We start from the raw sequence: 57,671 nt of genomic DNA on the forward strand, positions 1-57,671 counted from the left end.
TCGATGAGGTACTAGGCCGTACCGATGTCAGTGAACTGCACGCTCGTGTGGGCTTGTGCTCCTCAGCATTGGCCCAGCAAATCACCAATGTCCAGTCCGTGGCAGACATTGTTCTGTCAGCTTCCTGGGGTGCAGTAGGCTCATGGCGCCACACTTACGAAGATGCCGACGCACAGCGTGCCGTGGATGTTCTTTCTGCACTTGGCGTGGGTCATCTGGCTACCCGCAAGTGGGGGACGCTTTCCTCCGGTGAACGCAAACGCGTCGAAGTCGCTCGCGCACTCATGCCTGACCCGGAACTGCTCATCCTCGATGAACCAGCGTCAGGTCTTGACCTCTCCGGTCGTGAAGAACTTGTTAGCGCACTGGAAGAAATCGTCGCTGACCCTGCTTCTCCGGCCATGATTCTTATTACCCACCACCTTGAAGAAATCCCCGCCGGATTTACTCACGCACTCGCACTGCGCGAAGGAGGAGTGGTGGCTGCTGGCCCTATTCAGGAGGTCATCACCAGTGGGGTGATGAGCGATGTGTTTGGACTTCCTCTTTCTGTCACTGTCCACGATGGTCGCTTTACTGCGCGAGCTCAGCGTCGCAGTACCGATGGTATTCACGCAGTGAATGGAAAGAATTCATGATGTGGCTGTGGTGGCTCGTCGCCGCGCTTGGCCTGGGCGTTGTGGAAATGCTCAGCGTAGACTTGGTGTTCCTCATGTTCGCATCAGGTGCTTTAGCAGCCAGTTTGGTTAGTCTGACAGGTGTCCCTCTTTATGTTCAGATCATCGTATTCGGGGTGGTCTCTACCCTGGGATTGGCTGTTGCTCGCCCGTGGGCTAAGCGTTACATCAACCGTTCCACACCTCACACTGATTCCAACGTTCACGCGCTTATCGGTGCTACTGCGCGTGTTCTTCAGCCCGTCGATCTTCATCAAGGCCTCATCGAACTCGATGGAGCACAGTGGAGTGCTCGTTTGGAGACGGCTTGTCCTGTCCCACAGTGCGAGGTTGGCTCCGAGGTTCGCGTCATCACCATTGATGGGGCCACAGCAGTTGTTACCCCGATGATGTGAAGCACACCCTCATACGAGGTTGACAAGTGATACGAGGTGACTATGTGGTGCCGTTGTTTGTTTCAGCATGTGGTGGATGAGTGGAATCCACTGAGGCACGACGTGAAACTTCATACTGAAAACACTCAGCGCCTACCTAATCAGGGGAATCCTCCCGTGGCAAAGAGATCGAAAAGACGTAGTTTCCTTTAAAAGTGATGCCCCGATTGCGTAGACTCAAGGCACTACTGATGTGAAGGGGTCGTTCTCGATGATTGGTTCAGTAATTTCCATTCTTGTCTTGGTGTTTTTGGTGCTGTTCATCGTCACTGCCATCGCCAAGGCCGTGCGAATTGTTCACCAGAGCCAGGCGATTATTGTTGAGCGCCTCGGTAAATTCCAGGCGGAATATGGCGCAGGTATGCATTTCCTCGTGCCATTTCTCGACCGTGTTCGTAACACCGTCGACTTACGCGAGCAGGTGGTCTCTTTCCCTCCGCAGCCGGTAATTACTTCCGATAACCTCGTGGTGAGCATTGACTCGGTGATTTACTACCAGGTCACTGACCCCAAGCGCGCTACCTACGAAATCGCCAACTATCTCCAGGCTATCGAGCAGCTTACCGTGACTACTCTGCGTAACGTTATCGGGGCCATGGACCTTGAGCAGACCTTGACTAGCCGCGACCAGATCAACGGCCAACTTCGTGGCGTACTTGATCAGGCTACTGGCCGTTGGGGTATTCGCGTGAGCAATGTGGAACTGAAGTCCATCGATCCGCCTGCCTCTATTCAAGGGGCCATGGAACAGCAAATGCGCGCCGAGCGTGACCGCCGTGCAGCCATTTTGACAGCCGAAGGCGTCAAGCAGTCTCAGATTCTTACTGCCGAAGGTGACAAGCAGTCCGCCATTCTTCGCGCTGAAGGGCAAGCACAATCGGCCATTCTCAAGGCACAGGGTGAATCCCGCGCTATTCTCCAGGTCTTCGACGCTATCCACCGTGGTAACGCTGATCCCAAACTTCTTGCGTACCAGTATCTACAGACCCTCCCCAAGATTGCTAACGGTAATTCCTCCAAGATGTGGATTGTTCCCACTGAGTTCACCGCAGCACTTGACGGTATCGCTGGTGCCCTGGGAGGAAAGTCTCCCGCTTCTCCTGGCCCCTGGCCTGGCGCTGACGGCGATGAGGAACGGACCTCAGTTGATCTGAGCGGATTGGATTCCAACGCCTTCGGTATTACCGATGACCTTGCTGCGACTCATTTGCAAGATCCCGCTGAAGCTCTTGCGCAAGCGCGTGGTGAAGCAGATGCTGCACTGCATGAAGCCAAGGATGAAGTTTCTATGGCAGCACCGAATAAGGCTGTTCATATGGCACCCGCCGAGTCTGCTTCCCCAGCCCAGCCTGCTCAGTCTTCCGCGCCGTCAACATCTGGTGTTGCCCCTGAGACACCTCAGGTTAGCGGGTATGGACTTCCTCCCCAGGAAGGTGACGGTCCTTCCATTCCACCAACCTATCCGCCGTCACACTGAGGCATTCGGTCACACCACTGCAATGAGTGCCAAGGTTTGTGCGTCGTTTGCGTGACGTGACACGGCATCAATAGACGTGAATCGTTGGGGCCCGCGCCGCTAGGCGCGGGCCCCACACATTTGTGAATATCTCCTTATGATCAATGCCACCACGGTGAAGAGCGATCGATATATGCACTCAGTGCAAACTCGGCGTAGACTTCCCAGGTGCTCAGACGACTTCTTCGCAAATACTTGCGCCCCTACCTATGGCTAGTGATCGGTGTCCTTGTCTGCAAAGTCATTGAAACCTTCACCTCACTCAGTCTGCCCACCTTGAACGCTGACATCATCAACAGCGGTGTCATTAAGGGCGACGTGTCCTACATTTGGCAAGTCGGCGGCGAAATGCTTGCCTTGACCGCACTACAAGTCGTGGTGGCCATCATCGCCACCCTACTTGCAGCGCGTACCGCCATGGGACTAGGCCGCGACGTGCGTCGTGACGTCTTCACACGAGTACAACGCCTCAACCTCGAAGAAATGAGCCGCTTCGGTGCACCCAGCCTCATCACCCGCTGCACCAACGATGTGCAGCAAATCCAGATGGTGGTCTTCATGAGTTTCGCCATGATGGTCATGGCTCCCATCATGATGGTGGGCGGTGTGTTCATGGCACTACGTGTCGATGTTCCACTCTCCGCCCTCATCGCCGTGGTTGTCCCCATCCTCGGTGTATTTCTCGCACTCATCCTGCGCCGCCTTATCCCGCACTTCAAGATGATGCAAAAGCGCATCGACCGCATCAACCTGGTCATGCGTGAACAAATTCAAGGCGTGCGCGTCATTCGCGCTTTTGTGCGCCAGCCTCAGCGCACCGCCACCTTCACCCAAGCCAACGACGAACTGACCGGCACCGCACTGTCCATCGGTCGCCTTATGGCCATTCTCTTCCCCGTAGTTCAGTTAGTCCTGAACTTCTCCTCCATTGCCGTGATCTGGTTCGGTGGATTACGCGTCCAAGACGGCTCGATGCAGGTCGGTGACATCACCGCATTCCTCAACTACCTCATCCAGATCCTTTTCTCCGTCATGGTCGCCACCATGATGTTCATGATGGTTCCTCGTGCCTCAGTGGCTGCTGAACGTGTGAACGGAGTTCTTGACCTAGAACCCTCTATCGCCAGTCCTAAGACTGTCAAGGAACTGCCTGTTCACAGCGATTGCTCATCTCGAGCACGCACTGTCACCTTCCATGACGTGTCCTTCCGCTACCCCGGCGCAAGCGAACCCGTGCTCGATCACGTGGACCTCACCCTGGAAGCCGGAACAACCACAGCCGTCATCGGATCTACCGGCGCAGGAAAAACCACCTTGCTCAACCTCATTCCACGTCTTATGGATGTCACCGATGGTCGCATTGAGATTGACGGCGTGGACATTCGCGACATTACGTTGCCTGCCTTGCGTGAGAACATCGCCGTAGTTCCTCAAAAGTCGTACCTCTTCTCCGGAACTCTCCGTTCTACATTGTCTATGGGAAGTGACTACAGTGATGAACAAATCTGGGCAGCACTTACCAGTGCTCAAGCAGCGGATTTTGTCAGCGCACTCGATGAAGGCTTGGACACGAAAGTCGAACAAGGCGGCGTGAACTTTTCCGGCGGTCAACGCCAGCGCCTATGTATCGCACGAGCACTGCTTAAACCCGCCAGTGTGTATCTTTTCGATGACTCCTTTTCAGCACTGGACTTCACTACCGATGCACGCCTCCGTGCAGCACTGCCCCAAGCCACCGACGGAGCCACGATGCTCGTCGTTGCCCAGCGTGTGTCTTCTATTCGCCATGCCGACCAAATCGTGGTCCTTGACGGTGGAGAAGTGGTTGGAATTGGCAGCCATGAATTCCTCATGGACACCTGCCCCACCTACCAAGAAATTGCATTGTCCCAACTGAGCGTGGAGGAGGCAGCATGAGCCCACGTCATCCCGGCCGCTCCCACGCACCTGGTGCACAGGCCAAGAACTTTAAACAATCCCTCAAACGACTCTTATCGACGCTAGCCCCGGAAAAAATCCGACTGGCGCTGGTCATGGTACTAACGGTCATCGGCGTCGTTCTCAATGTCATGGGTCCCAAAGCCCTCGGACATGCCACGAACGTGATCTTCCGTGGCGTTTTAGGCACAGCCATGGGGCGCATGCTCCCGGCGGGAACCACTACCGAGCAGGCGCTTGCTATGCTCCGTGCCTCAGGAGACTCATCCCGGGAGCGTATGGCCTCTATGATCGAAGCGATGCACGCCCAGGTCGGTGTGGGTATTAACACCCACGACCTTGCGCATGAATTATTCATCGTGGTTGCTTTGTACACCACAAGCGCCATCATTATGTACATCCAGGGCTACATCCTGGCCGGAGTCATCCAACGTACCGGCAACCGCCTGCGCGCTGGCGTGGAATCCACGATCAACCACCTCCCGCTCAAGGCCATTGACTCCGGTAGTCGCGGAGACATGCTCTCGCGCGTAACCAACGACGTGGATAACGTCACCCAGACACTCCAACAGACGCTCTCCCAAGTCATGCAAGCCAGCGTCACGATCGTGGCCACACTCGGCATGATGATCTGGATTTCTTGGCACTTGGCATTGGCCGCCATTGTGACGATCCCTGTGGCCGCAATTCTCGCCGTGGTCATTGGTAAGAAGGCTCAACCGCATTTCAAGCAACAGTGGGCCTCCACCGGCGCATTGGGGGCCACCGTCGAAGAAGCCTTCACTGCTCATGAGGTAGTGACCGCCTTCGCCTGTGAAGAGGACTTCGATCGTACTTTCGCTCGTGATAATGACTCGCTTTACCGCAGTGCATGGCGCGCACAGTTCCTCTCCGGAACTATCCAGCCGGCCATGAACCTTATTAACAATCTGACTTTCGTCATTGTTGCGGTTCTGGGAGGTATCAAAATTACCAACGGTTCGCTGACCCTCGGTGACGTTCAAGCCTTCCTACAGTACTCACGCTCCTACTCCCAGCCCATCGCCCAGTTGGCCAGCGTGGCTAACCTGCTGCAGTCGGGCGTGGCCAGTGCCGAACGCGTTTTTGAGATTCTCGATATTGAACCTGAGCCATTGGACGACGCCGCGCCAGCAACATTGCCTCAGACCCTTCGCGGATCGGTCACTTTCGACCATGTCCGTTTTAGTTACGACCCCGAGAAAGAACTTATCCGCGACCTTAGCCTCACGGTACAGCCTGGCCAGACCGTGGCCATCGTGGGTCCCACAGGCGCAGGCAAAACTACCCTGGTTAATCTGCTCTTACGTTTCTACGAGCCGTTGAGCGGTCATATTGCTATTGATGATGTAGATATTTCCACTGTACGCCGCGATGATGTTCGCGAACATATCGGCATGGTCCTTCAGGACACCTGGCTGTTTGACGGCACTATTGAAGAAAACATCGCCTTCGGCCTGCCTGAGGCAACGCATGAACAAGTTGTTGAAGCAGCACGCGCAGCTAATGTCCTTCACGTGATTGAAGCACTGCCTCAAGGATTCAATACTGTCATTGATGACTCCGGTTCGGGTGTGAGCACCGGTGAAAAGCAACTCATTACCATTGCTCGTGCTTTCTTGGCTGATCGTCAGATCCTTATTCTGGATGAAGCAACCTCCAGCGTAGATACCCGAACCGAGGTTCTCGTCCAGCAGGCGATGGCCAAACTGCGTAGCGGACGTACCAGTTTCGTTATTGCCCACCGACTATCCACTATTCGCGATGCTGACATCATTGTGGTGATGGAAGACGGTGACATTGTCGAAACAGGAAATCATGACACACTCATGGAAGCAGGCGGCGCTTATGCACGCCTCTACCAATCCCAGTTCGATGGCGAATCCTAAGAAAGCGACGTCTGATGATCATTGAACTCAATGACGATAGCGACGAACGACTCAAGGACTACACCTCTCTGACCGACGTCGCCTTGCGTAAGCGTCTGGAAACAGAACGCGGCCTCTACATGGCTGAGTCCACCAACGTCATCACACGGGCCGTCGAAAAAGGGCACGCCCCTCGTTCTTTTCTCATGGCCCCACGCCACTATGAGACGATGAAATTTGTGATCGCTTCGGCTGATGGAACTGGTGGCGCAGAAGATGGCGGAGATATTCCCGTATTCATCGCTGACGAATCGGTTCTTGAAGGTATCACCGGATTCCATCTTCACCGTGGTGCTTTGGCGGCGATGAATCGCCCTGAACTACCCGGTGTAGCGGAGTTACTCGCCTCATGCCGCGATGGCCAGGGGGCACGCCGCATTGCCATCCTTGAGGATTTGGTTGACCACACGAATGTGGGAGCAGCGTTCCGTAGCGCTGCCGCATTAGGAATCGACGCCGTTCTGGTCACCCCGCACTGTGCCGATCCTCTTTACCGCCGCAGCGTTCGCGTTTCGATGGGAACTGTTTTCCAGGTGCCGTGGACTCGTATTGAGCGCTGGCCCGCCGTCGATGAACTTCATGATGCAGGGTTTACTGTCGCTGCCTTGGCTCTTAGTGATGATTCCATCAGCCTTGACGAATTTATTGCTTCTGAAGAATGTACTGCGCCTGATAGCAAAGTGGCGATGGTTTTAGGAGCAGAAGGTGATGGTTTGAAGCCATGCACTATTGCGCAAGCTGATCGTGTGGTGCGTATTCCCATGGCTGGGGGAGTGGACTCCCTTAATGTTGCTGCTGCTGCAGCCGTAGCTTTTTGGGCGGTACGCTGCGATTAACGAGTAATTGACAGTCGGACTAATCGCTGGGGTGAGAACAGAAAGACTGTTCTCACCCCAGCGAATTTGACGGATGTCTTTTCTTCTTGTTACGGAAGAATATCTTCGAAGTAGGTGCCTCTTAGCAGACGCGTCAGCATTTTTTCGCCGGGCAACTTCCCACTATTCATTGTTTTTGCAGCGGCGAGTAAGGCACGAATGTCATACTGTGCGGGCCAGATTGGCGGGATGTCACGATCTAAGTCAAGTAATCCGTAGACCGCCATCATGGCAGTGCGGGCTGAACCTTCAGTGGTGAAAACGCAGTCATCTGGGGTTTCAACAAACTGACCGAGGAATGCGAGATTGACACATCCTTCTGGAATTACCTGAGGGCGGTCTCCCTTTCCACGGGGCATGAAGAAGGCAGTGATGTAAGGCATAGTTGCCAAACGGACTTTCGTGTTCTTTTTAATCTCGTCGAATTCGCTAAGAAGACCGAAATGGTAGCAATACTCGGCGAGGATTTCTTCACCCGTGCATTCGAGCATAGGTTTCTTTACGTAGTCACCCTGAGCGAAAGGATAGAGACCATAAGCCCAGGCCACACCCCAGTCCTTAGGCTGACCGTGGAACTGTGGCTGGCGGTTCATCGTCAATGAAATACACCATGAAGAGTCTTCTACCGTGATGATTCCACCTGTGACGGTACGCCCAGATAGCGGATCGTTTCCGGTCATTTCTTTAATTTTGCGCAGGAAAGGATGATTCTCGCCGATAAAGTTAAAACTCACCGATTCCCATACGGTTTTATCAGTGTCAGAACAAAAAACTTGTGGACGGCCGAAAACTCGAGACTTTTTTGCAAGATTACGCCACAGTTCCCAACCATCGGTGGCATTACGGTGGTAAGGAGCAGGATGGTTCATATCGCCATATCCAGTGCACTCGGTGAGTGAACCATTCGTGACGAAGACTAAATCTTTATCTGTCACAGCGATGGAATCCGTTGTGCCGTCACGATGACGGGTATCAATGGCTCGCACAACCTTACGGTGTGCGGTGATCTCCATATCAAGGTCATAAACCATCGTGTCATAAACGAATTGCACGCCCTTGTCCTCTAGCCAGCGAACCAGTGGCACAACGAAGGAGTCGTATTGGTTGTACTTACTGAAACGTAGGCATGACAGATCAGAAAAACCTGGGAAGTACTGCAAGAAACGGTGCATGTACCGTTTCATTTCTGTTAGAGACTGCCATTGTTCGAACGCGAACATCGTCTTCCACAGCGTGTAGAACATCGAGTCAAGAAAATCCTGATCGAACCAGTCTTCAATCGACTTGTAGTAAGTGTCCTCTTCTTTGGCCAGAAGAAGTTTCACCATGGCACGTTGGCCCTTCTTATTGATACCCATTTTGTAGGTGTCAACTTTCTGGCCACCGCTTTTGATAACGCGGCATGGTGAGATATTAGGGTCGTTCTCATTTGTAATACGGAACTCATCGAGCACTGTATAAGGGGCTGGCATCTCCAAGGCAGGGATGTCACGCATGATGTCCCAGAAACACTCAAAGTGCTGCCCCATTTCGCGACCACCACGGGCAATGAATCCTTTATCTGTGTCACCATTGCCGTCAAACGCTCCACCAGGAACAGCAAGTTCTTCCAAGATCGTGATGTTTTCACCTGGCATCTGACCATCACGAATAAGGAAAGCTGCAGCGATCAGTGAGCCAATACCACTGCCTACTAAGTAGGCCTTACGTTCCTTCACATCCTTGGGAGGAACGGGATGGTTGTGCGTGTAAAGACCTAAATCATTGTGGACGTATGCGTTGCCATCAGGGGAAATCGGGTAGGTCTTTTGATAAATGTGTTGGGTATTGGTCATCGGTGCATTCTCCTTGCACATCTCGACACGTGCCGAGCGGCTGTGCTCGGACGGGAATGTGGACTGAGGCCACGGCAGGATGACCTAAGCCACATGTCCTTCACTATACGACTGCTGACGGCGGGGTTCTACAAAAAACCAATTCACAAAACACGAACAAGATGATGGACTTTTCTCCTTATTATTTCTGTTTTTCATCTAAAATTAATGGGCATAACTGGTTTAGCAATGGAGCAACCGATGACTACTCAAACATCTGTCTGTGCCCAACCGGAGGAGACAACTATGCGTGGTGTGGTGATCCACGGACCTAGTGATGTTCGAGTTCAAGACCGTCCTATCCCTCAGATTATTGAGCCTACCGATGCCATCGTGCGTGTGGTGGCTGCATGTATTTGTGGTTCAGATTTGTGGCGCTACCGTGGAATCAATGAGGTTGATAAACCCACCCCGATGGGACACGAATATGTTGGGGTCATTACTGAACTTGGTGATGATGTGGCACGGGAAGGAAAACTTCATATCGGTCAGTTTGTAATTGGCGGATTTACCACCAGTTGTGGACATTGTGCAGCATGCTCTATTGGCCAATACGTGGCTTGTGAGCGCATGACCAGATATGACGGTTGTCAAGCTCAGTACGTTCGTGTGCCTAATGCTCCAGGAACATTGGTGGGTTTAGATCAATCCCCTGAGCGCGAGCAGATCCCGCACTTGTTGACGTTATCAGACGTGATGGGGACCGGATGGCACGCAGCGGTGAGCGCACGTGTAGAACCCGGTCACACTACAGTGGTTGTGGGTGACGGTGCAGTAGGCTTATGTGGTGTCATTGCGGCACGGCAGATGGGTGCGCAGCGTGTCATCATCATGAGTCGTCACCCGCAGCGTGCGGAACTCGCTCAGCGTTTTGGTGCCACGGACGTTATTGCTGAACGTGGAGCAGAAGGTGCAGCGAAAGTCGCTGAGCTAACTAATGGACTTGGTGCTGATTCAGTCCTTGAATGCGTGGGCACTCATGAATCGGTGGATCAGGCCTTGCAGTGTGCTCGCTCTGGTGCTTTGGTCGGATGGGTGGGGCTGCCTCACATTCAGCAGATCAACCAGGAGCATATGTTTTGGCGGGGGGTAGGTATTGCTGGAGGTATCGCTCCCGTACGTGCCTACCTTCCACATCTTCTTGACTTGGTCATGGAAGGTCAGATTGAGCCTGGATTGGTCTTTGATGATCAGCGCCCTTTGGAGGATGCCGCTGATGGCTACCGCGCCATGGATGAGCGCGAAAGCATTAAGACGCTCCTGTGGATATAAGAAAATACCCGAATAGGTTTAAGCCAACACGCCATACTGAGATGAATAGTGAAACGGGAAAATGGAGGTTGAAAGAGTAGTAGTCGTTTGATTACTGCTCGGCATTCCCCGGGGCTTGAGTGTTGATATGCGGAAGGCGCTGTGGTGACAATTCCCCACACTTCGTGGCGCTACTTACTTTGCAGCAAAAATGTGAGCGATAAGATCACGGGCCTGCATGGCTTCTGGAATCGGAAGAACGGGGAAGATGTGGTTCATTAACGGGTATTCGTAGATGGTCACATCAGCCCGGACATTTTCTGAGTCCTCGCGTGGGCCATCACCGATGAGGTGAGCACATTCGCCGGGGCTGGGCAGAGGTTTAATCTCGGGGGAATCAGTGTGAGCACCGCGGACTACGTAGCATTCGGCGTCGGTACGCCGGGCTAGGGCGCGCGTATCCGCTAGCAGAGTTTCATGCGTGCCCACAAGAATCGTCATGGGAGGCAAATCGTTCCATTGGCCAAAGAGGGGACTGACTAGTGGATCACGAACATCACGATCGCCTGACCAACTGTCACCGGCAACAATGCCTGCATTGAGATCGATCATTGGGTCATCGCCTTCGAGAGTCTGAATCTCTGGTAGCGTCATTGACACATCAAGCCAGGGTGACAGCATGACGACCTTTGACGGGCCGGGAAGATCCTGATTCCTGCACTGCTGGGCGACAATGGCACACATGCCACCGCCGGCTGAATCACCCATGAGGTCAATAGGCTGGTCATATTCATGATGAAGTTCTTGGTACAGGCTCATCACGCAATCGATGCATTCACTGGCGCCATGTTCAGGAGCAAGCGGATAGATTGGCATATAGAACTTGCGGCCAGTCAGTCCCACCATATCCACCACAAAACTTACGTGGTAGGAGGTAGGACGGTGAATGTAGGCCCCACCGTGGAGGTAGAGAACAGGATGGCGTTTATCGGAACTGGGGACGTTTTTGGGCTCGAATTCGAAGACAGGAATGCCGCAGCGTTCCGTTTCTGTAATTCGCACATCTTTGAAGAATCGACGACGTGCGGGATCCAGCGCCCGTGACAGGGGCTTGGGAAGAACGAATAGTTTGTTACTCAATCCCACTGCGTGGGGAAGGATTGCTTCAGCACTGGTAGTGCTTTCGAAGACCACCTTGCTGCGCCACATCAATCCCTCCAACAAAGAAGCTCGCACTGAGCGTCCCTGTTTACCAGACAAGAATGAGGCAACGGTAAGGGTGGTTCCTGCTAGCGCTGCAGCACCGGAGAGTGCACCACCCATTGCTGCTTGTTGCCAAGACAATCCCAAAGCCTGGGAAGGAGACTTTGTCGAGGAAGCACACTTTGTGTTCGAGAGAGTCTTCGCTGCGTTCTTCAATGACGTGCTGCTCAAAGAAATTCGTGGTGAACGAGAAGAAGAAATAGCCACACCAGGTCCTTTCCAAATTCTAAACTCAGCATACCTGGGTAATGGGGAGGAAATAGCTAGTGGCTCTTTCCATACTCCACGATTAATCCATGGAGCATTCCGAAGTCATCGCTATTTAACGAGCATTCTTCCACGGCGGGAGCAATGGCCTTGCGGAATGACTCGTACCCCTTAGGAACGTCATAGTCACGCGCCTGGAAGAGTCTACGGGCATACATGTCAGCGATGAAGACTCGGCGATGAAAGACGTATAGCAGAATGTCATCAGCAGTTTCTGGTCCCACACCGCGGACACTGAGTAGGCTTGAGCGAAGACGATCATCATTCCATGAGGCAGCTTCACTGTATTCATCAATGCCGTAATCCAGAACCCAGGTGGAAATAGCCCTAAGGTAGGTGGCTTTTTTATTTGGGTATCCGGCGGGGCGGATGAACTCAGCAAGATCAAGCCCTGCGTAGGCGATGCTTTCGGGATCCATCATTCTTGCATGTTTGAGACGATAAAGAGCCGACTTAACGTTTTCCCAGCGTGTGTTTTGGGTCAGAATCGCGCCAATGACAATTTCAAAGTCACTGTCTGCAGGCCACCATGATGTAGGGCCACAGATTTCAAGAAGTTCATCGAAGACCTCTTCGAGGTCCACATACTGAAGGTCGGAATCAACCATCGTGATGAGGCATCGTGAGGTTGTTAGACAGCCGCGGGGGCATGAACGTCTGAGCAGTTATCGCAGTAGCGATTGTTTTCCTTGGCGAAGCAGTCATCACAGATGAGCGTTTGTTTGCGGCATTCAAGATTTGCACAGTTACGGAAGTCATTGGTGGGGGATTCACAGTGAACGCACCGCCCGATGACCTTGGCATCTTCTGTGAACTCCATGTGCATGCGGCGGTCGAAGACGTATAAGGAGCCTTCCCACAGGCCACTATCGCCGAATTTTTCACCGTAGCGGACGATTCCACCATCTAATTGATAGACCTCGTTGAAACCACGCTTTTTCATCAGGGAACTGAGTACTTCACAGCGGATACCGCCGGTGCAGTACGTGACAACAGGCTTGTTCTTCAGATCGTCGTATTTGCCAGATTCGAGTTCTTTGATGAAATCGTGTGTGGTGGTCACGTCGGGGACGATGGCGTCTTTGAAATGGCCGATTTGGGCTTCCATCGCATTGCGTCCGTCGAAGAAGACTACTTCCTCACCACGTTCTTCCATAAGTTCATGGAGTTGTTCGGGCTTGAGGTGAACGCCGCCGCCAACCACTCCATGTTCATCAACGGACAGTTCATCGGGGGCCCCAAAGGAGACAATTTCCTTGCGTACTTTAACGCTGAGGCGGGGGAAGTCCTCGGCTCCCCCTTTGGACCATTTGAATTCCATGTCTTTGAATGCGGGGAAGGCCCGAGTGCGGCGTACATACTCCTTGCAAGCGGCCAGGGAGCCACCTACGGTGCCGTTAATGCCATGTTCGGAGATGAGGATGCGTCCTTTGAGGTTAAGCATTTCGCACAGGGTGCGCTGCCAGAACATCACGGCTTGAGGATCCTCGAGAGGAGCGAATCCGTAGTAGAGAAGAATGCGGCTTTCGGCGTAATCATTTGCGGAGTAACCCATGAACGTCAGTATAGGCGTACCAGAGATGAACCCACTGTTGAAAGACTATGCCGAGTGCCGCATTGCCATGCTTTATGAGTTCCTGCTCTCGCAGTGTGCGCTCGAAGAACTAGCAGGAACCATGAGAAGCAGCGGAGCAGTTAGTGAGGGAGTAACCGCTGATCTGGTGAAGGCGGAGCATCCTCGATGCACGCAAGAATGGCTCGTCCTGACTCCGTGGTGGCAAGAATGGCTTCATCCCTGCGGCAGTGTTCAATGATCACATTCCACACTGCACCAATATTGACGCCATTACCTAACTGCTTGTATGTCGCTGGAGAGCCTTGGGGCCCAAAATCAAACCAGTCAGGCAGCCCTTGGAGACGGGCTGTTTCACGCGGAGCAAGTCGGCGGCGTTTGGGGCCCACGATGGAGGTCTGTGTAATGGCTACGAGAGCAGGTACATAGGTGGGTGGCTTCACCCGTACCCCAGAAGGACGCAATTGAATGAGTGCGTCCCATAGGGATGGCGTTAGACCTGCTTGCCATTCCAGTTTTCTCCGCGAGGGAGGGAAGGAATTCACATCATGGGCAGCCATCCAAGACCGGCACATCTCTTCATTAGCAGTGAACAGTGCAGCATTTTTCTTCAGGAAGTTCATTTTCCAAGCAGGCACATCATCGCATTGACCAGCATTAATCATGTCGCGGAGATCATCCTCAGTGCGCCAGTGATCTACCCAGATGGGGAACCCCGGAAGGCGAACACCGGGATTGAGGCTGCGGTAGGAGGCAACCCAATTGTCCCACGCATCAATCCATGAGATTTCATCTCTACTTAACTCGCAACCGCCTACATGGTCATCATCAAGAAGAATATCTGCGATGTTCCATGTGTGTGGATCGAAACTATCGATGACTTGCTTGGAGGTAAACACCGGTTCGGGGTGATTAGGAAGTACCCCAGTGGGGTCGTAGGTAGCGGTGATGAAAACACGCTCGCGTACTTGCGGGCGCCCACCGCGCTCAGGGGGTAATTGATGAGGTGAAAGGATCGCTGGTGTATCAGCAACGCGATAATGTTCTGCCCTTAACTGCTTGATAATCACATCCCATTCATGGCGATGACGTGGGCCAGCGAGGTTACGAACATTTTCAAGAATAAGAACTTGGGGATGATGAGCGCGAACAACTTCCATGATGTGGAAGAACAGAGTTCCGCGTGCTTCATCCATACCTCGCTGAGCGCCAGATTTAGAAAACGGCTGGCAGGGAAAACCTGCGCATAGTACGTCCACTGGAGGAATATGTGCAGTGACGTCATTGGTGTGTTTAGTAATGTCCCCGAGAGGATTCATATGCCAATTTCGTTCGTATACCTTGGCTGCCGCATCATCAATTTCTACGGCATAGGTGCACTTGCCCCCGAGAGCAGTCAGTGCTGCATGGAATCCACCGATTCCAGCGAAGAGATCGGCGAAGGTGAACTGAGCAGGCATAGGCATAGCTTCGCATACACGCGCAGAGGTTGTCATATTCATTGTGCTCATGCGTTGTGATTACTCGACTGGAAAGTAGAGAAAAGATCGTCAGGATGAGAGACGTTTTCACCGAGTATGACGATGGGTGAAGCCTGGTTCACAGTGTCCAGCGCCACGTGCGGATCCATCAGTTGATGGGTGGCAACACGGAATCCGTGTTGGCGGGCACGTCCCATATGAAGGTTGAACTTTGGTTCGCGAACAGCTCCACTTTGCTGACGTCCTTGATGGAACGTGGTGAGTACACCTAGTTCCTGGGCGCGAGCAAAGGAATCCTCACCAACAAAAGCAAAGGCCTCCAGGACTGTAGGAATAAAGTGCACTTTTAACTTTCTTGATCGCCCAGACAAACTGGTGGATTTGACTCGTAAAGCAGGGACAGGATCAGTAATCTGACGCTGAGGATCGGCAACGAAGGCCTTCCTCCAAGCCTTGAAAGATTCATGTGCCTTAAACACCGCTAAACCGTTTAACACAATGAAACCGATGCCCTGGTAATCAGTAACACATTGGCGCATGGCACCCTGGTCATTGAGGGGAGTAGGTGCTGTGAAAATGCCATCACTGAGTTCTTCTGACCACTGCATGCCTAGCGGCATATCGTCAATGGATTCGGCATGCGTTTTTAGATCCCAGACCAACTGCCGTGCGTAATCGAAGTGAGTGTTGTCAATCATCACATCGCGCGAACCAGGTAAGGCCTGCAAGATAGGGAGAGCCTTATGCTCAAAAAAGAAACCAGGCCATTCGGTTTGTCTCCACTGAGATGAACCCTCACGGTACATCTGAGCAATACACTGGCGGCCATCCCAGGACGTAGATAACTCACTGGCAAGGCATTGAAGGATCATCGTGGCTTCTGCGTGAACACGTTCGCCATACGAGGCGCGAACAATGCCTTGTTCTTGCTGCTGGGCGGACCATGAGCGAAGGGCTAACAATATCGCTGACAGTGCTTTAGCCGTGACTGTCTGGCCACGAGAAACGAACTCATTGCTCCATGCAATACCGAAGTGATCGCAAATGATGCGAACCAATTCGTGTTTTGTGGATGAGACATTAGCATCAATGTCACAAGCACGAACCACACTGAGCAGAACGGACTTCTTTTCTGTACTACCAGGACCTACATCTTCACGAGGAGAACCTGTAAGGTCATAAATTTCATGCACAAGACCGTTCTTTGTCCCCGGCAGGGGAGTAGTACCCGTGTTCTGATCATTTGCGCCTACTGACATGGGGTCAGTTTACGAAGGATTGATGACATCTATGACAGATGAGGTGGGGCCGTGCGCTAATGCGCACGGCCCCACCTCATCAATACGTCAAGATTTACATCTTGGCAGTGATAGCGATCAGAGGATCTCCAGCGCTCACATCACCTTCGGCAACATAATCAACAGATTCAAACTTGTCAGTGTTCGTGATGACTACGGGGGTGACAAGCGGGTAGCCGGCTGCTTCAACAACAGCGCGATCCACCACGACGAGAGTCTGGCCCTCAACAACGTGATCGCCTTGGCTGACGCGAACGTCGAAACCTTCGCCGCCCAACTTCACGGTATCCAGTCCCACGTGAATGAGTATTTCCACACCACTATCGAGCTCAATGCCAAAGGCATGGCCGGAAGCCGGAGCGGTCACAACCTTGCCAGCAGCAGGAGCCTTAACCTCAATGTGCTCGGCGGGATCTACGCCGGCTCCCTTACCCAAAAGGCCACCTGCGAATACGGCGTCGGGAACCTCATCCAAAGGCATAGACATGCCGGATAAGGGGCTACCGATCACAGTGGTGGCACCGGGGACAAAAGCGGAAAGAACGGCGGATTCATCAGCACTGTCACCATTAGCAGAATCGCAAGCATCAGCGGCAGGTGCCACAGCGGCCTCGGAAACGTTGTGAGCGGACTCAACGGCAGCACTCTTAGCAGCGGACTCGGCAGCAATCTTAGCGGCGTGTGCCAGGTCAGCAGCGTGCATCTCAGCCTTCTGCTCAGGGGTGCGGTAATCGAAGATGATGACCAGGAACATGGCAGTGAGGAATGCCGCGAGAATGGCTACGCCGTAAAGCCACATCGGATCAAACACCGGGATGGTGAACAGGGAGGTGAAGGCAAAGATCTTGGTAGTTACGCCATTAGCAACTTCACCGTTGGATCCCACAGTCTGGGATCCCAGGCCAGCCATGGAGGCAAGACCAATTACTAGACCGCCCACGAAACAGCCGGGAAGCATGCGCTTGTAAGCGTTCTTGTAACGCAGGTGAATACCGTAGAGCGAAGGCTCGGAAATACCACCGAACAGACCAGCAGCAAGAGCGCCGGTAGCGGTCTGACGCATCAGGTAGTTCTTGTCGCGAATGGACAGAACAAGAACACCGGCGGTAGCGCCGAAACAAGCAAAGTTCCATGCACCCATGGGGCCCTGGATGAAGTCGTAACCGAGGGAAGAAATGTTGGCGAGCATGAGGGCGTTAAGAGGCCAGTGCAAGCCGAGCGGCACGAGGAAGGGGTAGAGCATGGGGATGAGGATGGCGAAGAAAATCGGTGCATTGGAGTTAAGCCACGCCAAGCCGGTGCCCAGGCCGGTGCCCAGCCAGATACCGAGGGGACCAATGAGGAATGCGGTCACGGGGATCATGACGAGCATGGAGAAGAAAGGAACGAACACCATCTGGACGTTGTCGGGGACAACCTTGACAAGGAAGCGGTAAACAATCGCCAAAATCGCCACCATGATGAGTGGGACGAACACCTGACCGCCATAGTCATTGAGCTGCATAGGTAGGCCGAAGATATCTGCCTTGCATGCGGTGGTGCCTAGGGTTTCGTTGGTTGTGCAGACAACCTGGTGAGCCTTCTGGAAACGGTCATTGGTGGACAGTGAGAGGAACTCAGGGGTCATCACTGCACCCATGACGGTGGCGCCCAGCCAGGGATCAATCTTCAGCGTCTTGGAGGCGTTGTAGGCCACCATGATGGGCAGGAAGTAGAAGACGGCGCGCCACATGGCGTCAACGAAGACCCATCCTGCGCTCTTGTCACCGCGGAAATCGACAATGTGGAATGCGTCGAGAACGGCAGTGAAGGCGATGATGAGAGAGGCGCCAAGGAGCACACCCAGCAGAGGGCGGAAAGAGTTCGAGAGATACTCGAAGAAGGCATCAACGTAGGCATTCTTGCCGCGTGCCTTAGCGCGTGCTGCTGCCTTTACATCAGCATCACTGGTGCCTGAGGTGGCAGTCCCGCCCTGATTCTTCATTTCGGGCAGGTCCATGATGGCGTTGTAGACATTGGCCACGGTGGCGCCAATGATGATCTGGTAGCGATCGCCGGACTGGGGAACTGCACCCAAAACGCCGGGGATGGCTTCGACGGCGGCCTGGTCGATGACTGAAGCATCCTTCAGTTCAAAGCGTAGGCGCGTTGCACAGTGCGTGAAGTGCAAGATGTTATCCGCGCCACCGACAGCCTTCAGGATGTCAGGGGCGGTGCTTGTGGTTGTTGCCACAGTGCTCTCCGATCGTGCTCCCGTCAATCGTGAAGGCGAGCAGCGCCGCGCACGTGTCATGACTGACGAGGGTCGTGTGTTTTCTCAGGTCCTTCATGGACTCCATCATTTAGGCTACCGGCTCTGCTCTGTTGTGAACACACGCACCTTTTCGTGGTGTTTGACTTGATGAAACGCAAAAATGAGGAAGTTTTTAGGATTCTGTGAGCGCTTCTGGTGGTTTGCTGTCGCCATTCTTCAGATGATGGTGACTAATGTTCGACTTCTATGGTTTTTGGGTGGGTGGAGGGTCTTCATGGTATCTCTCACATTTTGCTCATTTCCCACAGGGTAGAGTGTTAGCGCCACGGTGTGAGCACTCCACAAACTTGTCTGAGAAGTCACTGATGATGCCGCACGGTAGAGGAGTTCCTTCCTCTTTGATTACGTGCGAAACGAGGCATCATGACATCAACTAACCTGCTGAGCGAGACTGATAGCGCCAAGCGCGGCCATGACGCTATTGATCTCTATGGCCACCGAGGGTGGAGTGCGCGTTGTCATGTCTGGTCCCTCCTTGAAGACAATGTGGACTACCAGCGTCTTTCGCTTAGTCCTACTTCGCTATGGGACAACGAAATCTGGGGTGCACAGGCTCCTAGCATTGATTACGTCCCTTTTTCTTTTATCGACGCCGCGCAAGCACGAGAACTCCACTCTCTTATGCCGGCTCAGGCTCTTGGTGACCGTCAGAACAATGCCCCAACCCTTACGTTTTTACTTCGAGCATGCATGGACAGTGAAGATACGGTCTACCTCAGTGGTTATGGCATCGGTCCTCAGCGCAGCGATGAACGCATCAGTATTGAAGCCCTCTGGACAGACCACCCTGCACTTAGTAAATTCACCGTGCTCGCATCGCATGTGCCCGCATGTGAGTGTCAACAACTATGGGAGGCCATTAGTGCCATCTTCCACCTCAATGCACTGGCTGCACCTGACGAAGTGCACCGCATGAATCATCCTCACGATCCTGAACGTGAAGGGTGGTGGATATGGTGGGACTAGTGGTGATGAGAGGCTGATAGCCGCTATTTGGTAAAGGGCCGTAGCATAGGGGCGTGATTAACGTCCAAAACCTCACGATGCGTATTGGTGCCCGCCAACTCGTTGCCGATGCCTCCTTCCGCGTGGACTCATCCATGCGGGTGGGACTCGTCGGTCGAAACGGTGCAGGCAAAACAACAATGACCAAACTGTTGGCAGCCAACGCCGTAGCCCAAGGCACGTCACTGGCTGTGGAGGACGCTGATCAGACTCACGGACTCGATGCCGTGGAACATGCAGGCATCATCTCCTGCTCTGGATCCGTGGGTTACCTTCCGCAGGACACTAAAGTCGGTAATCTTGAAGAAAAGGCTCGTGACCGTATTCTTTCCGCACGAGGAATTGATCAACTCATCGCCCGCATCGCGAAGGCAGAACAAAAAATTGCTGAAACTGAAGGTGATGCTCAGGCGAAGGCTCTTGATCGTTACACCCGCCTCGACCATGAATTCACCATGGCTGGTGGGTATGCGGCCGCCTCGCAAGCCGCGCGCATCGCTGCTGCACTAGGGCTGCCTGACCGTATTCTTGACCAGCCCATCGGTACCCTCTCAGGTGGTCAGCGTCGTCGCGTAGAACTGGCCCGCGTGCTCTTCCAGCAGCCCGATACCCTTCTTCTCGATGAGCCCACCAACCACTTGGACCACGATTCGATCCTTTGGCTTCGTGACCACTTACGTACCTATGCTGGCGGATTCATCGTCATCAGCCACGACGTCGAACTTCTTCGCGACACCGTCAATCAAGTGATGTACCTCGATGCCTCCCGTGGCGTACTCGACGTGTACCACATGGGTTGGGATGCCTACATCAAACAGCGCGCTGATGATGAGCACCGTCGTCGCCGTGAACGTGCCAACGCAGAAAAGAAAGCCGCCGCGCTGCGCGCCCAGGGCGAAAAGATGCGAGCTAAAGCAACGAAGGCCGTGGCTGCTCAGCAGATGCTCAAACGTGCTGAAAAACTCGTCGAAAACCTTGAAGAGATCGGCACTGTCGAGAAGGTGGCAAATCTTCGTTTCCCCGATCCTGCGCCGTGCGGCAAGGTGCCCCTGCGTGGAGAAAACCTCAGCAAAGCCTTCGGCAGCCTGGAGGTATTCGCCGGTGTGGACCTCGCCATTGACCGTGGTGCTCGCGTAGTCATCCTCGGTCTCAATGGTGCTGGTAAAACCACCCTCTTGCGCATCCTTGGCGGAGTGCAAGAACCCGATAGCGGCGAAGTAGTCCCCGGCCACGGCCTGAAAATCGGATACTACGCCCAGGAACATGAAACCATCGATACCACGCGTACTGTGGTCGAAAACCTCCGCTCGGCTGCCCCTGATATGGATGACACTGAGGTCCGCAAGGTCCTGGGGTCCTTCTTGTTCAGTGGCGATGATGCCAATAAGCCAGCACACGTTCTCTCCGGTGGAGAAAAAACGCGACTGGCTCTTGCTCTGCTTGTGGTCTCCAGCGCCAACGTATTGCTTCTCGATGAGCCCACGAACAACCTTGACCCTGCAAGTCGCGAAGAAATCTTGAAAGCACTCGGCACCTACACCGGCGCTGTTGTACTGGTGACCCACGATGAGGGAGCAGTGGAAGCACTCAATCCTGACCGTGTTCTGCTGCTGCCCGATGGAGATGAAGATCTCTGGAGTGAGGAGTACCTCGAACTGGTCACACTAGCGTGAATGCTCTCACTGGAGGGATTGAATTGAACACGCGTAAGGTTAACTAGAGGTAGAAAGTTCGCTTGATTGCCGAGCCCTACTGATAAACATTGTTGATTGAGGAGAACACCCAATGACTCAGCAGACTGACGAGACCACCCAGGCACCCAGCCACGAGGTGATCCTTACTCCCGTGGCAGCAACCAAGGTGGCCAGCCTCCTCGAACAGGAAGGCCGTGACGACCTGCGTCTGCGTGTCGCTGTTCAGCCCGGTGGTTGCTCTGGTCTTGTCTACCAGCTCTACTTCGACGAGCGCACCCTCGATGGCGATGCCATCCGCGCCTTCGAAGCAGAAAACGGTTCCAGCGTTGAGGTCGTTGTGGACCGCATGAGCGTTCCTTACCTCGCCGGCGCCACCATTGACTTCGCTGACTCCATCGAGAAGCAAGGCTTCACCATTGATAACCCGAACGCCACTGGCACTTGCGCCTGCGGCGAGTCCTTCCACTAAGCCTCACACCGTATTTCTCACCCTCCCTGCCCCCCTACAGCCAGACTGTGAGAGTTTGGGACGGTGGGAAATACTTTTTTAGAGGCAAATCATCGACCTTGACGAAGGATTACCCACTGTGAAAAACCGTCGCTCCGTAGCAACTGCTGCTGCAGCACTCGCTCTGGCTCTCTCACTTGGCGCATGCTCCGGCGCAGCCAAGCCCGGCTCTGAGGCGAATCCCTCCGCTCAGGCATCTCAAGCAGGAGGAAGCCAAGAACAAGTTCAGAAGGTCGATTGTTCGACGCTGACCATCGATTCCGACAATGAATCGCTGCCTTCGATCTCTCCGGACACTCCTCCCACAGTGACCTGGAACGGAGGCGCAGCACCGGCTAACCTCACCGTCAAGGTTCTTGACTCCCATGAGGGTGGGGCTGAGATTCAAGCGGGCGACGTGGTCACTACTTCCTACATCGGATGGCAGTGGAATGAAGACAGCGTCAGCCCCTTCGATTCCTCCTTCCAACGTGGTGAACCAGCAACCTTCCCACTCGAGGGTGTGATCGCCGGATGGCGCTGCGGCTTAGTTGGCCACCATGTGGGTGATCGTCTCGAAATTGCTATCCCAGCTCAACTGGCATACGGCGATAACGCACAGCAGGGAACTCCCTCCGGTCCTCTGCTCTTCGTTGTTGAGGTCGATGACGCATACAATCTTGAGGCGCTGGCGGGCGCTTCAGCAGACGCCACTCCTATCGAGCCTGATCCCGCTGCTGCTGCAGGATTCGAGGTAGGCGGTGAATTAGGTAAGGAACCCACGCTATCCATCCCCGCTGACGTTGCTCAGCCCACCGAATCTCAGGCCATTGTCCTGGCACGGGGAAGTGGTCCAGCCATCACCGACAATAGCAATGTTGTTCTCAATATGGTCTACTCCACCTTCGATGGTTCCATCGTGCAGTCCACTTGGCAGACCGGCCAGCCTGTCACGATTTCTATGGCACAGGTTCAAGATCCTCTCAAGGTACTTATTGGTATTCCGCAGGGATCTCGTGTCCTTCTTCTGCTTCCTGCTGATCAAACCCAGACCAAGCAGGCTGAAGCCTACGTTGTGGACGTGGACCACGTCAGTCCGTGAACTCATCGCGTCACGCCGTGACCTGAATTGCTTAAGCGTTCAGGCATAGCAAAGGGGGCCAGCACCGATAGGTGCTGGCCCCCTTAAGTTTTGTTGTCATCGTGGCTCAGTGAGAGCCGGTGGACAATTAGCGAACGATCAGAGCATTTGCGTGAGCAACAGCGTTAGCCAGGCGCTCGGACACATCGGCCCAGTTGGCGATGTTCCAGATGGCGGCAACGTAGTCGGCCTTGACGTTGAGATAGTCGAGGTAGAAGGCGTGCTCCCACATGTCCACCATGAACAGCGGCACAACACCAACGGGGATATTGCCCTGCTGGTCGAAGAGTTGGAAGATCACGAGCTTGCCGGAGATGGAATCGTAGGCAAGAACGGCCCAGCCGGAGCCCTGGATACCCATAGCGGTTGCGGTGAAGTGCTTCTTGAATGCATCGAAGGAACCGAAGGAATCCTTGATGGCTTCAGCCAGTTCGCCTTCGGGTTCACCGCCACCGTTGGGGGAGAGATTCTTCCAGAAGACGGAGTGGTTGGAGTGGCCGCCGAGGTTGAAGGCCAGGTTCTTTTCCCACAGGTTCACTGCGGCTAGATCGCCGGACTCGCGAGCTGCGGTGAGTGCTTCGAGGGCAGCATTTGCGCCGGCAACGTAGGCGGCATGGTGCTTGTCATGGTGCAGTTCCATGATCTTGCCGGAGATATGGGGCTCCAGTGCTGCGTAATCGTAGGGAAGTTCGGGAAGGGTGTACACGCTCATGTGTTCTCCTTGCGTAGGTGGTCCTCATCTCGCACAACACCGATGAACGGTGCGATATTCCTTGCCGCAACAAGGAGTTGGAGATTGAATATGCGACGAAATGAAGTCCTGTGTTCAATCTAGGACTGAAGTCCTTGTACGTGTCTAAGCCTATCGTGTTCCGGGTCCGAATTTGTTGGGTATGCTTAAGGCATAGTCACTCCATGGAGGTTTACATGACCACTCAGGCCACTAGCGTCGATCTGCTCGTCTTTTCAGATGACAGCACTGTCCGTGAAGAAGTTATTCAGGCAGTAGGAACCGCCACCGCTGAGGGAACCCCCATCACTGTCAAAGAATGCGCCACCGCAGAAGGTGTGCGCATGGCCATCCAGGAACGTGACAAGAACGATCAGCATCCTTTCAATGTCCTGATTCTTGACGCTGAAACCAAGAAACTCGGCGGCATGGGGTTGGCTCACGAACTCCTGACCGAACTCGACGTTCGTCCTCCCGTTGTTCTGCTCACCGCTCGCCCCCAGGACCAGTGGCTGGCCTCATGGGCCCAGGCAGACGTTGTGGTCTCCCGCCCCCTGGATGCTTTCACTGTTGAAGAAGCAGTTGCCACCGCACTGACGAAGGTCAAGCGCCCCAGCGTCATCGTCTCAGAGTAATCCGCAGCAACACTTTCACCCGTCGTTTTTCCCCCCATACGATTCATTATGATCGTTGGCTGGAAGCGGCGGGTTTATATTTGTTGACAATAGAAAACACTTGCTTTTACTGAGTGCAGGCAGTTTAGCGGTATGCCTATACGGTCCTGATTGGAAGGATTATCTACCTTTATCGCTTCGACCTAAGGTCTGATGGTTTCAATGTAGGCCTGCCCGTATCTCACTTTGGTGAAAGTAATGAGAGGTAAGCGCACGCACTGTCCAAGTTCATCGTGCCCACATCTGGCAGACATTCACCGATCACACCTTGCGAATCAGCGTGATTACACACGGAGACCAGGCGTGTGCCCTCCTGCCAAATCCAACTGCTGAGCAATAACGTCTCTTCCGTGGTCGTTGGCCATCCCACACGCAGCGGCGGGTCCTCCACTGCAGCATTAGCGCATAACTCTTCCACCACGGGACGCGGATCAGCACCAGGGTCACTGACGCCACTGGCCACAAGACGGCCAAAACGCACCACAATGAACTCCCAGCCACCGCTTTCGCGGCGACGAGCAGCCACGAGATGAGGAATGGAGAGCAACGTTCGTAAATGCTCAGCCCGGACCGCACCATGCAAATACATCTGCAACCGTTGTAGCCAGAGTTGAGCATCCTCGTAGCGTTCCTTCTGGCTTAACTTTGCCATCCTCGCCATCGTGGGCTCGACGACCAGGATCGCCTTCCCCTCACACGCTCCCCGAATCACGTTATCCCTGTACGTCAGCGAGGAAGCGTTAGCCGTATTTTTCGATGCTTCAAGCGCCGCAGCCTCGATAAGTCGCCGTGCTGACTGCGCTGCAGAGCGTTTCATGAACGGTCCAATCACACCTCCTAGGTCCTGAATTTGAACCGTTGTGGCAGTGCTTAATCGTACCGATGACCCATACTCAACGAAGCGAATCCACGTAGTCGTCGTGGGACGCTTGGATTGACGATTGGCCACCGGGTCCGCCTCAGCGATACGGCGGACCTCGTGAACGCGCGCCTCAATCACTGTGGGGAACGTACGGTGATCGATGCGGGAGGTGACAGGAATGATTTGTTTGACGCGGCGTCGTTTCTCTCCAGCAGTGAAATACGTGCGCACTCGCTGACGAAGATTATGAGAGGAACCCACATAGAGAACCTCACCCGTGGCCGCAATGAATTCATATACACCGGGCTCTTGAGGAAGATCTCGAGCAAGAGGTGACTTCGAACGAATTGCCGGTGCCACGCGATCTTGAGCACGAGCAATGTCCTCCACATGCGTCACGCCTCGGCTGCCCAACTCAGCCAGAGCCGCATGCAGCACATCAACTGTCGCTTTTGCGTCATCCAGAGCACGGTGGGTAGGCGTAGTGGGAGAGCCAACAAGGCGCGCGAGCGTACCCAATTTATGGTTCGGAGTGAGGGTGCGGTCCCAGACTTTGCGCGCCAAAATGAGCGTATCAACCACCGGGGGCGCTGGCCATTCCAGACCGAATGCTTCGCATGCTGCACGCAAATGCCCCACATCAAAGCGAGCGTTATGAGCCACAAGAACGAGTGGTTTCTCCTGCACACCGCGAGTAGCCCACTGGCCAGAGAGAACCGTCGTCGGCTCACCGGTCGATAACTGACGCATCCACTCAAGGAATTCCCCCATCACCGCACGCAAATCCGTGGCCCTGGAGACCATGGCATTGGTGATACCGGTGAGCAAACTAATACGCGCGGGAATCACCGCGTGAGGATTACACAGTTCAGAGAACGTAGAGAGAATCTCTCCGCCTTGAACAGCAACGGCCCCAATTTCTGTAATGGCATCATCACCAGGAGGACCACCCGTCGTCTCTAAGTCCACCACGATAAAAAGGGCGTCATGAAGAGGCGTGCCCATCTCATCGAAGGAGGCTTGGTGCGCCACCGTCCCTGCCCGTTCTGAGTTACTTCTCCGGCTGGCCGAAGGCTGCTGGGAGGAGGGCAAGCGGGCTGAAGACATGACAAGCACTGTAAAACAGTGACGTAACCTGCGCGACGTTTGTGGGCAACGAGTGCGTTGCGGCATTAAGGTAGTGCCATTACGAGTTGAGCTCACCCAAGCCAACACCGAAGGAGGCCCTGTGGGGTATCGAGGGATCAAGGCAACAGCCGGACCGGCGATCCACATGCTCTACCAGCCGTGGATTCGCGGTGAAGAGAACATTCCCGTGGAGGGGCCGGCCATCTTGGCATCTAACCACCTCGCGGTGATTGACTCCTTCTTCCTTCCCCTCATGATTGAGCGTGAGGTGGCCTTCATTGGTAAGTCTGACTATTTCTCCGGCAAAGGCCTCAAAGGCTGGGCAGTCAAGAACTTTATGAAGACCGTGGGCACCATCCCCGTGGACCGCTCCGGCGGTAAGGCCAGCCAAGCCGCTCTCCAGGCTGGTATCGATCGACTCAACAACGGTGACTTGTTCGGTATCTACCCCGAAGGAACCCGCAGCCCCGATGGCCGCCTCTACCGTGGAAAGACCGGAGTGGCTCGCGTAGCGCTGGCCACTGGTGCCCCCGTTATTCCCGTAGCCATGATCGGCACCAACGTCGCCCAGCCAATCGGCAAAGCCATCCCCAAACTTCACCGCATTGGTGTGGTCATTGGTAAGCCTTTGGACTTTTCTCGCTATCACGGCATGGGTAATGATCGTTTCGTGCTACGTTCGATCACTGATGAGGTCATGTACTCCCTCATGGCGCTGTCCGGCCAGGAGTACGTGGACCTGTACGCCGCAGACGTGAAAAAAATGATGACGGTAGAAAAGAAGAGCGCGGACGAAGTGGTGGAGCAGATGCTCGCCCAGGTCGCCGCCTCCCGCCCCGCCGCGCCCACCATCGACGCTCCTGGTGGCCGCCCAGCTCCTGCTGCGCCACCGGATTACTCTGATGCCCCAGCAGATTCGGAACCTATCGAGTTGCCCACCGATCTGCCGTCTGACGACGCTGCATCGGCCGACAACTGATTTCCTCTCTTCTATTCTTGAGTTTTGTCATCAAGCGAACCTCGACGAGTTCTGACTGTAGAAACGTGACTTGCTTCGCGTAAACTGGGGGCAGCGTGTGCGCGCGTATCCTTGCACGCACATGAATCTCCATATGTGAAAGGTTGACGATGTCTGTACGTCGCGTTGCTCTGCTCACCGCTGGTGGCTTTGCCCCCTGCCTGTCCGCCGCCGTTGGTGACCTCATTGAGCGTTACACCGAAGTGGCTCCCGAGGTAGAAATCATTGCCTACCAGTACGGCTACCACGGCCTGCTGACCGGCAACTACATCGTCATCGATGAAGAAGCCCGCAAGAATGCCGGCATCCTTCGCGACTTCGGTGGCTCTCCCATCGGTAACTCTCGCGTTAAGCTCACCAACGCCAAGAACCTCGTTGAGCGTGGCCTGGTTGAAGAAGGTGTTGACCCCCTCCAGTTCGCCGCTGAACAGTTGCGTAAGGACGGTGTGGATGTCCTTCACACCATCGGTGGCGATGACACCAACACTACCGCCGCTGACCTGGCTGCCTACCTCAAGGAAAACGACTACGATCTCACCGTCGTGGGCCTGCCCAAGACCATCGATAATGACGTGGTGCCCATCCGCCAGTCCTTGGGTGCATGGACCGCAGCCGAAGAAGGCGCCGGATTTGCGTTCAACGTCATCGGCGAGCACCGCTCCAACCCCCGCATGCTCATCGTTCACGAGTGCATGGGCCGTAACTGTGGCTACCTCACCGCTGCAACCGCTTTGAAGTACCGCGAAATCCTTGACACCAAGACCTTCGCTCCTTCCCTTGGCCTGACTAAGGAACGCTGGGACGTGCACGGCGTGTTCCTGCCCGAAATGAAGCTTGACCTGGCTGCAGAAGCCAAGCGCCTCAAGGCTGTCATGGATGAGCAGGGCAACGTCAACATTTTCCTGTCCGAAGGTGCAGGCGTTCCTGAAATCATCGCTGAGATGGAAGCCGCTGGTCAGGAAGTCCAGCGTGACCCCTTCGGTCACGTCAAGCTTGACACCATCAACCCCGGCCAGTGGTTTGCTAAGCAGTTCGCTGAACTCGTTGGCGCTGAAAAGGTCATGGTTCAGAAGTCTGGCTACTATTCACGTGCCGCACACGCCAACCAGGAAGACCTGGACCTCATTAAGGAAATGTGTGACATGGCCGTTGACTGCGCACTGCGCGGAGAAGCCGGTGTGATTGGCCAGGATGAGGAGAACGGCGACAAGCTTACCGCTATTCCGTTCCCCCGCATCGCCGGTGGCAAGCCCTTCGACATCTCCCAGAAGTGGTTCACTGACATGATGGCTGAAATCGGTCAGGAAGTGGTCGCTGCTGAGGTCAGCGCCGAACACTGATTCTCAGTTTTCTCTTTAATTATCAAGAGGCTGCGGCAGAACTCATCAGGTGTTCTGCCGCAGCCTCTTGATTGTGGTTTTGCCGGGCTTGAGGACGTGGCTCACATATCAGATACCTGTGATGGGTCCAGAATGATCAGGAGCGGGGGGGGGAAAGAGTCGAATGATCGGGGGAGAGCCAAATATCATTCGGGTATCTGCCATGGAAGTCGGTGAGATTCCTCTATTTCGTGCGAGTTGTGTGTGAACGACCTGAGGTTTTTGGCAGAGTTTCGCCAACACATGTGAACTATTGAATTAACGTAGTGGCGCATTAGTGTCTTGCCGTGCGCTACGCTTGGTCAGTGATGATTGACGCAACTTCTTCTCGTGCAACGGCCGGAACTTCTAATGCTCAGCAGGACATGCCTTCATGGCGTGAACGTCCCGCATTCCAGCAGCCCTCCTATCCGGACCTCGCACACCTCAACACCGTAGTTGCTGACCTCCGTAGCCGCCCGCCTCTCGTCTTTGCTGGTGAGGTCGACTCCCTGCGCCAGCGTATGGCTCAGGTCGAACAAGGACAGGCCTTCGCCCTCATGGGTGGAGACTGCGCAGAATCATTCATCCAGTCCTCCGCAGACAATATTCGTCTCAAAGTCCAGACCATCCTCCAGATGGCCGCGGTTCTCACTTATGGTGCCTCTATGCCTGTGGTCAAGATCGGACGCATGGCAGGCCAGTATGCTAAGCCTCGCTCCAGTGACACTGAAACTCGTGACGGGGTAACACTTCCTGCTTACCGTGGTGACTGCGTCAACGGCTATAACTTCACCAAAGAATGTCGTACCCCCGACCCTGACCGCATGCTTGATGCCTACCTGCGTGCAGGTACCACCCTCAATCTTATTCGCGCTTTCACTATGGGTGGTTACGCTGATTTACGTGAAGTGCATTCTTGGAACCGTGGCTTTACCGCGAATCCCGCGTACTCACGTTTTGAGACCCTGGCTGCTGAACTGGATCGTGCCATGCGATTCATGGATGCGGCCGGTGTGGACTTCGATGCACTCAGCCGCGTGGAATTCTTCTCCTCTCACGAAGCACTGCTTCTCGAATATGAAGACGCTATGATTCGTGAAGACTCCCGCTCCGGTCGCCTCTATGACACGTCTGCTCACTTCTTGTGGGTAGGCGAACGCACCCGTGGTGCCGACGACGCACACGTCACCTTGCTGCGCGGAGTCACCAACCCTGTGGGAGTGAAGATTGGTCCCGATGCGGCTCCCAGTGATCTCATCGCACTGATGGATCGGCTTAACCCCAATGGCGAGTCTGGCCGCCTGACCTTCATTACTCGCATGGGGGCACACCGTATCGACGATGCACTGCCTGCTCTTGTCGAAGCCGTGAAGGCTGATGGCCGCCCCGTCTCCTGGATGACTGATCCCATGCACGGCAACACGATCATGAGTGATACGGGCTATAAGACCCGCAATTTTGCCACTATTCTGGATGAAATCCGGTCCTTCTTCCGTGTTCACCAGTCCTTGGGTACTGTCCCCGGCGGCATCCATGTAGAACTTACTGGTGATGATGTCACCGAATGTATCGGTGGTGGAGAGTCCATTTCTGAGACCGCGCTAGCTGAGCGCTACGAAACCCTTGTGGATCCGCGCCTGAACCACCAGCAGTCGCTTGAAGTAGCCTTCGAAGTGGCCGAAATGTTGCGTGGCTAATGCCAAGTGTGCCAAAAACTAGGGGGCCGGGTTATGTAACCTGGCCCCCACTAGTTTTACGTTCTGTTACACCACCTGCAAGGTGATGGTGGATCCACGCTTGACCATGGTCCCGGCTTCAGGCGTGGTGCCACGTGCCGTGCCGAAAATTCCACCCAGAATACGTTCTGTGGTGACAGTGAAACCAGCATCTTCAAGGATCTTCGTAGCTTCAGATTCTTGCTTACCGGTGATGTCTGGGATGGCGACCATTTCCGGTCCCTTGGAAATGACAAGGTTCACGCTGTCACCTTTAAAAGCATTGTCTTGACCGGCAGCCGGGGTAGACGAAATGACAGAACCCTGAGGAACTGTGTCACTGAATTCTTCAGTGACAGTTCCTACGCTTAAGTGAGCATCGGTGAGTAACTGGCTAGCTTCATCACGAGTTTTACCCGCAACATCAGGGACGCTTACAGGTTGGCGCCCTTGAGAAACTACCAAATCAACTGGGGAGTCGTGATTAACACTTGTGCCTGTGTCAGGAGAGGAGGAAATTACGGACCCAGAGGGAACGGTGTCTGAATATTCCTGAGTCTTCTCTCCAGTAACAAGACCTGCTTGCTTGAGTGTTTCTTCGGCGTCGGCCACATTCATTCCGGTTAGCGCAGGAACCACGCGTTGTTCCACTCCTTGTGAAATGAGCGGAATAATGACGCGCTCTTTTTTGACTTTGTCCCCATGCGTGGGGTTTGTTGAGATGACTTGTCCTTGAGGAATCTCATCAGAATAGGCTTGGTTGGGTTCCCCCCAGGTCAGCCCCGCGGATTCAATTATTTTTTGGGCTTCACCAGCACTCATGCCCCGAACATCGGGAACAGTAATACGAAGGCCTGGTCCGAAGAACATGTACCAGTAGCCACCACCGCCTGCTGCTGAAAACACCAGAAGAAGCGCCATAACCCATGCGATGAGTGAACGACGCGAGGTCTTCCTACCTTCATCTTGCTCGCCAGGAGAAGACACAGTTGCAGGTAAATTCGAGGAATCGGGAGTGATGTGTTGGCGCTTGGAAGCGTGACGAACCTGAGTGGTGGCGTTGGTTGAGAACTCCTCGGTATTCGCACGAACCGCACCGATTGGAAGACTGACTGTGTGCGTACCCGCGTGGGGGACTGGGCGAATGGGGGATAACGCCTCATTGTCCGCATGTGGACTCGTGTCTGCGGAGATGGCATTCGTGTCGCTGTGATTGACATGAGTAGAAGAACTTGTAGAGGGCAATAAGATTCCCGCGCCCCCCACAGTGGGGATTACGTCGCGGCTGACAGCAGCGGGGGAGTGAGCCTTGAGGGCGTCGGGCATGGCCCGTGTTATGTTCGGCCGGTGAGGATGAACGCTTGGTGCGCGAATAGCTAAATGTTCAGGTTCCAAAGTGTCGCGGCATGCGCGTAGCAAGGCCAAAGCACTATCGGCATCACTTGGACGGTGTTCAGGATTGCGAGCAGTCAGCGAAGCGACGAGTTCGTCAATCTCTCCAGGAAGACCGGGCACTAGAGTACTGGGTGCAGGAACGTCTTCATGGACCGTCTTATACACGATATGAATAGGGATATCGCCAGCAAACGGTTGGGTTCCAGTGAGCATCTCGTAGAGAACCACACCCACAGCAAACACGTCAGCCCGAGGACCGCTGACTCCTTGCTCAATCACTTCAGGAGCAAGATAAGCGACAGTTCCCAGCACATGACCAGAAGATGACTGTGTAGCTTCAGTAACTGCACGGGCCAAACCAAAATCAGCTACTTTCGGAACAGAAGCATCGTCGGGGAGAAGAACGTTCTCCGGTTTAATGTCACGGTGAACCAGCCCAGCACGATGTGCCGCACCTAGAGGACGAAGAATATCCGCGGTAAAGGTCAAGGCTTCCTTGACGCTCAGTGGCCCATCGTTAATCAGGTCGCGCAGAGTCTTGCCTTCAACAAACTCCATGACAAGGTAACTCAGACCCTCAACAGTACCTTGGTCATAGACCGCAACTACGCCAGGATTGGATAGCCGTGCGGCTGCTCGAGCTTCACGGCGGAAGCGAGCAACGAAGCCGTCAGAATCAGCCAGATGGGGATGCATGATCTTCATTGCCACAGTGCGATCCAGGCGTCGGTCATGGGCACGATAGACGGTAGCCATACCGCCTCGTGCAACGTGGGAGACCACCTCATAACGAGAGTCGATCACCCGACCAAGAAAAGAATCACGAACCACGCCATGATTCTACGGGTCTTCACTAAAGGCTCAGACTAGGCGCGCAGGACGTGCCGATCAGAAGGCAGTCCCTATTAGAACTGCCGCGAAGTTAACGCGTCAGTCAGGGCTAGTAGGTCAGACTTCACCGGGGAGATAAAGACTGAGTTTGCCTCAATTGCCTCGCGAGCCTGAGTCACATAAGACTCAATAAGATCCTCATGCGCCTGGCGAGCCCCGCACTGCTCAATCAAGGTACGCACATCCATCACACTGTTCTCCGACGCAGCACGGTCACCAACCACACTCATCACGTCAAAACGTTGGTCTGGATGTAATCGTGCCAAAGTCAGAGCAAGCAACGCCGTGCGCTTGCCTTCACGAATGTCGTCACCAGCAGGTTTTCCTGTTTGTTCTGGGTTGCCAAAAACACCCAGGTCATCATCACGCAACTGAAATGCGATACCCAGTGGGTCAAGACATGACATAACGTCGTCAGCGGCAGTGACGGAGGATAGACGGTAGCCACCTAGCGCCATGCCGATCATGATGGGGCGTGTGACGGAATATCGAGCAGACTTATATACCGCGATGTGAAGAGCCTGCTTTAGCATGTCTCGAGGATCACCTTCAGGTTCCACTTGGTTACGTACGTCAAGATACTGACCCACGGCAACTTCTTCAGTCATGGAGGCAAAAGCGTGGAGGGCTTCCATTCCCGTCTCGGGTGAATCGCAGTGAGTTATCGCTTGGCTAGCCAGGACATGGGCCCGGGACAAAAGAAGGTCGCCACTGAGGATCGCTGCATCGCTGCCAAATGAATCGCTTTGTCCAGCGAGATGTTTTTCAGTATGGAGGGTACTGGCGTGGATGTGGAAAGCGGGAAGTCCACGGCGGGTTAAGGCCCCATCCATGACGTCATCATGAACCAGCGCACTGGCTTGGTACATCTCAATGGCTGCGGCCATCATTAACGGCGCCTGCTGACTAAGCGCTGACAGATAATCGTCACCCGCTGAGCAGTTTGCATAGCCCACGGCGCACAGTAGCCCGCGCATGCGTTTGCCGCCTTGAAGTAGTGCACCGATGGCATCAATAAATTCTTCGCGAACCCAGGGGAGGTGATCGTAGGAGGAGGTGAGCGACTGATGGCAAGCCGATAACTCGGCGTCGATCAGTGGGCGAAGTGCACTCAGATGCTCAGGAATAGGGGCCATGGGAGAAGAATAACGCGAACCTGCGAGGCTAATGTGGCACAGGACATGTTGACAAAATGTCGAGATATGGGAATACGGGTTATAATTGCGAGGTTGTCTCTCTGTGAGAATAGGTGTGCTGTCTCTAGTGCGCCCAGTCCATTACCCCATGTGAAAGGACGTTCGTGGCTTCTTCTAAGACGTCGGATCAGCCCAAAAAGCGCACCTCCAAGGTACAGTCTGCTGCCGAGGCTGACGAGAACACAGCGACGAGCACAGTGAAGACTGCCGCTAAAAAGTCTTCTACCCGTTCTAGCAAACCCACGATGGTTGTTGATGAGGTTGATGAGATTGACGACGATCTCGACGTGGATCTTGACGACGACTTAGACGACGACCTTGACCTTGACGATGATGATCTTGACGTTGATGATGACGATCTCGACGTCGACGATGATGATGAGTCTGATGATGACGACGAATCCGACGAGGATTTCGAGGATGACTCTGACGATTCCGATGACACAGAAGACAAGCCTGCGCTTCCTGAACCTGAATTGCGCGACTACTACCTTGACGTGTCTTTAGAAGAAAACGGTGACGGCACTAAGAAGAAGCCCTTTAACAACCCGGCTTCTATGAAGAATGTTCCTCTCGCACCGGGACATACCCTCTATGTTCGTTCCAAGACCATCGTAGAAAACCTTGAAATCTGCGGCGACGGAACTCTCGAAGAACCCATCACCTTGGCTCCCTACGGACATGGTCCTGTTCCGCGCTTCGTGGTTGGCAATTCAGCCCCCATGGTTGCTCGTGACTTCCTCGCTGACAATGGCTACGTTTTCCGTGGCTGGGTCATCAAGGGAATCAAGATGACCCCCTCCATTGCCGCTCTCACTGGTGAACTGGACCGCTTGCGTCAGGAAGAAGCTGAAAAGGCTGCAGCCAAGAAGTCCGGAAAGCGCAAGAAGAAGACCGATTCGAAGGATAAGGACGGTGCGTTTACCGTCTCTGACTCTGACGAAGCAGATGAGCCAGCACAGAAGGTTGTCACTGCGGGTGCCACCGCTGACCCGGTTAAGGACTACCTCAAGCAAATCGGTAAGGTCGCCCTGCTTAACGCACTTCAGGAAGTGGAATTCGCCAAGCGAATTGAAGCTGGTCTGTACGCCGAATATAAACTCGCCAACGAGTCAGAGGATATGCCCTCTAAACTTCGCCGTGAATTGCACTGGATTGCTCAAGACGGCCAGCGCGCCAAGAACCATCTGCTTGAAGCAAACCTTCGTCTTGTGGTCTCTTTAGCTAAACGCTACACCGGTCGCGGCATGCTTTTCCTTGATCTCATCCAGGAAGGTAACCTCGGTCTGATTCGCGCCGTGGAGAAGTTCGACTACACCAAGGGCTACAAGTTCTCCACCTACGCTACATGGTGGATTCGTCAGGCCATCACCCGCGCTATGGCTGACCAAGCACGGACCATTCGTATTCCTGTCCACATGGTGGAAGTTATTAACAAACTTGCACGTGTACAGCGTCAAATGCTTCAGGATTTGGGGCGCGAACCTACCCCAGAAGAACTTGCTGTTGAACTGGATATGACCCCTGAAAAGGTCGTTGAAGTTCAGAAATACGGCCGCGAGCCGATCTCTTTGCATACTCCGCTGGGCGAAGATGGGGACAGCGAATTCGGTGACCTTATTGAGGATAGTGAAGCCGTTGTTCCTGCAGACGCGGTGAGTTTCACCCTCCTGCAAGAGCAACTTCATTCCGTTCTCGATACCCTCAGCGAACGCGAAGCTGGCGTGGTCTCTATGCGCTTTGGCCTCACTGATGGTCAGCCCAAGACGCTCGATGAAATTGGTAAGGTCTACGGCGTTACTCGTGAGCGTATCCGTCAGATTGAATCAAAGACCATGAGTAAGTTGCGCCACCCATCACGCAGCCAGGTTTTGCGAGATTACCTCGACTGACCTACCGTTTCAGCATGCCCACGCCGCTACGACGCTTCGATCAACGATCGGTTCGTCGTGTGTGCGTGGGTATTGCTGTTGTTAATGCTGGTGTTCATCTAGCAATCAATTGGTGGGAGCCTCCTGCAGAAACACGCAAGCGACGTATTCGTGATATCGCCTCACGCGTCACCCAAGCCGCTATGGTTCCATTGATTGCTCAATCATGGGCACGTTGGCCCGAGCGTGAACTTCGAGGGCGCCGTAGTGCACCAACCGTCAGCGCACTGGCTTGGTCTACCATCGGTGATATTGCTCCGGCACTTGTCCCCAAGAAGTATGCCTTTCCAGTATTACTTGCCTCTTTCGTACCGGCGCAGTGGTCATGGTCTGTAGCTTTTGCTCCACACCGTAAAGGATCAGCATTCCACCCCAGCACGATCGCCTGGCCGGCACCACTGGTCGCCACAACAGCGACCAGCGCCGTAGCTGGCGCACTTTTGTGCTACCGCGCAGGAAGACTCGCTCCCGCTGTCGCCGTCTACATTACTTCCCTTGTTACTCAAGCATTGTTCGCCTCAGGAGCCGGTCCTGTAGGTGCGGCAGGTGGGGCACTATTCGTTCTTTCCGATGCATTGATCGGCGTGCGGTCTTTTGCTGCTGATGTTCGCGTGCCCAAGAGTGATGTTCTTGTCATGGCTACGTACATGTCCGCCATTGCTCTTCTTACTTACGCAGTAGAAATGGCTGCCCATCGTGAGGATGAACAGCCATGAGATGACCGCGAGTCATACGGCCCGTGAAACGCCTTAGACGGCGGTTGTCAGACGATCAGTCTCGTCAAGAATGTCAGTAGCCACAGGACGAAGACCTTCCTCATGGGCATGCCAGTGGTGAGCACAGAAGTACAGAGGGCCCTTGGTCATGGTCACGCGAACAAACGCTTGAGCACCACACGCATCACAACGATCAGCAGTGGTGAGCGTAGCCTCGTGCTCAGAATTCTGAGCCTGAGGGTTTTCGGCTGTAAGTGCTGATGAATGTGTCATGGATCGATTTCATCATGTCGAGCACAGCTCACATGATTAAAAGAGAGTAATTCATCTCCTGGCAAAGAAAGTGGCGCTTAGATCACCCTGATGCACGGCATGAAGCGGAGCGTTGTCTTCTTGTGCTTAGATCACCCGGATGTGTGCGCGGGCGAGGAAGAAGATTCGTTTGCTTTCCATGAAACAAGAGTTTCTTTATAAAGACATCAGCAACATCGAAGAACTACGGCCACTGCATGAGACATCAAGAAGATGCCATCTTCGCGCAGGAGTAGCCTCAGTGTGGCAAGATACCCCGTGTGCTGCACGTAATTTTCTTTGAACCTCGTATCCCCGGAAATACAGGCGCTGCCATTCGTCTGTCCGCTAACTCTGGTGCCCGGCTTCACATTGTGAATCCCCTGTTCGATATGGACGATGCGAAACTTCGGCGTGCAGGCCTGGACTACCACGACTTGGCCAACACCATGGTTCACGAGAACTGGGAGGCCTGCCTTAAGCACATTCCCGGTCATATCTACGCTTTCACCGCACACACGTCTGTCCTCTATACCGATATTGAGTGGCAAGACGGCGATGCCCTCCTGTTCGGGCCAGAACCCACCGGCCTGCCTGAAGAGATTATGGATGGCGAACAGATTACCTCTCGGGTGCGCATTCCCATGGTGGAAGGCAACCGCAGTTTGAACCTGGCTAACAGCGCAGCCATCGGTCTTTATCACGCATGGCATAGTCTCGGTTTCCCCGGTGGCGCCTAAATGCCGAAAATATCAGTGGGCCCAGAACTTGTTAAGGCCCGCATTGCTGTTTCCCTGATCTTTCTTGCTAATGGAATCGGTTTTTCTAACCTTGTTCCTCGCTACCCCGAAGTGGTTGATGCTTTGCATTTGAGCAAAGCCGCCTTTGGCAGTGCCGTGGCTGCAGAAGGCGTGGGTGCACTCATCGCAGGATTGACGGCATCTTGGCTCATTACACGTTTCACCAGCGCACGTGTGGCTACCATCGGCATGCTCATCATTGGTACGGCCCTTATCGGAGCAGGCCTGGCACATTCATGGCTCGCTTTTGCCATTAGCCTCATGGTGATCGGGGGCATGGACGCTGTGGTAGACGTAGCCCAAAATGCTCACGGCCTGCGCGTTCAACGCCACTGGGGCCGATCCATCGTCACTAGTTATCATGCTGCCTGGTCCCTTGGTGCAGTGTTCGGTGCATCCATGGGGTCATTATTTGCTGGAGCTGGTATTAGTCTGCCTATTCACATGGTCGTAGTGTTTGTACTTATTGCCATGTTGTCGCTAGGGCCCCGTGTCTGGTTACTTCCGGGAGATGACGAAGCAGATCGTCCGGAAAAATCCACCCATGTCGACTTGCCCGATGGTGAACTATCTCACTCAGCATCCGATTTGGTTGAACGTGGGGAGAGACAGCCTCAGCAGCACACCCCGGTAAGCGGCTCTTCCCGACTGTCAACGGCAGAACGCCAGGCCCCCTGTACTTGTTACGAGGGACCAGCATGTTCGTTGACTACGACGAAGTTTGGTCAAGGTAAGGGGCTTACCCTCACCACTCTAGGACTGCTAGGGATTATTGGACTGCTGGGTGGGGCTGGTATTTTTCCCGAAGACGTTGGTTTTAACTGGTCTTCGCTTATTCTCGCTGACTATGGAGCACCAGCCTCACGTGTGGGGCTGGGCGTGGTCACCTTGCAATCGACCATGATTATTGGCCGCCTCGTGGGTGATCGCGTCATTGATGCTCTTGGTGAGCGCGCCGTGGTGGGTAGCGGGGGAGTACTTGTCATGATCGGTATGGGACTGGGCCTTCTGTTTCCCACTGTCGGTCCATTCCTCATCGGGATGGCTGTGGCCGGAGTTGGTTGTTCTGTGGTGGTCCCTATCATCTATCACGCTGCCGACGACGTACCCGGACTCAAGCCTGGCCTTGGCCTGACCATCGCCTCGTGGCTTGCCCGCGTCATTCTTCTCATTGCTCCACCTCTTGTAGGGATAGCAGCAGACGTCCATGGCCTGTGGGTTGCACTGGTTTACGGTGTGCTAGGCGGACTCATCCTTGCCTTGGGCTGGCCTGTTCTTCGCGGAAAATCACCACAGTTGGCATCTGCTCACTGAAAAGTTATCTGCTTATCTAAGCCGCACTTCGCTCCCTTGGGTGCGCATGAGCGCAAGGTTAGTGGGACGCAAAGGAATCGTTATGATGAACGTATGGAACCTTGTGTCATCACCGTTGAAAACCACGACGAATACCTCATCACCCTGAGTGCCCCTACGATGCAGGACGCAACTGCGATTACTGAGGCATGCCAGGATCCGGCTATTCAACGATGGACCACAGTTCCCTCGCCCTATACCCGTGATGATGCCACCGCCTTCATCACTAACGTCGTGGAACCCGGATGGGAAAACTCAACCCTTCTGACTTTCGCTATCCGTGTAGGAAGTTTAGAGAATGCTGCTCTTGCCGGCATGTGCTCACTTGAACTAACCCCCACCGCTGTCAGTGACGACGCTGCACCTGCCAGTTCCCGAGCACGCGGCCTGTCCGGACATGAGGGCCCCATTGCCTGCCTGGGCGTATGGATGGCTCCGCAATACCGTGACCAGGGAATTGCCTACACAGCACTAACCGCACTCATTGACTGGGCCTTCGATACACAAGGTCCTCTCAATGCCAGCGCATTGCACTGGGATCTCTATGTTGATCAGGGAGTACCCAACTGGGACTCATGGCGACTGGCATGGCAACTGGGCTTTACCAAGGAAGGCGCCGTGCGGCGTCGAAGCGTGGCACATGGCTTCCCTCAAGACCATTGGATTTGCACCTTACTACCCACTGACAAACGTACCCCCAGCGCACCGTGGGACGGCCCCGGACGTGGACATACCACAGGGGAAAGCACACCCATCGTTACCCAGGAACCCATCGGACTACGCGAAGGCGACAACCCCGAAGCCATGGTGCGTACTTTCCACCGCACCTATGGCCTACCCATCGTCGAGGACGGCCCTAATGTAGACCGTGACCGTGTCCACATGCGCATGGGGCTCATCGCTGAAGAATTTGCTGAACTCGTAGGCGCCGTTTACGGCACACAAGCCCGTGAGTTGATGGAAAACGCCTACAGCAAAGTCCTCGACGCAGACGATCACTCCCGAGACACGGTAGAAACTGCTGATGCGCTCGCGGATCTCGTCTACGTGATCTATGGCATGGCACTTGAAATGGGGATTGATTTGGCTGCCGTCCTCACCGAAGTTCAGCGTTCTAACCTCTCAAAACTCGGAACTGATGGAAAACCGATCTACCGCGAAGACGGCAAAGTCCTCAAAGGTCCTTACTATTTCCGTCCTGACGTTGCCAGTATGCTTGGCCTGCTATCAGGCGAATAGTCCTTTTGCATCCTTCTGTTAACGGCTGTCAATATCACGCACGCACTTGGTTTGTATTATTCGTTGAGGCATTGCGCATAACAGGACACCTTTGCACTCTACGGGTAGCCTTAAGTGGTCACGATCACGTGAACACCTGAGAAAGCGAGCCATCATGAATGTAGCTGAACAGTTAGTCGCCCAACTCGTCGATGCCGGTGTTCACCGGATTTACGGCATTGTCGGTGATTCCCTTAACCCCATCGTTGACGCCGTACGTAAAACAGGCGGAACCAAAAAAGGTGGAATTGATTGGATTCACGTCCGCCACGAAGAAGGCGCAGCATTCGCCGCTGCAGCCGACGCTCAACTTACCGGCCGTCTAGCTGTATGCGCAGGTTCGTGTGGCCCAGGCAACCTTCACCTTATCAATGGGCTCTACGATGCACAGCGCACCGGAGCACCCGTGCTGGCTATTGCTTCGCATATTCCCAGTGTTCAAATTGGCCAGACTTACTTCCAGGAAACCCATCCCGATCGTCTCTTTGTCGAGTGCTCGGACTACTGTGAAATGGTCTCTAGCCCGGAGCAAGCACCTCGTGTGATGAATGCAGCCATTCGTCACGCAGTGGCTAGTAACGGCGTGTCCGTAGTTACCCTTCCCGGTGATATCTCAGATCAAAAAGCCACCGCACCGACACCACAATGGGTACCCGCACGCACAGCACATATTGCTCCCCATCCCGACGACGTCAAAGGTCTGGCTCACCTGCTCAACCGTGTCAAGAAAGTTGCCATCTTCGCCGGCGCAGGCGTAGAAGGTGCGCACGATGAAGTTATTGCTTTGGCGGAAAAACTTAAAGCTCCCATCGGACATACCCTGCGTGGTAAACATTTCATTCAATGGGATAACCCCTACGACGTCGGTATGACTGGCCTGCTCGGATACGGCGCCGCCGCAGAAGGTATGAAAGATGCTGACGTTCTGCTCATGCTGGGAACCGACTTCCCCTACAACCAGTTCCTGCCCCACGGCACCGCTACCGTCCAAGTAGACTCCCACGCTGAAAAACTCGGACGACGCACTAACGTCTCATTCCCCATTCATAGTGACGTCAAAGTTCTCATTGAGCAGGTGCTTCCACTCATTGAAGATAAGCGTGATTCCTCCTTCCTGGACGCCCAGATTAAGAAGCACGCCAAACTGATGAAAAATGTTGTGGGTAACTACACTCGCAACGTTGAGCATAAGAAGCCCATTCATCCCGAATATGCCGCCCATGTTCTCAATGAAGTGGCAGCGAAGGACGCAGTGTTTACCGCCGATACGGGCATGTGCAATGTGTGGACTGCCCGCTACATCGATCCCCTGGGCACGCGACGTCTGATTGGATCCTTCCTCCACGGATCCATGGCCAATGCCCTTCCACATGCAATTGGCGCCCAGGTAGCTTACCCAGACCGCCAGGTGATCTCTGTATCCGGCGATGGTGGCCTATCCATGTTGCTAGGTGAACTCGTCACGGCACGGATGTATGACCTGCCTATCAAGGTCATCGTGTTTAACAACTCCACCTTGGGCATGGTCAAACTCGAAATGCTTGTCGACGGCATGCCTGATTTCGGTACCGATGTTCACGACGTCAACTACGCCGCACTAGCCCAGGCTATTGGATTCCATGCCCAGCGCGTCAGTGATCCCAAGGAATTGCGTGACGCCTTCACTCAAGCTTTCAACCATCAGGGTCCAGCCCTGGTCGAAATCCTGACCGATCCTAACGCCCTCTCATTGCCCCCAGAAATTACCGGTGAGCAGATGATTGGCTTCGCTACTGCCATGAGCAAGATCGTGCTCAACGGTGGAGCCGGTGAAGCAGTGGCCATGGCAACCTCGAATATGCGTAATATTCGAGGAATCTAACGCTCACCTGAGCACTTGGACTGATGGGGAGCTAATTCCATCATTTCCAATTTCCGGTGGGGTAAGCAGTGTGTAGATCTGCTTACCCCACCTTCGTTTACTAGGTGTTCTTTGGGTGAGAACGCTATGCAATAACGCAGGTATTCATGGGACGATAAGACCATGAGTAACGAACAGACACTGCCGTCAACAAACTGCTTTGCCCAGCCCTGGACGCTGGAACACAAGTTACCCGACTTTGCTGCCGTCAAGCATGAAGACATTGAACCCGCCATCCGCGCTGGCATGGCTCAGCAGGTCGCCGAATGGGAAGCCATCGCTTCCAACGAGGAAGCCCCCACCGTTGAGAACACGGTCAAAGCCGTGGAATTGTCCGGTGATCTACTCGAGCGCGCACTTATCGTTCTCTACTCACTGACCTCTGCCACTGAATGCCCTGACCTCGATGAGCTGGAAGAAAAGATTGCTCCAGAACTCTCCGAGCACTTCGATACCTTCACCCTCGATGCGCGCATGTACGCCCGCTACAAGGCTCTCGATGAAGCCGGCGGTATGGACGATGAGACCACACGGCTAGTCCGTTTGCAGGTTGAAGACTTTGAGCGAGCCGGCGTGAACCTGACCGGTGAGGATGCCAAGCGTTTGCGTGAACTTAATTCCCGTATCACTGCACTCGAATCCCGCTTTTCCTCACTGGCGACTCATGCCATGCATGAAGCAGGAACTGCGAGTTTCACCAACACCCCTGCCTTGGCCACTATGACCGATCACAATGAGCGCACCGAGTTGCTTCAACGATCCATGGCTCGTGGCCTGAGTGGAGAAAATGATACTCGCGCTGTACTCCTAGAAACTGCACAGTTGCGGGCCGAACGTGCCACACTGCTCGGTTTTAAGAATCATGCCGCAGTCAAGGCCGCCGAGTCCGCTGCTAAGACTGAAGAAGCAGTCAACGGCATGCTTAACCGTCTCGTCACTCCCGCGATGGCGAATGCTCGTCGCGATGCTCAGCAGCTGGCCAAGCGCATGGCTGAGCGTGAAGAAGGTGAATTCGGCCCGCAGGACTGGATGTTCTACGAAGAAGCAGAACGTAAGGAACGTTTCGGCGTGGATGATGCCACCCTGGCTCCTTACCTTGAACTATGGAGCGTCGTCATTGACGGTGTGTTCTTTGCCGCTCACGAACTTTACGGATTGAGTTTTGTGGAGCGTAAGGATCTCGCCGAGCATATGTACGATCCCTCTGTCCGCGTTTGGGAAGTACGTGACGGTGACGGAGATGCCGCTCCCGTGTTGGGATTGTTCGTTGGCGATTACTTTGCGCGCCCCGGCAAGCGTGGCGGCGCGTGGATGAATGAACTGACCAATATGTCTGTGATGACTGGTGACAAGCCTGTCGTTATCAACTGTCTCAATGTGGAAGCCAAAGAAGGTTCGCAGAGCGCACTGTTGACATGGGATGAAGTCACCACCGCATTCCACGAGTTCGGTCACGCACTGCATGGCCTGCTTTCTGAGGCCTACTATCCCAGCGCAGCCGGAGCAAATGTGCCTCGCGATGTGGTGGAGTTCCCGTCCCAATTCAATGAATCTTGGGCACTTAACCCCCGCGTCTTGGCTTCTTACGCGCGTCATCACGAAACCGGCGAGCGTATTCCGGACGAACTTATTGAACAGTTGCGGGCACAGGGTTCCTTTGGCGAAGGCTATAAGACCACCGAATACCTTGGTGCAGCACTGTTGGATCAAGCCTGGCACACTGTGACTAAGGATCAGTTGCCTACTGATCCTCATGAGGTTGAAGAATTCGAAGCCCAAGCTCTTGAACGCGTCGGTATTGATGCTTCTCTCGTGCCTCCGCGTTACCGTTCGTCCTACTTCACCCATACTTTCGGTGGAGGCTATGACGCTGCCTACTACGCCTACGTGTGGAGTGAAGTGATGGATGCTGACATGGTGGCATGGATGAAGTCCACCGACGGCGGCGCACGTATCGTGGATGGCGTAAGCGACGAAGGCCTCAACCGCCATGCAGGAGACAAATTACGTAAGGAATTCCTCTCCCGTGGTGACAGCAGGGATCCGCTCGTCGGCTACCGCAATATCACTGGACGCGACCCGCAAGTTGAACCCCTGCTCAAGCGTCGCGGTTTGATGGACTAATCACATCACAGCGTTGGTTTGTTTTTTCTTAGCCCATGCTGATGGGCTGAGTACAAAAACGCAGCGTCACATGCTTGCTGTGCAGATCAGGGCAAGAATCTTGTGAGAGTTATGGGACGCCAACATTTACAAATACATGAGGGGCCTGGCAGGCGTGTCCTGTCAGGCCCCCTCATCCTATTGATCTCAAGTGCTTGGAGTGTCTGTGCACAACTCTGGGTATCCTCGTAAGAGGTATTTCGCCTGGCGAAGTGATGTATCTGAGTTAGCGGTTCGGGTTCTTATCTTGTCTAACGCGTCAGATGATATTGATAGGGCTCAAGACATATTTCATCCACCAACACTGCCTTCACGGGGTAGGCCTTTAGCCCCGAGGCACGATAGCCTAAGGATAGGCGGGCTCAAACGCCCCTACCGAGAATAAGCACACCCTGTGCTTGCATCGATGAACTTGGAGGAATACATGGCACGCGTCACCATTGTGGGCGGCGGTTACGGCGGCATCGCTGTAGCAAAAGCACTCGACGAGGTTGCAGAAGTTACGCTCATCGAGCAGAAGGATCGCTTCGTCAACCACGCAGCAGCGTTGCGAGCCACCGTGGACCCCGAGTGGGCTGAAAAGATCTTCATCCCCTATGACAATCTTCTAAAAAACGGACGTGTCATTCATGGCACCGTCCTGAAGACTAACGGCACCTCTGTGTCCGTTTCCGGTATGGATGAGGAAATCGAAGCCGATCATCTCGTTCTGGCTACCGGTACCGCATATCCCTTCCCCGCTAAGCACCTTGAGTCCAGTGCAGCCATTGCCAAAGCCCGTATTGAGCGCGCCTACAACAATCTCAAGCAGTCTGGCCGTGTCCTTATCGTGGGTGGTGGCGCAGTAGGTATCGAACTGGCTGGCGAAATCACCTCCTATTTCCCCGAAATCGAAATCACCCTCCTTGAGTCCGGACCGGACATCCTCACCTCGGGTGACTACAAGCCTGAACTACGTGAATCAATCCGCAAGCAACTTCAAGAGCGCGGCGTGAAGATCATGGTTGGGGATAGTTTGTCCTACCTGCCTCCTGTTGATGTTGGTGTGCTCTCTCCTTTCCGCGTCATGACGCAAGGTGGCACCCAGATTAAGGCTGATATGTGGTTCCGTGCTTACGGTTCTTCTGCAGCAACCGGATACCTGGGCCGCGATTACGCTGAGGTTCGTCACTATGACGGCACTATCCGCGTTGACGATCACCTTCGTGTGCTCGACCATCCTTGTGTTTGGGCAATTGGAGATATCACTGATGTGCGTGAATCCAAGCGTGCTGACGCAGCTCGCGCACACGCGGAAGTTGTAGCAGCGAACATCGCGGCCATGATTCGCGGTGAAGAACCGAACGCTATTTACGCCCCCGGCAAGGAATGGGTTGTTCTTCCTCTCGGACCAAACGGCGGCGCTTCTCAGATTCTCAAGGACGGTGTGCGAGTCGTGGTTGGTCCCGAAGAGACTGTTCGCCTTAAGGGTGAGGATCTCTTCGTCGATTACGCCCGTACCCACCTTGGGGTTGAGGACTGAACGTTTTACACGTTTTCTCATTTCTAGGGCTTAATACCCGGGCGAAGGAATGAGATCGCAGTGTTCAAGGGCGTGGTCAGTGCAGTTCATGCACTGACCACGCCCTTTCTCTTCGTAGCGATGTTGTCACACTGAAAAAACCGTTAGGCTTAGTCCATGACGAACGATCCGCGGTCCGCACTGAATCGACTCATTGCTGCTCTTGAGGCCCATTTTGACGCTGCTTCAAGTGGTGATGAATTGTCTCCTGCCGTTGTTTCGGCAGAGCACGCACTGCAAGATGCGTTCTTCACCTATGACGATGCACTGTTTACCAGTTTCGGTATTGAGTTGCCCTTCGAAGCATTCGATGAGGACGATGATGACCTCGACGATGATTTCGATGACGATGATGATGATTACGACGAAGACGACGATCTTGAGGACGTCGACTTCGACGATGACGAGGACTAACTCATTGCCGTTGTGTGTTGGGAATTAGGCACGAGGAACAGGGAACGGCCGCACGAATTGAGACGTAACTTCATCCAAGGCGTGACGAATCTGCGTGGGCAACTCAAGGTTCTCGGCTAGTAGCAGTTGAGTGAGTTGAGTGGCAGTACGGGGCTCAACCACGGTAGAGCACATGCCAAAAGAATCTCGCGCCCAGGCTAGGGACAACTCGGCAGCAGAACGATCAAGTCCAGCAGCAGCAGTCCATAAGGCTTCAACTACACGATCAGTTTCATCAGTGAGGTAGATGCTCATTTCCTGAGCATAAAACTGGCTAGCAGCGCGTGAATCCGGGGGAGTGGAGTTACGGTACTTTCCAGTCAGTACGCCACGAGCCAGCGGAGCATAGCCAATCAGCCCAAAGCCCAAAGCCTGAGAGGCATCAATGAGTTCCTGCTCGGGGTAACGGCGAAGGAGTGAATACTCGGTCAAGGCGCAAGCTAGACCTGGGCCGGTAAGTAAACCACTGCCACCGCCACCGCCTCCTAAAAGATCAGCTAGTCGAACTGTGGCCCAGACTGGCCAGTTACACACCCCCACGTAGCGGGTGCGGCCACTATTGACAGCCATGGTGAGGTGATGAGCGACCTCTTCAATCGATGTCGAGGGGCTGAATTCATCGACAATCCATAAGTCGAGGTAATCGGTGCCGATGTGGTTGAGAGTTTCGGTAAGCTCTTGAGCGAGGGTGGCGCGAGAGTTTTCGTGAGTAACCCGTAGTTTCTTCGGGTCGTAAGGATTGTCCTGGGCAGCAGTACCTAACTCCGTGTCGATGGAGCCTATATTGCGGCGCCACTTTCGCCAGCCGCCTCGGGCCATGATGATGATGTCTTCACGAGCGACTTGGGAATCGATCAAATCGCCGAGGATTCCTAAGCCGGTTCCTGTGTGATCGTGCGCGGAGACGTCAAAGAAATGGCCACCTGCCATGGTGTAGAAATGCATGATTTCTACGGCCTCTTCCTTACTGATAGCTCGGCCCCATTCGCTGGTGCCCAGCGCGAGGCGAGGGAGATAGAGGCTAGTGCGTCCAAGGCGGCGAGACTTCATGGCACCACGCTAATAGGAACGGGGCTGTCCGCTCCGGTGGCACGCCCAATGAGCGGCACTGAACTGTGTGATGAGAAGCGAGAAGCCGCTGAATTGGGTGACCAACGTGGTCAGGAATGGGCAGTGAGAAGGTGACGTGCGCCGTCGTCATTCATTGGGGGAGTAGTGCCACCAAACAGGGGACATAGCGCCTTGTGAGCACACCAATCGCAGAGTTTAGTTTGGCGCGGAGCGAAGCGACCGGAGGTAGTGCATTGTTCGATTTCTGACCATAAAGAATCAAGTTTTGCACTGGTCCGCTTCAGATCACGCTCCACGGGGTCATGGGTAAGGACCTTGCCGTCACGTAAATAGATGAGTTGGAGACGTCGTGGCATCCGTCCGCGCAGACGCCACAGTGCCAGCCCATAAAAGCGCATCTGGAACAGCGCATCCTCCATGAAACGTGGGCTAGGGGCTTTGCCAGTCTTGTAATCCACCACGCGCATATCGCCCTGCGGGCTAATGTCGAGACGGTCGACGAAACCACGGAGTAACAGTCCAGATTCGTTCTCTACCTCAACCATGAGTTCGCGTTCAGCGGGCTGGAGGAAGGTGGGGTTTTCTACGGTGAAGTAGGTCTCGAGTAGGGCCCGGGCTTCGTCGAGCCAGGGCTCAACCTCATCGGGGTCATCGAAGAGGTCAAACACGTCGGGATTGTTGTCCTGGTGTGCCTCCCATTGGCTGGGGAGTAACTCGTGTGCCGCTTCAACAGTACGGTCATGTGGGGGAAGGTCATAGAGCCTTTCCAAGACGCCGTGGACCACTGTTCCCTTATGCGTGGCCAGTGATCCGGGCTCAGGCATGTGGTCGATGGTGCGTAGACGGAAAAGCAGCGGGCACTGCATGAAATCTTTGGCTCGTGAGGGGGATAGGGCCGCACGGCGTTTCCTTGCCCGGGAAGGGGTATGCGCGCCAGGACCCGTATGACTTGCGTCTCTTACCGCCGTCTGGGAGGGGGTATCGCCGTTCTCATGCATGGGCTAACACTAACGCGCCCGTAGGATGTCACCGTGAATGTTGTGATTGATGCGCTCGTTGCTTCGCCCCTTATGACGATCTTCCTTGTGGTCGCCTTGGGGGCGGTTCTTGGAGCAATTCCCTTTGGTAAGGTTCGTTTGGGTACTGCTGGAGCACTCTTTATGGGACTTGCCATTGGCATGCTTGATCCACGTTTGGGTGATGACCGTGACCTCTTAGCCGCTCTCGGATTGGCCCTGTTTGCTTATATGGTGGGCCTGAGTGCAGGATCAACGTTCTTCTCCTCACTCAAACGCCAAGTCCCCATGTTCCTGACGGGTTTGGCTACTGTGATTATTACCGCCGCAGCAAGCGTGGCCGTAGGTGCTGCACTGGGCCTGAGCAATGGTTCTATGGTGGGCACATTCGTTGGCTCTATGACTGCCTCACCGGCTCTTCCTAGTGTGATGGCCGCCGCCACGAATCAAGATCCTCAAGCGGCATTTGCGATTTCCTATCCCATTGGCGTCGTGGTTGCCATTATTGCTGTGGCTATCGCCGTGACTCGCAAATGGCCAGCAGGCCGTGACAGCGCCGATCCGGACGCTGAAGGCTTGGAAATCCTCACCGCTTTCGTTGACCGTGACGTAAAAATCACCGAAATTCCTGCCCTTCTTGACCAGCAAGTACGCCTCTCACTGGTTTCACGCGAAGGCTCCACACGTGTTGTTGAACCCGATGAGCATTTACGTACCGGTGACCGTGTTGTGGTGGTAGGTCCGGGTGGGCGTATCGCAGAAGTTGTGGAACAGATGGGCTATCTTGCTGAGCATGATGTGCTCTTCGACCGAACTGAAGTGGACTTTAAGCGCGTGACCGTCTCTAGCAAAGCCGTTATTGGCCGTACCATCGCCAGCCTTGATTTGCAGGGAAGCCATAACGCCACCATCATCCGCGTTCGTCGCGGTGACGTAGATCTGCTCGGTCGTGATGATCTCATTCTTGAAGCTGGTGATCGTGCTTTAGTGGTGGTTCCTCGAGACAATATGCGCGCTGTTGAAGCGCGTCTGGGTAATTCTGAAGGCTCCATTAGCGAAATCGATCCGCTGACTGTTGGCGCAGGATTAGCCATCGGTTTTCTTGTGGGCTTGATTCGTGTTCCGCTTCCCGGAGGATCATCCTTTACTATCGGTGCTGCAGCGGGTCCCCTCATCGTGGGAATGGCATTGGGGTGGGCAGGTCGTACTGGTCCTTTTATCTGGAGCATGCCACGGGCAACCAACGTAGCGTTGCGACAGTTGGGGCTTTTGTTCTTCCTCGCAGGCGTGGGCCTAGCCAGTGGTCCAGCTCTCAAGGCACAAATTGCGACCCCTACCGGTGCCCTTGTCGCTGTAGGTGCTGTGATTGTGGCCAGTCTCGGAGCCTTGGTTTTTCTGCTCATGGCACGTTCCCTTGGGCAAAGCGCACCACGAAGTTGCGGTGCCATGAGCGGACTTGCCGCTCAGCCTGCTGTGTTCTCCGTGGCTCAGACTATGGTTTCTGATTCACGCATCGAAGCCGGATACGTGTCCCTTTTTGCCTTGGGCATGATCGCGAAAATTGTCGCTGCTCAAGTCCTCATGGGGCTCTAAGGCAGCAATTACATACTTTCATTGCCATACGTTTCTTATTGCTACACGTCAGGAGTATTCATGAAGATTGCCACCCTCAAAGGGGCTCCGATTTTCGTGTCCCCGACGAATCTTATTATTGCATTGCTCGTCACAATGTCTTTCGTTCCGGCAATTATCCCTTCTGGTGCCCCCATTTCCACCACCATCATCGTGGTAATCGGAGTAGTCGTGGGTTTGTCCCTATCTATTTTGTGCCATGAACTGTCTCATGGAATGGTGGGCATGTTGGTAGGGCGAACTCCTTTGCGCTATGAACTGACTTTGTTCGGAGGTCGGACAAGTTTTCGTGTCCCCGCTAATGAAGCACCTTGGAAAGCAGCACTGACCTCAGCGTCAGGCCCGCTTGCGAATGCCCTGTTATATGGGATTCTTTCGGCCATTTTTCACACACGGATGTGGAGTTTTGAGGCGGGAACTATCGTGTGGGCGCTGGCATGGATCAACCTTATGCTTGCCATTTTTAACGCACTTCCTGGCTGGCCACTAGATGGTGGGCAGACGCTGGCAAGTATCGTCCATCAAGTGACGGGCAGACGCGACTGGGGTTTGAAAGTTGCTGCTGTTGGCGGCCTAGGTGTTCTCGCATTTATCGGGTGGATGTGGGTGTTGCGTCCCGTCGTCTTGTTGCACCAAAAGCCTGATGTGTTTAGCCTCTTCATCCTTGTTATTGTGGGCATGAGTATTGGGCAGGCATGCTGGGCAATCTTGTCAGGGCCAAAGAAACAGCGTGAGTACTCCAGTGTTGATTTGCGTTCTCAGTTTGAAACTGTCTCATGGGCAGACGCTGATACTTCACTATCCGTTATTGACTCCACGTTGCAGTCGGGCATTTCCGTTGTCCTTGTGAAAGACAGAAGTGGAAAAATTCTAGGGTTTATTGATAACCAGGCGATGGATTCAGTTCGTCAAGCGGGACAAGCGATGTGGTCGATGCCTGCCAGCGCTGTGAGCCAAGTTGTTCCCGCTCGCGCATTTTCTCAGTACTATCGCGGGCAGGATGCTGTTCAAGCACTGAGCCAAGCACGATCATGTTGCCGATGGTTGTTCATACAGCCTCAAGGAAACCAATTTGACCGTGGTGCCATTTTCGTGGTCCCCTCGGGTGCTCGAATGTGAGCGATAGGTAGGATAACGATAATGACTGACGAACACACTTATCCCCATCCGGCAGATCACTTCGCTCCAGAGCCTGCTCCTTCATGGATTGACCAAGGCCCTGGTGTGACACTCGGCCAGGCCGGTCGCCGTGGCCCTCTTCGCTACGGCGAGCGTGTCCAGGTGACAGACACAAAAAAGCGTCTGTATACCTTTGTTCTTGATCCTCATGGCTTTTTCCAATCTGTGCGTGGAAACTTTTACCACCGTGACATTGTGGGGAAGGAGGAAGGAACCGTTCTCATCACCGAGCAGGGACATGAACTACTGATTATGCGTCCGTTGCTCAGTGATTATGTGCTTTCCATGCCTCGCGGGGCACAGGTGGTCTATCCCAAGGATGCTGGTCAGATCATTCAAATGGCTGACATCTACCCAGGTGCCCGAGTCCTAGAAGCTGGTGTGGGTTCTGGCGCATTGACGATGAGTCTTCTAAGCGCTATCGGCGAAGACGGCTATTTGCTATCGATTGAACGTCGTGAAGACTTTGCTCAAATCGCCGCATCAAATGTTGACTCATGGTTTGGTCGCCATCATCGCGCCTGGCAATTGCGTACCGGCGATTTTGACGACGTGGTGATGAAACATGTCGAAGCAGGTTCCATCGATCGCATTGTGTTGGACATGCTTGCTCCCTGGGAGAATGTTGACGCAGCAGCTCATGCTTTGGCCCCCGGCGGTGTATTCATTTCTTACGTTGCCACCGTTACCCAATTCTCTCGCATGGCGGAAGCGCTGCGTGCCAGCGGAGTATTTACTGAGCCTCAAGCATGGGAATCTATGGTGCGTGATTGGCATCTTGATGGCCTTGCTGTACGTCCTGACCACCGCATGGTTGCACACACCGGTTTCCTCATCACTGCACGCCGCCTGGCACCAGGTAGCGCTCCGCTTACACGCAAACGCCCGCCTGCACGTGGTGCTTACGATGAATCGGGTTACTGGGTGAGTGAAGACGTTCAAGAACGCACTAGCACTGATAAAAAGGTCCGCAAGGTCCTACGTGACTGTGCCGCTAAAGCACCCGACGATTCCACACCTATTCTCGGAGCCGACGACGAGTAACACCACATGATGTCAACGCCTGTTACTTACCATCCCGAGGGGTTTGAAGGTCCGCGTATCGTGGGCATTGAAACCGAATACGGAGTGGTGTGTACGCCCGCAACGACGCATCCATCGACCACTGCGTCATGTGAGTTCTCTGCTGGACGCCATACGAAACCAGGAATGGATTCTTCCCAAGCAGCAGCACTGATGTTTGCAGAGGTGTCCCGGCGCTGGGGCGGACCAAGTAGGTTTTGTGAATCTGGTGGCCGACTCTACCTCGATGTGGGAGACCACCCTGAGTATGCTACAGCGGAATGTTTGACTCTCCAGGGTGTTCTTGGTGAACATCAACGGGGCGATATGCTCGTGGCTAGCATGGTGGAGCGTGCTCAGAATCAACTTGATCGACAAGGCTTAGGTCAGCGCCTTCATGTCATTAAAACGAATGCTGATTCATGGGGAAATAGTTTTGGCCTCCACGAGAACTATATGGTTCCTCATGGTTTTTCACCGCATCTGAGTGACGTGGTGGCTACTCACCTTATTCTTCGAACTCTGTGGTGTTCCACCGGAGATGTTTCTGCTCGTGGGTGGCGCCGTTCAGCACGGGCCCCCTTTCTTCACCACGTAGAATCGGCAACTACCACGCGTTCGCGACCGCTCATTAACACTCGCGATGAAGCACACGCAGATTCTGAGCGTTTCCGTAGACTTCATGTCATTAGCGGCGACAGCACAATGACACCAGCACCATTGGTGCTTGCGGTAGGTTCCACCATACTGCTCCTTGCGGCACTTGACCAGGGAATGGAAACCGCAGACTTGACGCTTACTTATCCGCTTCGTGCCCTGAAAGATCTCAATGCTGAAGAATGGACGCCGTCCACTTCTTTGGGCACCACGGTTTTTATAATGCGGTGTGGAAAGCACATGCAAGCCATTGATCTTGCACGCGTAATTTTTGAACGTGTTTATCACGCATGCGAAGGCATGAATATCACCGGAATGGATGATGTGGTCTTTGACTTATGGCACCGTTCAATTCTCGCCTGTGAACAAGGTTTCTACGATCAGGTTGAACACGAGTGGGAATGGCTGATTACACATCGGCTGTGTCAAGAAGTGATGAGCCGCCATCACTGTTCCTGGGATGATCCTCTTGTCAAGCGCACTCTCCTGGCTTTTCACGATGTGGGTCCACAGGGCTTGACTGAGCCATTGCGTCAGGCAGGACTATTTCGAACATTCAAGCAAGAAATCATGGATGCTTATCAGCACCCCGATAAGAACTTTTCTCAACGCGCTATAGTACGTGGCCAGTTGATTCGTGATGCTCTTGCATCTGGAACAGTCATCACTGCGGGATGGACCAGTATGCGTTTGCCTGATCATAGAACGAGTACTCATCGGGTCTTGCGTATGATGAACCCTTGGTCAGTGGAGGCAACCGAGGTTGAGAGTTTCGCTGAGTGTGTTAATCATCGCCTCCCGCCACCACCACCGTGGGCTTAAAATGCCCTGTATGCTGCGTGCTTTAGTGCGCGTAGGCATGCTCGCATGAATGTGAGTAAAACATCGGAATGAAGAAAGGGGGAGTGATGGCGCGAAAACACGTGCGTGAGGCCCACGATCATTCCCCGCTTCCTTCTCACGTACACTTACCCCCCTCCTCCTGCCATACTGATTTCCCCGTTTTATCCTCTGGTTCTCACAGTGCGCGCTCCCCGCAGAGCGCTAGAACATCGGGCATATCTGATGTGTTTTACCACCAGGAAGCCTCTGATGCTGCCGCAGAAATTCCGACTCACATTGATGGGCGTCCCTTGACCCGTCGTGAGCGTCGCGCACTCGAACGCGCCGCCGAAAAAGCTGCCCTCGAAGCACAAAATAACGACGATGCCATTGTTACAGATGACCTTCGCGATGCTGTGACTCCTGCTTTGCCTAGTAGCCAGCAGGATACTTCTAAGGACACCGTTCACAAGGAATTCTCTGATGTGAATACCACGGAGGACGGAAGATCACACGATCAACAGTCACATACTGAGGAACTAAACGAACAAGCAAGCGAGGCCAGCAAATCTGTCGATATTGCTGCTGTCGAAGATTCTGAGAACACTGGAGAAACTCAGTGTGCCACACCTTGTGTCGATACTTCGAACGTTGGTAACGCTGATGGTGATGCACCCGCTGAGTCTTTAGATACTGAGGTCACTAATCCCGTCCCTGATGTCCTTGATGGACAACAATTTATTGAGGCCGTAGAGCCTGATGAGCACCCTATTGACGTAGTTCCTAAGGATGTTGAATATGACGAATCTAGCCGCGTCATCAATGAACCGTCGCCGTTAACCGGTCCTCAACGCGTTATCGTTGCGACCTTGCACCGTCCCCGTCCCCGCGGACGCCGAGCCATGGTTCTCGCAGGAATTCTGGCAGTTCTTATCATGGTCATTCCCGTTGCCATTACGCGTATTACTCACGAAGCACGCCCCGGAGTTCAGGATATTGTCTCTCCGCCGCCAACAGGTGTCCTGGCTGATTCTCCTCTTCATGACATTATCCATGTAGCCGGACGTCTCGGTGCTACCCCTGTGGTGCAAATCGATTCGCCCCTGCTCCCCACTGAAGGTGTTCTTTCTGACGAACTTATCCACGGTGAAGGACCGGCACTTCAAGCCGGTAAACCCGCATTGCTAAGCGTGTCTACTTTCAGTGGAACTGATGGCGCCAACACCACTGGAACAGAAACCGGCACCCGACTTTACGTGGGATTGCTTGAACCCAGCATTATTGGTGATGAACTGGCAAAGCGACTCGAAGGAGTCAACCAAGGCTCACGCATTATTTTGCGGGCCCCTGCCACAGCAGGCCAGGAAGGAGGCGAAGCGACTGAAGAAGAAATCACCATCGTTGATGTGCTTCCCCTCCAGGCCGATGGTGAGGCTCAAGATCCGCTACCTGGCATGCCTCCACTGGTATTCAATCCTGACGGTACGGTGACGGCAAACCTGTCTGGTGTAGCCCCTCCAACAAAGGCACTGGCCTCCACCGTTATTAAAGGTGAAGGCGAGCAAGTAAAGGATACTTCTACGATTGTTGCCCGCTACGCACTCATCTCTTGGAATACCGGTGCCGTGATTTCCTCCTCATGGGGCAACGATGTACTGCCATCAGTGATTGAAGTGAGCGGCACGATGACAGGTGTAGCGCAGCATCTTATTGACGTCACCGTTGGATCTCGCGTCCTTATGGCTCTCCCACCAGACCAAGCTCGTGGTGACGAACCTGTTTTCGTGGTGATGGATGTGCTGGCTATTGATCACACTAAAGATGCTGGCGCCACGGTGAAGCCTAGTTCTGATACTGACGAAGTGGTGGTTGTGACCCCCACACCCACTCCTCTGGCTCAACCAGAAACTACTCAGGCACCGATTCCGTAATCGGTGGCCACTGTTCGCGATGAATGAGTTCGGTGAGTAGATCTCTATGCGTGTGGTCCCACGCTTCGCGTGGCCAAGTATAGGAATCTCGTGTAGATACTCGGAGGGCACGTTCACTAGCGGGAGTATTCATCCACAGGCGCAGGCATGACATCGGCTGGGCAGTGGAGGGAGAAGAGAATTGTTCTTCGTCTTCGTTAAGAGTAGTAAGGCATTCTGTTCCCCCGGAGATGGGGCCAGGGATATCCATTACCATCACTGATTGTGGGTGGAGATCCACGGGCATTGTCAGCCATGATCCACATCCCTCGATGATGACTACGTCCCCGGGGTGAACCGTGAAGCGATGTTCAGCACCCGATGCCATAATGTCCCAATCGAAACTGCCGAGAGCCACCGTATGGGAATCGTCTGGAAAAGCAAAGTCTGTGAGGCAAGTAGCACAGTTCTCGCAAGAGGCAACGGATACGCGAATCCAGGCCAGTAATTTCTCTAACTCACATCGAATAGCGGTAACAGCATCGTGTAAAGCATCCCAACCATGAACGTAGTAGTCCACGGCAATCCGATGAACTGTTCGCGGAATTTTGTCACTTAGTACAGCGTCAGTTAGCGTCGTTTTTCCTGAACCACTAAATCCATCAATGAGGACTAGATGAATAAAGGCATCAGGTTGACTGCGACAAATAGTCTGGATTAACTCATCACTGCCAGCCAGGTCGACACAATGCCATGACCTTTTCTGCACTAACGAGGAAAGACTCTGGCGCGAGGGAATACCACGGCGTAGAAACTCAGCCCACTGACATGAGAGAGGAACGTTCACACGACTAACTGTAATAACGAGGACTGCTCAGTAGGGGAGAACTCACCATGATGGAGAATCTTACCTTGCAGCGTCATGAAGAACGAGACAGGTACGCTATACCTAGGCATATCTCACCCACGCGAGGTTCTTATGAACGATAACTACCCGTCGTCATCTAACGGCTGGCTCCCTCACAACACCCCTAGTCCCGATGATCCCACCGTTGTGGTTCCCCAGCACCAAGAGACAGTGAGTGGATCGGGCTACTTTGACCCGGGTAATGGACAGGCCTCGCCAGCAGATCCTTACCGTACGGGTACCTATGACCGTGGAACCAACGTGAGTCCTACAACGTACCCCGGATATGAGGGAATGGGATCCCCGATGCCTCCTGTGCCCCCTTATGATGCTCAAGCAGGACAGGGCTATTCTGCTCCGGCTTATTTAGGACAACCCAACGCGGGGGCACAGGGCACTTTCCAGGGGATGAATAATCAGCAGTACCCCGCTACAGGACAGTCATTCCCAACGCATCCTGCCGCCACTGCCTATCCTCAACAACCCCAGGTAAACCTGGGTTATCCCACTCGTACCAGCACGCAGAAGGACTGGATGGGCATTGTCAGCCTGGTTCTAGGCTTCTTGTCACTCCTATGCTGTGGCTCGTTGCTCATTACTGAAGTCGTTGGTCTGATCCTGGGGATACTTGGACATCAAGCATGTAATAAGGGCGAAGCCAGTAATGAAGGCGTGACACTAGGCGGCCTTATTTTGAACGCTGTGGTATTAACCGGCGGAATTATTCTACTGATCGTGCGTGTTGCTCTGGGGTCGACCTTTTTCTTCATGTATTAACCCGACTCGTTATACGTGTGAATTTGACTCATTACACGTATGAGGGCAGGGAAGAATTTACTCACGGATCATTACACATCAGCCTCATCGCGGGCGGACAACACTGCAAACGCTTACGATGACAGATCGACGGTAGTACAGGCGAGTAGTACCGCAAGGAAAGAGAGAACACCATGAATCGTCACTTG

46 protein-coding genes (2 of these 46 cut by a window edge) are annotated in these 57,671 nt (G+C 54.1%); 31 read left to right on the forward strand and 15 right to left on the reverse strand.

The annotated features are described in order from the left end of the window. From A9753_RS03825 to A9753_RS03850, 6 genes are all read left to right on the forward strand, one after another. On the forward strand, positions 1 to 638 hold the 3' portion of the coding sequence (locus A9753_RS03825; protein WP_067780620.1) for an ABC transporter ATP-binding protein. The gene continues 190 nt to the left of window position 1, outside the view; the window shows 638 of its 828 coding nt (coding positions 191–828); the start codon falls outside the window, past its left edge; the stop codon is at positions 636 to 638. Next, on the forward strand, positions 635 to 1,072 hold the full coding sequence (locus A9753_RS03830; RefSeq protein ID WP_067780623.1) for an NfeD family protein: 438 nt from the start codon (positions 635 to 637) through the stop codon (positions 1,070 to 1,072). Before A9753_RS03825 ends, A9753_RS03830 begins: the two co-directional genes overlap by 4 nt. A 250-nt stretch (positions 1,073 to 1,322) precedes the next feature. Beyond that, complete coding sequence (locus A9753_RS03835; protein WP_067780625.1) at positions 1,323 to 2,588, forward strand: SPFH domain-containing protein; 1,266 nt, start codon at positions 1,323 to 1,325, stop codon at positions 2,586 to 2,588. Positions 2,589 to 2,795: 207 nt separating this feature from the next. Further along, the gene (locus A9753_RS03840) at positions 2,796 to 4,544 is read left to right on the forward strand and encodes an ABC transporter ATP-binding protein (protein ID WP_067780628.1); all 1,749 of its coding nucleotides are present in this window, start codon (positions 2,796 to 2,798) and stop codon (positions 4,542 to 4,544) included. Then, positions 4,541 to 6,472: an ABC transporter ATP-binding protein gene (locus tag A9753_RS03845; protein ID WP_067780631.1), complete on the forward strand. Its 1,932-nt coding sequence runs from the start codon at positions 4,541 to 4,543 to the stop codon at positions 6,470 to 6,472. Before A9753_RS03840 ends, A9753_RS03845 begins: the two co-directional genes overlap by 4 nt. Positions 6,473 to 6,486: 14 nt before the next feature. Then, complete coding sequence (locus tag A9753_RS03850) at positions 6,487 to 7,347, forward strand: TrmH family RNA methyltransferase (protein ID WP_067780634.1); 861 nt, start codon at positions 6,487 to 6,489, stop codon at positions 7,345 to 7,347. Positions 7,348 to 7,436: 89 nt separating this feature from the next. Here the strand turns inward: A9753_RS03850 and A9753_RS03855 are convergent, their stop codons facing one another. Next, positions 7,437 to 9,221, reverse strand: a complete 1,785-nt coding sequence (locus A9753_RS03855; RefSeq protein ID WP_067780637.1) for an oleate hydratase — start codon at positions 9,219 to 9,221, stop codon at positions 7,437 to 7,439. A 240-nt stretch (positions 9,222 to 9,461) separates the two neighbouring features. On the opposite strand from A9753_RS03855, the gene A9753_RS03860 reads away from it, so the two are divergent. Continuing rightward, positions 9,462 to 10,532, forward strand: a complete 1,071-nt coding sequence (locus A9753_RS03860; RefSeq protein WP_245637355.1) for a zinc-binding dehydrogenase — start codon at positions 9,462 to 9,464, stop codon at positions 10,530 to 10,532. A gap of 174 nt (positions 10,533 to 10,706) precedes the next feature. Here the strand turns inward: A9753_RS03860 and A9753_RS03865 are convergent, their stop codons facing one another. From A9753_RS03865 to A9753_RS03890, 6 genes are all read right to left on the reverse strand, one after another. Next, positions 10,707 to 11,981, reverse strand: coding sequence for an alpha/beta hydrolase fold domain-containing protein (locus A9753_RS03865; protein WP_067780645.1), 1,275 nt, complete (start codon positions 11,979 to 11,981; stop codon positions 10,707 to 10,709). A gap of 56 nt (positions 11,982 to 12,037) precedes the next feature. After that, positions 12,038 to 12,649: an endonuclease III domain-containing protein gene (locus tag A9753_RS03870; protein ID WP_067780648.1), complete on the reverse strand. Its 612-nt coding sequence runs from the start codon at positions 12,647 to 12,649 to the stop codon at positions 12,038 to 12,040. Positions 12,650 to 12,672: 23 nt separating this feature from the next. Then, positions 12,673 to 13,596: an oxygen-dependent tRNA uridine(34) hydroxylase TrhO gene (gene trhO / locus A9753_RS03875; protein WP_067780651.1), complete on the reverse strand. Its 924-nt coding sequence runs from the start codon at positions 13,594 to 13,596 to the stop codon at positions 12,673 to 12,675. 140 nt (positions 13,597 to 13,736) lie between these two features. Beyond that, a complete protein-coding gene (gene dcm / locus A9753_RS03880; RefSeq protein WP_245637356.1) occupies positions 13,737 to 15,110 on the reverse strand; it encodes a DNA (cytosine-5-)-methyltransferase in 1,374 nt (457 codons plus the stop codon). A gap of 11 nt (positions 15,111 to 15,121) precedes the next feature. Further along, positions 15,122 to 16,288 carry a hypothetical protein gene (locus tag A9753_RS03885; protein ID WP_067780654.1) on the reverse strand — a complete coding sequence of 389 codons (1,167 nt, stop codon included), beginning with the start codon at positions 16,286 to 16,288 and terminating at the stop codon, positions 15,122 to 15,124. Positions 16,289 to 16,448: 160 nt separating this feature from the next. Further along, complete coding sequence (locus A9753_RS03890; RefSeq protein ID WP_067780658.1) at positions 16,449 to 18,626, reverse strand: glucose PTS transporter subunit IIA; 2,178 nt, start codon at positions 18,624 to 18,626, stop codon at positions 16,449 to 16,451. Positions 18,627 to 19,070: 444 nt separating this feature from the next. Between A9753_RS03890 and A9753_RS03895 the strand changes: the two genes are divergently transcribed. The 4 genes from A9753_RS03895 (at position 19,071) to A9753_RS03910 (ending at position 22,995) form a co-directional block, all read left to right on the forward strand. Next, complete coding sequence (locus tag A9753_RS03895) at positions 19,071 to 19,673, forward strand: hypothetical protein (RefSeq protein ID WP_083090283.1); 603 nt, start codon at positions 19,071 to 19,073, stop codon at positions 19,671 to 19,673. 53 nt (positions 19,674 to 19,726) lie between these two features. Beyond that, a complete protein-coding gene (locus A9753_RS03900) occupies positions 19,727 to 21,385 on the forward strand; it encodes an ABC-F family ATP-binding cassette domain-containing protein (RefSeq protein ID WP_067780660.1) in 1,659 nt (552 codons plus the stop codon). A gap of 112 nt (positions 21,386 to 21,497) precedes the next feature. Further along, on the forward strand, positions 21,498 to 21,875 hold the full coding sequence (locus A9753_RS03905; protein WP_067780662.1) for a HesB/IscA family protein: 378 nt from the start codon (positions 21,498 to 21,500) through the stop codon (positions 21,873 to 21,875). A 118-nt stretch (positions 21,876 to 21,993) separates the two neighbouring features. Further along, a complete protein-coding gene (locus tag A9753_RS03910; RefSeq protein ID WP_067780665.1) occupies positions 21,994 to 22,995 on the forward strand; it encodes an FKBP-type peptidyl-prolyl cis-trans isomerase in 1,002 nt (333 codons plus the stop codon). Between the two features lie 127 nt (positions 22,996 to 23,122). Here A9753_RS03910 and A9753_RS03915 read toward each other — a convergent pair whose 3' ends face one another. After that, positions 23,123 to 23,746 (reverse strand): superoxide dismutase, encoded by a 624-nt coding sequence (locus A9753_RS03915; RefSeq protein ID WP_067780668.1) that lies wholly within the window; start codon positions 23,744 to 23,746, stop codon positions 23,123 to 23,125. 215 nt (positions 23,747 to 23,961) lie between these two features. Here A9753_RS03915 and A9753_RS03920 point away from each other — a divergent pair, with 215 nt between their 5' ends. Beyond that, entirely contained in the window at positions 23,962 to 24,399 is a 438-nt protein-coding gene (locus tag A9753_RS03920) for a hypothetical protein (RefSeq protein ID WP_067780671.1), read from the forward strand. A gap of 220 nt (positions 24,400 to 24,619) precedes the next feature. On the opposite strand, the gene A9753_RS03925 is transcribed toward A9753_RS03920, so the two are convergent. Further along, positions 24,620 to 26,332, reverse strand: a complete 1,713-nt coding sequence (locus tag A9753_RS03925) for a DEDD exonuclease domain-containing protein (protein WP_067780673.1) — start codon at positions 26,330 to 26,332, stop codon at positions 24,620 to 24,622. A 196-nt stretch (positions 26,333 to 26,528) separates the two neighbouring features. Here A9753_RS03925 and A9753_RS03930 point away from each other — a divergent pair, with 196 nt between their 5' ends. The 3 genes from A9753_RS03930 to A9753_RS03940 all read left to right on the forward strand — a co-directional run bounded on the left by A9753_RS03930 (position 26,529) and on the right by A9753_RS03940 (position 30,504). Continuing rightward, positions 26,529 to 27,407 (forward strand): lysophospholipid acyltransferase family protein, encoded by an 879-nt coding sequence (locus A9753_RS03930; protein WP_067780676.1) that lies wholly within the window; start codon positions 26,529 to 26,531, stop codon positions 27,405 to 27,407. A gap of 149 nt (positions 27,408 to 27,556) precedes the next feature. Then, positions 27,557 to 28,786, forward strand: coding sequence for a pyrophosphate--fructose-6-phosphate 1-phosphotransferase (locus tag A9753_RS03935; protein WP_067780679.1), 1,230 nt, complete (start codon positions 27,557 to 27,559; stop codon positions 28,784 to 28,786). A 404-nt stretch (positions 28,787 to 29,190) separates the two neighbouring features. Next, a complete protein-coding gene (locus tag A9753_RS03940) occupies positions 29,191 to 30,504 on the forward strand; it encodes a class II 3-deoxy-7-phosphoheptulonate synthase (protein ID WP_245637369.1) in 1,314 nt (437 codons plus the stop codon). A gap of 66 nt (positions 30,505 to 30,570) precedes the next feature. On the opposite strand, the gene A9753_RS03945 is transcribed toward A9753_RS03940, so the two are convergent. Then, positions 30,571 to 32,748 carry a Stk1 family PASTA domain-containing Ser/Thr kinase gene (locus A9753_RS03945; protein ID WP_067780682.1) on the reverse strand — a complete coding sequence of 726 codons (2,178 nt, stop codon included), beginning with the start codon at positions 32,746 to 32,748 and terminating at the stop codon, positions 30,571 to 30,573. A gap of 74 nt (positions 32,749 to 32,822) precedes the next feature. Then, positions 32,823 to 33,944 (reverse strand): polyprenyl synthetase family protein, encoded by a 1,122-nt coding sequence (locus A9753_RS03950; RefSeq protein WP_067780685.1) that lies wholly within the window; start codon positions 33,942 to 33,944, stop codon positions 32,823 to 32,825. A 305-nt stretch (positions 33,945 to 34,249) separates the two neighbouring features. Between A9753_RS03950 and A9753_RS10000 the strand changes: the two genes are divergently transcribed. Further along, positions 34,250 to 35,896 carry an RNA polymerase sigma factor gene (locus A9753_RS10000; RefSeq protein ID WP_067781105.1) on the forward strand — a complete coding sequence of 549 codons (1,647 nt, stop codon included), beginning with the start codon at positions 34,250 to 34,252 and terminating at the stop codon, positions 35,894 to 35,896. Positions 35,897 to 35,910: 14 nt separating this feature from the next. Further along, complete coding sequence (locus A9753_RS03960; protein ID WP_083090285.1) at positions 35,911 to 36,651, forward strand: lysoplasmalogenase family protein; 741 nt, start codon at positions 35,911 to 35,913, stop codon at positions 36,649 to 36,651. A 33-nt stretch (positions 36,652 to 36,684) separates the two neighbouring features. Here the strand turns inward: A9753_RS03960 and A9753_RS03965 are convergent, their stop codons facing one another. After that, positions 36,685 to 36,924 carry a DUF7455 domain-containing protein gene (locus A9753_RS03965; protein ID WP_067780691.1) on the reverse strand — a complete coding sequence of 80 codons (240 nt, stop codon included), beginning with the start codon at positions 36,922 to 36,924 and terminating at the stop codon, positions 36,685 to 36,687. A gap of 299 nt (positions 36,925 to 37,223) precedes the next feature. Between A9753_RS03965 and A9753_RS03970 the strand changes: the two genes are divergently transcribed. From A9753_RS03970 to A9753_RS04000, 7 genes are all read left to right on the forward strand, one after another. After that, positions 37,224 to 37,682: a tRNA (cytidine(34)-2'-O)-methyltransferase gene (locus A9753_RS03970; protein ID WP_067780694.1), complete on the forward strand. Its 459-nt coding sequence runs from the start codon at positions 37,224 to 37,226 to the stop codon at positions 37,680 to 37,682. Further along, complete coding sequence (locus A9753_RS03975) at positions 37,683 to 39,056, forward strand: MFS transporter (protein ID WP_067780697.1); 1,374 nt, start codon at positions 37,683 to 37,685, stop codon at positions 39,054 to 39,056. A 93-nt stretch (positions 39,057 to 39,149) separates the two neighbouring features. Next, positions 39,150 to 40,334, forward strand: coding sequence for a bifunctional GNAT family N-acetyltransferase/nucleoside triphosphate pyrophosphohydrolase family protein (locus A9753_RS03980; protein WP_067780699.1), 1,185 nt, complete (start codon positions 39,150 to 39,152; stop codon positions 40,332 to 40,334). Between the two features lie 154 nt (positions 40,335 to 40,488). Continuing rightward, positions 40,489 to 42,234 (forward strand): pyruvate dehydrogenase, encoded by a 1,746-nt coding sequence (locus tag A9753_RS03985; protein WP_067780702.1) that lies wholly within the window; start codon positions 40,489 to 40,491, stop codon positions 42,232 to 42,234. A gap of 162 nt (positions 42,235 to 42,396) precedes the next feature. Further along, entirely contained in the window at positions 42,397 to 44,397 is a 2,001-nt protein-coding gene (locus tag A9753_RS03990; RefSeq protein WP_067780705.1) for a M3 family metallopeptidase, read from the forward strand. Between the two features lie 463 nt (positions 44,398 to 44,860). Further along, positions 44,861 to 45,958, forward strand: a complete 1,098-nt coding sequence (locus A9753_RS03995) for an NAD(P)/FAD-dependent oxidoreductase (protein ID WP_067780707.1) — start codon at positions 44,861 to 44,863, stop codon at positions 45,956 to 45,958. A gap of 156 nt (positions 45,959 to 46,114) precedes the next feature. Then, positions 46,115 to 46,411 (forward strand): DNA primase, encoded by a 297-nt coding sequence (locus tag A9753_RS04000; RefSeq protein ID WP_067780709.1) that lies wholly within the window; start codon positions 46,115 to 46,117, stop codon positions 46,409 to 46,411. Positions 46,412 to 46,435: 24 nt separating this feature from the next. On the opposite strand, the gene A9753_RS04005 is transcribed toward A9753_RS04000, so the two are convergent. Both A9753_RS04005 and A9753_RS04010 read right to left on the reverse strand, forming a co-directional pair. Further along, entirely contained in the window at positions 46,436 to 47,500 is a 1,065-nt protein-coding gene (locus A9753_RS04005) for an aldo/keto reductase (protein ID WP_067780712.1), read from the reverse strand. A 110-nt stretch (positions 47,501 to 47,610) separates the two neighbouring features. Next, positions 47,611 to 48,519 (reverse strand): RecB family exonuclease, encoded by a 909-nt coding sequence (locus tag A9753_RS04010; protein WP_083090286.1) that lies wholly within the window; start codon positions 48,517 to 48,519, stop codon positions 47,611 to 47,613. A 33-nt stretch (positions 48,520 to 48,552) separates the two neighbouring features. Between A9753_RS04010 and A9753_RS04015 the strand changes: the two genes are divergently transcribed. From A9753_RS04015 to A9753_RS04035, 5 genes are all read left to right on the forward strand, one after another. Further along, positions 48,553 to 50,130, forward strand: a complete 1,578-nt coding sequence (locus A9753_RS04015) for an aspartate:alanine exchanger family transporter (protein ID WP_083090287.1) — start codon at positions 48,553 to 48,555, stop codon at positions 50,128 to 50,130. Positions 50,131 to 50,190: 60 nt separating this feature from the next. After that, positions 50,191 to 51,288: a site-2 protease family protein gene (locus A9753_RS04020; protein WP_067780718.1), complete on the forward strand. Its 1,098-nt coding sequence runs from the start codon at positions 50,191 to 50,193 to the stop codon at positions 51,286 to 51,288. A gap of 21 nt (positions 51,289 to 51,309) precedes the next feature. Beyond that, a complete protein-coding gene (locus A9753_RS04025; RefSeq protein WP_083090288.1) occupies positions 51,310 to 52,392 on the forward strand; it encodes a tRNA (adenine-N1)-methyltransferase in 1,083 nt (360 codons plus the stop codon). 6 nt (positions 52,393 to 52,398) lie between these two features. After that, on the forward strand, positions 52,399 to 53,889 hold the full coding sequence (locus A9753_RS04030) for a proteasome accessory factor PafA2 family protein (protein ID WP_067780721.1): 1,491 nt from the start codon (positions 52,399 to 52,401) through the stop codon (positions 53,887 to 53,889). Positions 53,890 to 54,134: 245 nt separating this feature from the next. Further along, positions 54,135 to 55,820 (forward strand): FKBP-type peptidyl-prolyl cis-trans isomerase, encoded by a 1,686-nt coding sequence (locus A9753_RS04035; protein WP_141673296.1) that lies wholly within the window; start codon positions 54,135 to 54,137, stop codon positions 55,818 to 55,820. Here A9753_RS04035 and A9753_RS04040 read toward each other — a convergent pair. Next, positions 55,798 to 56,646, reverse strand: a complete 849-nt coding sequence (locus A9753_RS04040; RefSeq protein ID WP_067780727.1) for a nucleoside/nucleotide kinase family protein — start codon at positions 56,644 to 56,646, stop codon at positions 55,798 to 55,800. The genes A9753_RS04035 and A9753_RS04040 overlap by 23 nt on opposite strands. 132 nt (positions 56,647 to 56,778) lie before the next feature. Here A9753_RS04040 and A9753_RS04045 point away from each other — a divergent pair, with 132 nt between their 5' ends. Next, on the forward strand, positions 56,779 to 57,483 hold the full coding sequence (locus A9753_RS04045) for a DUF4190 domain-containing protein (protein ID WP_067780730.1): 705 nt from the start codon (positions 56,779 to 56,781) through the stop codon (positions 57,481 to 57,483). Between the two features lie 173 nt (positions 57,484 to 57,656). Continuing rightward, positions 57,657 to 57,671, forward strand: partial view of a DUF2752 domain-containing protein gene (locus A9753_RS04050; RefSeq protein WP_067780733.1) — the start only. It continues 414 nt past the right edge of the window; 15 of the gene's 429 nt are visible here — the first part of the coding sequence; its start codon is at positions 57,657 to 57,659; its stop codon lies off the right edge, out of view.

The sequence above is a fragment of the Actinomyces vulturis genome, from assembly GCF_001687305.1.
Taxonomy (GTDB): domain Bacteria; phylum Actinomycetota; class Actinomycetes; order Actinomycetales; family Actinomycetaceae; genus Actinomyces; species Actinomyces vulturis.

Excerpts from the sequence above, each read along its gene's own strand:
- A9753_RS03830 (WP_067780623.1), top strand. The coding sequence starts at position 635 with ATGATGTGGCTGTGGTGGCTCGTCGCCGCGCTTGGCCTGGGCGTTGTG.
- A9753_RS03835 (WP_067780625.1), top strand. The coding sequence starts at position 1,323 with ATGATTGGTTCAGTAATTTCCATTCTTGTCTTGGTGTTTTTGGTGCTG.
- A9753_RS03845 (WP_067780631.1), top strand. The coding sequence starts at position 4,541 with ATGAGCCCACGTCATCCCGGCCGCTCCCACGCACCTGGTGCACAGGCC.
- A9753_RS03850 (WP_067780634.1), top strand. The coding sequence starts at position 6,487 with ATGATCATTGAACTCAATGACGATAGCGACGAACGACTCAAGGACTAC.
- A9753_RS03855 (WP_067780637.1), bottom strand. The coding sequence starts at position 9,221 with ATGACCAATACCCAACACATTTATCAAAAGACCTACCCGATTTCCCCT.
- A9753_RS03860 (WP_245637355.1), top strand. The coding sequence starts at position 9,462 with ATGACTACTCAAACATCTGTCTGTGCCCAACCGGAGGAGACAACTATG.
- A9753_RS03870 (WP_067780648.1), bottom strand. The coding sequence starts at position 12,649 with ATGGTTGATTCCGACCTTCAGTATGTGGACCTCGAAGAGGTCTTCGAT.
- trhO (WP_067780651.1), bottom strand. The coding sequence starts at position 13,596 with ATGGGTTACTCCGCAAATGATTACGCCGAAAGCCGCATTCTTCTCTAC.
- dcm (WP_245637356.1), bottom strand. The coding sequence starts at position 15,110 with ATGACAACCTCTGCGCGTGTATGCGAAGCTATGCCTATGCCTGCTCAG.
- A9753_RS03895 (WP_083090283.1), top strand. The coding sequence starts at position 19,071 with ATGACATCAACTAACCTGCTGAGCGAGACTGATAGCGCCAAGCGCGGC.
- A9753_RS03905 (WP_067780662.1), top strand. The coding sequence starts at position 21,498 with ATGACTCAGCAGACTGACGAGACCACCCAGGCACCCAGCCACGAGGTG.
- A9753_RS03915 (WP_067780668.1), bottom strand. The coding sequence starts at position 23,746 with ATGAGCGTGTACACCCTTCCCGAACTTCCCTACGATTACGCAGCACTG.
- A9753_RS03920 (WP_067780671.1), top strand. The coding sequence starts at position 23,962 with ATGACCACTCAGGCCACTAGCGTCGATCTGCTCGTCTTTTCAGATGAC.
- A9753_RS03935 (WP_067780679.1), top strand. The coding sequence starts at position 27,557 with ATGTCTGTACGTCGCGTTGCTCTGCTCACCGCTGGTGGCTTTGCCCCC.
- A9753_RS03940 (WP_245637369.1), top strand. The coding sequence starts at position 29,191 with ATGCCTTCATGGCGTGAACGTCCCGCATTCCAGCAGCCCTCCTATCCG.
- A9753_RS03950 (WP_067780685.1), bottom strand. The coding sequence starts at position 33,944 with ATGGCCCCTATTCCTGAGCATCTGAGTGCACTTCGCCCACTGATCGAC.
- A9753_RS10000 (WP_067781105.1), top strand. The coding sequence starts at position 34,250 with ATGGTTGTTGATGAGGTTGATGAGATTGACGACGATCTCGACGTGGAT.
- A9753_RS03960 (WP_083090285.1), top strand. The coding sequence starts at position 35,911 with ATGCCCACGCCGCTACGACGCTTCGATCAACGATCGGTTCGTCGTGTG.
- A9753_RS03965 (WP_067780691.1), bottom strand. The coding sequence starts at position 36,924 with ATGACACATTCATCAGCACTTACAGCCGAAAACCCTCAGGCTCAGAAT.
- A9753_RS03975 (WP_067780697.1), top strand. The coding sequence starts at position 37,683 with ATGCCGAAAATATCAGTGGGCCCAGAACTTGTTAAGGCCCGCATTGCT.
- A9753_RS03980 (WP_067780699.1), top strand. The coding sequence starts at position 39,150 with ATGGAACCTTGTGTCATCACCGTTGAAAACCACGACGAATACCTCATC.
- A9753_RS03985 (WP_067780702.1), top strand. The coding sequence starts at position 40,489 with ATGAATGTAGCTGAACAGTTAGTCGCCCAACTCGTCGATGCCGGTGTT.
- A9753_RS03990 (WP_067780705.1), top strand. The coding sequence starts at position 42,397 with ATGAGTAACGAACAGACACTGCCGTCAACAAACTGCTTTGCCCAGCCC.
- A9753_RS03995 (WP_067780707.1), top strand. The coding sequence starts at position 44,861 with ATGGCACGCGTCACCATTGTGGGCGGCGGTTACGGCGGCATCGCTGTA.
- A9753_RS04000 (WP_067780709.1), top strand. The coding sequence starts at position 46,115 with ATGACGAACGATCCGCGGTCCGCACTGAATCGACTCATTGCTGCTCTT.
- A9753_RS04005 (WP_067780712.1), bottom strand. The coding sequence starts at position 47,500 with ATGAAGTCTCGCCGCCTTGGACGCACTAGCCTCTATCTCCCTCGCCTC.
- A9753_RS04010 (WP_083090286.1), bottom strand. The coding sequence starts at position 48,519 with ATGCATGAGAACGGCGATACCCCCTCCCAGACGGCGGTAAGAGACGCA.
- A9753_RS04020 (WP_067780718.1), top strand. The coding sequence starts at position 50,191 with ATGAAGATTGCCACCCTCAAAGGGGCTCCGATTTTCGTGTCCCCGACG.
- A9753_RS04025 (WP_083090288.1), top strand. The coding sequence starts at position 51,310 with ATGACTGACGAACACACTTATCCCCATCCGGCAGATCACTTCGCTCCA.
- A9753_RS04030 (WP_067780721.1), top strand. The coding sequence starts at position 52,399 with ATGATGTCAACGCCTGTTACTTACCATCCCGAGGGGTTTGAAGGTCCG.
- A9753_RS04045 (WP_067780730.1), top strand. The coding sequence starts at position 56,779 with ATGAACGATAACTACCCGTCGTCATCTAACGGCTGGCTCCCTCACAAC.